Below are 57,671 nucleotides of genomic sequence, written 5' to 3'. Positions count from 1 at the left end.
ATGCGGCGCCGACCACCCGGTTCAACCGCTCCGCGAGCAGCCGGCCGGCGTCGGCCACCGCCGCGGCCACCGCGGCCGCTCGCAATCGCGCGGCGTGTGCCTGCTGGGCGCGCACCCGCGCCTCGCGTTCCGCGGCGGCCGCGCGGCGCAACGAATCGGCCCGGCCACGCACGGCGTTGGCCCGCTCCTCGGCGGTGCGCACCGCGAGCCGGGCCTCCACCTCGACGCCGCGGGCGGTGTCGGCCGCGGCGGCGATCCGCTGACGATCGACGGAGTCTTCGGCGGGGGCAAGCTGGCTGGCCTGGGCGTTGCGCAGCCGGGTTTCGAGCTCGGTGACCTCTTCGACGGTCTGGGTGCGCCCGGCCTCCAGCTCCTCGCGCTGGCGCACCAGCCGGTTCCACTCTTCCTCGGCGGTGCGGGCGTCCTGCCCGAGCCGGCCCAGCTGCTCGTACATCGCCGAGATCTCGGTGTCGGACTCGTTGAGCGCGGCCAGTGCCTGCTCGGCGGAGTCGTGCCGCGCGCGCTGCTCGGTCAAGGCGCCGGACAGGGCGGCGGACAGTTGCGCCACCTGCGACTCCGCGACGACCAGCTCACTGCCGGCCTTGTCGATCTCCGAGGTCAGCTCCAGCGTCGACGGCTTGCGGTCCGAACCGCCGCTCACCCAGCCCCGGCCGACCAGGTCGCCGTCGAGCGTGACCGCGCGCAGCTGCGGACGGCCCGCGACCAGATCCAGCGCCACGCCCAGGTCGTTGACCACCGCGACGCCGGACAGCATGGCGATCATCGCTGCGCGCAGCCGCTGCGGCGCCTCGACCAGGTCGAGCGCCCACAGGGCACCGCCGGGCAGCGGCGGGGGCTCGGGATCGGTTTCTGGGCTCGGCCAGTCGCCGAGGACCAGGGCCGCGCGGCCGCCGTCGGCCTGCTTCAGCGCGGCGACCGCCGAACGGGCGGCGCCGAAGTTTTCGGCGGCCAGCGCGTCCGCCGCGGACCCGAGCACCGCGGCCAGTGCCGTTTCATACCCGGAACGGACCTTGACCAGCTTCGCGATAGGTCCGAAAAGTCCTGCGCCACTGTGGTTTTGGGTGAGCCACGCCGCGCCGTCCTTGCGCTCGAGCCCAACTGAGAGCGCATCGATGCGGGCCCGCAGCGACGCCACCCGGCGCTCGGCTTCGCGCTCGCCGGCCTGCAGCTCGGCGACGCGCTCGTCGGCCAGCCGCAACGCGGCCACCGTCCGCTCGTGGTGTTCGTCCAGGCCGACCTCGCCCTGATCGAGTTCGCCGACGCGGCTCTGCACGGTTTCGAACTCCGCGCGGGCCTGCTGCGCGCGGGCGGCGCCGTGCTCGATGCGTTCGGACAGCCGCTCGACGCTGTCGTCGATCGATTCGACCCGGGCCCGCATGGTTTCGACCTGACCCGCCAGCCGGGCCAGGCCCTCGCGACGGTCGGCCTCGGCCCGCACGGCGGCCAAATGCGCCCGATCGGCCTCGGCGGCCTCGCGTTCCCGCTCGGACAGCTCGGCCCGGGCGGTCTCCAGCCGGGTCCGGGCGGCGTCCAGCTCGGCCAGCAGCTCGCGCTCGGCGGCCGCGACCTGCTCGGCCTCGGCGTCCAGCGCGTCCGGGTCGGTGTCGCTGGTCGCCACCGGCTCGAGATCCAGGTGCTGGGCGCGCTCGCTGGCGATACGCACCGTCGCACCCACCCGCTCGGCCAGCGCGGACAGCCCGAACCAGGTGTGCTGGACCGACTCGGCGCGCACCGACAGCTCGGCCAGCGCGGTCTCGTGCGCGGTCAGCTCCTCGGACGCCACGGCCAGGCGACCGGCGGCCTCGTCATGCTCGCGGCGCATGGTGGCCTCGGCCTCCAGGATCGCGTCCCGCTGCACCTGCCGATTGACCAGGTCGTCGGCGGCCAGCCGCAGCTTGGCGTCACGCAGGTCGGCCTGGATGGTCGCCGCACGTCGCGCCACCTCGGCCTGGCGGCCCAGCGGTTTGAGTTGGCGCCGCAATTCGGTGGTCAGGTCGGTGAGGCGCGCCAGGTTGGCCTGCATCGCGTCGAGCTTGCGCAGGGCCTTTTCCTTGCGCTTGCGGTGCTTGAGCACACCCGCGGCTTCTTCGATGAACGCGCGGCGGTCCTCGGGCCGCGACTGCAGGATCTCGTCGAGCTTGCCCTGCCCGACGATCACGTGCATCTCTCGGCCGATGCCGGAGTCGCTCAGCAGTTCCTGGACGTCCATCAAACGGCAACTGGTGCCGTTGATTTCGTATTCACTGGCGCCGTCGCGGAACATCCGCCGGGTGATCGACACCTCGGAGTACTCGATCGGCAGCGCGTTGTCGGCGTTGTCGATCGTGACGGTGACTTCGGCGCGGCCCAGCGGGGCGCGCGACGAGGTGCCGGCGAAGATGACGTCTTCCATCTTTCCGCCGCGCAGCGTCTTGGCGCCCTGCTCCCCCATCACCCACGCCAGCGCGTCCACCACGTTGGATTTGCCGGAACCGTTGGGCCCGACGACGGCGGTGATGCCCGGCTCGAAGCGCAGAGTCGTCGGCGAAGCGAAGGACTTGAAGCCCTTCAGCGTCAGACTCTTGAGGTACACGGCGAGCCAGACTACCGCTCAGATCGCCCGACTCGCCGTCACCGAGGGGTGTCGGCTCGCTCGAAATACACCCGTTGTTCACACTCTGACGCACTGGCCACAGTGGCCACTTCAGTCACCGAAAACGAGGCACGTTGCCTCCGGAAACGCGATAGCGGCGGCGGTATCACGGTTGCGATCCGAGGCCCAACGGTGCCGTTGTGGCTGGTGTGACTCACCGAGCGGCTTACCGCTCGACGAATCCCTCGAATTGCTGCTCCGGCTGCGACCAATCGGCGACGACCTTGTCGACGCGACCGGGCCGGAGCGGCCAGCAATGACCGCCTTCAAGCAGCTCCAGCAATTTCTCGGCCGCCTCCCGCGGCCCCTGGGCAACGACCAGGACGCGGCCGTCGGGCTGGTTGGCGGCGTAGCCGGTGAGGCCCAGCTCGAGCGCCCGGCAGCGAGTCCACCAGCGAAAACCCACCCCCTGGACCATGCCGTGCACCCAGGCGGTGAGCCGGACGTCAGGACCCGGCATTGTTGGCGATCTCGAACTTGACCGTGGTGCCCGCCTTCAGGGTGCGCCCGACGGTGCAGACCAGGTCGATCGCGCGGTTCACGACCACCAGCAGGCGCTCCCTGTCGTCCGCGGACAGTCCCGACAGGTCCAGCTCGAGAGTCTCGGAGAGCAGCGGATAGACCTCTTCGTCGCGGTCGGCGTCGCCGGACACCCGGATCACCGCGTGATAGTCCTCGCCGAGCCGACGGGCCAGCGGCTGGTCGCTGGACATCCCGCTGCATGCGGCGAGCGCGATCTTGAGCAGCTCGCCGGGGGTGAACACGCCGTCGACGTCCTCGGAGCCGACGAGAACCTGCGCGCCCCGCGAGCTATGGCCCGTGTAGCGGCGTGTCCCGGTGCGTTCGACCCACAGTTGTGTCATGGCTCATTTCTACCGGGGACGGGCGAACACCACTCAGCGGACTAGCAACGACAGCAGCTTCTTACCGAAAGATATTGAGGCCGAATCGTTTTCGGACGAAACAACCACCCGATCGTCGACGCGTCGGCGCAGTTCACGCTCGAGCGCGTCGCGCAGCGTGGCGGACGCGCCCGGGCATCCGTCGCAGGCGCCGGCCATCCGCACCGTCACGTGGTGGCCGACCACCGAGACCAGCTCGATCGACCCGCCGTGCGAAGCGGCCAGCGCACCCACCGCCCCGGCCAGCAGCTCCGTTACAGCGGCTTCCAAAGTGCCTGCGGCAGAAGATATTTCATCAACCGTCCAGCCCGCCGGATCCTGCAGCGCGCTGCTGAGCGCCTCGCGAATGTCGTCGCCCAGTTCGCGCCAGTTGCCGGCGGCACCGATCGTGATCAGGATGCCGCCGGCGCTCACCACGATTTCGTCGATCACGCCGGCGTGCAGCAGGGCGCCGAGCCGGCCCGGGGCGACGCGGACCGTGCCGCGCGCGGGCAGTTGCTCGGCCGCGACCACCCAGCGCAGCCGGCGCGGATCCTCGGTCGCCGTGGCGTGCAGCGGAATCATGCGCCCAGCGCTATCGCGACCGACCGAGCGGCGAACGCCATCAGCCAGGCCAGCACGAACATGTAGGACCACGCGACCGCGGGCCACTTCCACGAGTTGGTCTCGCGGCGCATCACCGCAACGGTCGACATACATTGCAGCGCATAGATGAAGTACGCCATCAACGCGATGACCGTCGGCGGGGTGAACACCTGGTGGCCTTCGTCGTCGGTCAAGGAGACCAGCGCTTCGTGCGGATCGTCGGGGCTTTCGGCCGCCGCGACCTGGCCCAGGGTGGACACGAACACTTCGCGCGCCGACATCGAACCGAGCAGGGCGATGTTGACGTGCCAATCGAATCCCAGCGGCTTGAACACCGGCCCGACCGCCTTGCCGAGGTCGGCGGCCAAGCTGTGATCCATCACGTAGGCGGTCGCGTCGGTCGGCGACATCTTGGCGGTCTCGGCCTCACGCGCCGGCAGATTGAGCAGCACCCACAGCACGACCGACGTGCTCAGGATGATGGTTCCGGCCTTGCGCAAGAACATCTTCGCCGAATCCCACATCGTGATCATCACGTTCTTGGGTGACGGGAAGCGGTACGGCGGCAGCTCCATCGTGAACGGGAGCAGATCGCTGCGCAGGATCGTCGATTTGAACACCGCGGCGGCGATCAGCGCGGAGGTGCCGCCACACACATAGAGCGCGAACATCGCGACGCCCTGCGCGCTCAGCCCACCCCAGTGCGTCTTCGGGGAAACGAGTATGCCGACCAACAGGGTGAACACCGGAAGCCGGGCCGAGCAGGTCATCAACGGCGCCGTGATGATGGTGGCGATCCGGTCCCGCGACGACGGCAGCGTCCGGGTGGCCATGATCCCCGGAATGGCGCAGGCGAACGACGAGAGCATCGCGACGAAGGCGCGGCCTTCCAACCCCGTCGAGGCCATCACCCGGTCCATCAGGAATGCGGCGCGCGCCATGTAGCCGACATTCTCCAGCAGCGCGATCAGCAGGAACAACAACACGATCTGCGGGATGAACTGCAGCACCGTTCCGACGCCGCCGATCAGCCCCTGGCCGAGCAGCCCGCGCACCACGTAGTTGCCGACGTGGTCGCCGACCAGTGCGCCCAACGAGTTGAGCCAGTTGCCCACCTGATCCTGCAGGGGCGCGGCGACGGTGAAGACGACCTGGAAGAAGCAGAACATCACCGCGAAGAAGATCACGGTCCCCCACAGCGGGTGCAGCACTACGGCGTCGATTCGTCGTGTCCGCCGATCCGGTTGTGGCGCATGGTAATAGGCCGCATCCAGCACCGACTCGCCCCAGCCGTCGATGGCGTCGTCATCGCCCGGTGGCAGGACCGGGGGCCGTTGCCACCGGTCGAAGGACGCCAGTTGGGCGCGCAGGGTATCGATGCCCACCCCACGGTTGGCCACCACCGCGACCACCGGGACACCCAGCGCCGTCGCCAGCGCGTCGACGGAGATGCCGCCGCCGCGCGCGGTCAGCTCGTCGGTCATGGTCAGCGCCACCAGGCACGGCAGGTCAAGCCGCAGCACCTGAGCCAGCAGAATCACCGAGCGGTGCAGTGTGGTGGCGTCGGCGACGATGACGATCGCGTTGGGCGGGCCGTCGCCGTACCCCTCGCCGCCCAACAAGTCGCAGACCACCTGCTCGTCCGGGCTGATCGGGTCCAGGCTGTAGGTACCGGGCAGGTCCTCGATGGCGACCTCGACGCCGTCGACCTTGGTGATGCCGACGCTGCGCCCGACGGTGACGCCCGGGTAGTTACCGGTCTTGGCACGCAGTCCGGTCAGGTGATTGAACACCGAAGTCTTGCCCGCGTTGGGACTTCCCACCAGGGCGATCCGGGCCTTCCCCGCTACGGCGACCCCGGAACCGCCTTCTTCGTGGCACGACGTCATGCCTCGGTCCCGGGGGTGACCTCGATCAGCTGCGCCTCGCGCCGGCGCAGGCATAGTTCGGTGTCCTGAACCCGGTAGATGGTCGGGTCACCCAGCGGTGCCCGGCGGATCACCTGGACGTCGGAGGATGGCCGAAATCCCAGCTGGCGCAGGCGGCCCGCCACCACGCCGGAGGCTTCCGGCGTCACGCCCAGGATCGTTGCCCGCTCGCCCGGCGACAGCTGCGCCAGCACGGTCGGAGAACCCGCAATACGGTCTGCATCTAGCGCCGAATCACGCATCATCCGCCCCAACGCCGGAGGGTCATCATCTCGGTAAGGATAACCTCACGATGCTGAGGATAGCCTCAGCTTTCCGCGAGAAAGTCCTAACCGCGTGGCCGGGGCTGACACCGCGGACAGTAGAACGACGAGCGGTTCATGAACTTCTCGCGGCGCATCACCGCGCCGCAGCGCCGGCAGCCTTCGCCTTCGCGCCCATAGGCATCCAGCGATCGGTCGAAGTAGCCCGATTCGCCGTTGACGTTGACATATAGCGAATCGAACGAGGTTCCGCCCTTGGCGAGTGCCTCGCCCATCACTTCCGCGGCGGCCTGCAGCACGGCGGTCAGCTGGCGGCGGGTCAGCGTGTCCGCCACCCGCGCACCATGAACTTTGGCCCGCCACAACGCTTCATCGGCATAGATATTGCCGATGCCCGACACCACCTGCTGATCCAGCAGCTGGCGTTTGATTTCGGAATGCTTGCCCCGCAACACTTTTACGACGGCATCGATGTCGAACCGGGGGTCCAGCGGGTCACGCGCCAGATGCGCGACGGGCTGCGGTACCACGCTGCCGTCGACTTCTACGAGCTCGGCCAGCATCCAGCCACCGAAGGTCCGCTGGTCGGCGAAGCTCAGCACGGTGCCGTCGTCGAGCAGCGCGGAGATCCGGACGTGGTCGGCCCGCGGCACCTTGCCGAGCAGCATCTGCCCGCTCATGCCGAGGTGAACGACCAGCGCGAAATCACCGTCGAGCAGCAGCCATAGGTACTTGCCGCGCCGGTCGGTTCCCTCGATCCGTGCGTCGAGCAGCCGGGCCGTCAAGTCGGCGGGCCCGGCCTCGTGGCGGCGCACCGCGCGGGGGTGGTGCACCCGAACCGCGGTGATCGTCTTGCCCACAACATGGGCCTGCAAGCCGCGGCGCACCACCTCGACTTCGGGCAGCTCGGGCATCTAGTACAGCTCGGGCATCTAGACGGGCGTTTTCCCCGCGGTGTCCAACGCTTCCAGCGTTTTCCAGGTCGCGGCGGCCGCCTTCTGCTCGGCTTCCTTCTTCGACCGGCCGACACCCGACCCGTATTCGGTCTCCAGCACGACGACCACGGCGGTGAATTCCTTGTCGTGGTCCGGGCCGGTGGACGTGACCAGGTAGGACGGCGCGCCCATGCCGCGCGCCGCGGTGAGCTCTTGCAGGCTGGTCTTCCAGTCCAATCCGGCGCCCAGCGTCGGCGCGGCATCCAGCAGCGCACCGAACAACCGCAGGATCACCTCACGCGCGGTTTCGATGCCGTGTGCCAGGTAGATCGCGCCGAGCAGCGACTCCATGCCGTCGGCCAGGATGCTCGACTTGTCCGCTCCACCGGTGTTCGCTTCGCCGCGCCCCAGCAGCAGGTGGACGCCCAGTCCGCCTTCGCACAGGTGCCGCCCGACGTCGGCCAGCGCCTGGGTGTTGACGACACTGGCACGCAGTTTGGCCAGGTCGCCTTCGGAACGGTCGGGATGACGGTGATAGAGCTCGTCGGTGACCGTCAGGCCCAGCACCGCGTCGCCGAGAAACTCGAGCCGCTCGTTGGTCGGCAGTCCGCCATGCTCGTAGGCGTAGCTGCGGTGGGTCAGCGCCAACGACAGCAGTTCCTCGGGCAGGCCGACCCCGAGCGCGTCGAGCAGAGTTTGCCGCGAGGTCACCGGTCACCTCGCGAGGCGTCCGAGTCCGCGGCATCGTCGGAGAGCATGTCAACCAGCTTGGCCCATCGGGGATCGATGGTGTCGTGGTGGTGGCTGGGGTCGTTGGCCAGCAGCACGCCGCATTCCGGGCACAACCCGGGGCAATCCGGTCGGCATACCGGTGCAAACGGAAGGTCGAGTGCGACGGCATCGATGATCGCCTGCTCGAGGTCGACGCGGTCGTCGACGACCCGGCCGACCTCGTCTTCCTCGGTGGTCGCCTCGGTGGCGCTGTCCGGGTAGGCGAACAGTTCGGTCAAGCCAACCTGCACGTTACCGTGCACCTCGGTCAGGCACCGCGAGCACTCGCCGACCGTCGGCCCCGACACGGTCCCGGTGACAAGCACGCCTTCCGACACCGATTCGACCCGTAGATCCATGTCCAGCGGAGCGCCCTGCGGGATCGCGATCATGTCCAATCCGATGCGCAACGGGCTGGCCACGGTGTGACGTAGCGTCACCATCGATCCCGGTCGTCGCCCGAGCCGGGCGACGTCCACCGTCATCGGCGAAGCCGGATGATGCTGCGCAGTAATGCTGTGTTCGCGCGCCATGGAAAAAATCTTACGGCGCCGTCCAAGTGCTCCGGGCGGCACTTCGACCATTCGCCCAGGTGGCCACGCTTGGGCAGCGCCGACGGTGGTGTTGCCTCTAGCGGGTCGCGTAGTCGTGGGTGCCGGCGGCGGTACGGAGTTGGTGGCGACCACGCCCCACCGAACGAAGCGTGCCGTTGAGGAACTCCTCGAACTCGGCGAGTTTGTTGTCGACATAGATGTCGCACTCACCGCGCAGCCGGTCGGCCTCGGCATGCGCGGTGTCGATCAGGCGGGTCGACTCCGCATTGGCCGCCTGCACCACCTCGTTCTGCGAGACCAGGCGCTGCTGCTCCTTGATGCCCTCTTGCACGGCCTTCTCGTAGGAGATGTTGCCGTTCTCGATCAGCCGGTCGGCTTCGGCCTGGGCGCGGCCGACGGTGGCCTCGTACTCCCGCTTGGCCGCCGTGGCGATGCGCATCGCTTCCTCGCGGGCTTCGCCGACCATCCGATCGCTGTGCTGGCGCGCCTCGCTGACCATCCGGTCGGCCTGCGCCTTGGCGTCGGAAAGCAGCCGGTCTGCCTCCGCGCGGGAGTGGTTCAGCATCGACTCCGACTCGGTGGTTGCCGAGGAGACCATGGATTCGGCGTGCGACTTGGCGTCGGACAGCATCGAATCGCGGGCATCGAGCACGTCCTGGGCGTCGTCCAGCTCGCCGGGGATCGCGTCTTTGATGTCGTCGATCAGCTCCAGCACGTCACCGCGAGGCACCACACAGCCCGCCGTCATCGGCACGCCGCGGGCTTCTTCGACAATGGCGCCCAATTCATCAAGCGCTTCAAAGACTCGGTACACGGCCATGCCCTCCTGGCTTCCGGAAAACCATCGTTGTTACCAGTGTGCCTGGTGTTACCTCTGTGACGGCGGTGGCGACACCGGTGTGTCGGGCATTGGCCGTCCGGCTGGCCGCGACCGTGCGCGGTACCGCTGCCCGGCAGCAGCCGCCGGAATTGCGACCCGGGTGGCAATTACCCCACGAAAATGGATTCTTCCAGGAATTCGGCGGCAGCGCCCGCGCAGGTCGGCATGCTCGTCGTCACCAGCCGAGGCGATCGCACGGCACCGGCCGGGCAAACAGCCGCCCCGCGATACGCTGAGCCGGTGAACGCGCCGCCGCCGACGTTATTCATATTTCCGCATGCCGGCGGATCCGCGACCTATTACGTGCCCTTCGCCAAGGCGTTCTCGGCGGATATCAAACGGGTCGCCGTGCAATACCCGAGCCGGCGCGACCGCGGGCTGACCGAACTCGCCAGCATTCCCGAGTTTGCCGACGAAATCTTCGACATGATGGCGCCGACCGCAAAAGCCGGAGGTCAGGTGGCATTTTTCGGGCACAGCATGGGTGGACTGGCTGCGTTCGAGGTGGCCCTGAGGTTCCAATCGGCCGGACACCCCATCAGTGCGCTGTTCATATCGTCGTGCGCGGCGCCGGGTCACATCCGGTACAAGGAATTGCAGGGATCCGACCACGAGATATTGAGCCTGGTCGCCCAGGTCACCGAGACGAATCCCGAGCATCTGGCTAATGACGAATTCGCCTCGAGCATCCTGCCGACATTGCAAAGCGTCCGGACCATTGCGGCCTATAACCGGCCCCCGGAGATAAAACTGTCATGCCCGATCCATGCATTCGTCGCCGATGCCGACCTCATCGTGGCAGAGGAGAACATGACGGCCTGGGCCGATCGCACCACCAAGGAGTTCTCCATCCGGGTGTTCCCTGGGGATCATTTCTACCTCAATGCCCATTTGCCAGAGCTGGTGAAGGACATCGAGGAAGTCGTCCGGCGGTCCCCCAGCGAAAGTTAGCTGGGCGCGCAGTCACCGGTTGGCCGCACCCACCCCGGATTGGTCGCCGGCTCGCTTCGCCGCGCTACCGGTCGACGCCGGGCCGACCGCGGCACCGGCCCCCGACGTGCGGCCGCGCTGCGCGATCGACTGCCCTTACTCGCCCATCCCGTGGCGAGCGAGATAGTTGCTGGTGAAAATGGTGCGCAGGTCCCAGAACGCGCTATCCCGGCGATCTGGGTGAGCAGGTGAGATTCATCTCACCCTGACCCCAAATCACAATCTCTGCCCCACCAGCACCACCTGTCACAAAGTTGGATACCCACGCTGAGCTGCAGTAACGTGGGGGGCTGGCACTATAGTAGACGCGCGCAAAATAGGGCGTGACGGGCCGCCAGAAAATGTGTGGATTTCTCAATTCCCCACACTTCCCCATGAAAGATTGCTTACCTTGCTTAAAGAGACGGATGGTCGGGGTGGACGATCGTCGCGCCGTGGCCGTCCGGCTCTTACGCGCCGGCGTTTCCGCCAGCAGCTGCCGTGTCACCGGGGGCGCCCCGTGAGGGGGCCGCGAAAGCTGCTGAACGGGCCGTCATGCAGGGCGCGTGCAGATAGCGCTCGCAGCGACACGGAAGGTGAAGCGATACCGGTGACCGACACTTCCATCGACGCTTTGCTGCGCGAGCCGGCCGAGCGACAGATCAGCATGGCATCGTCCGATGCGGCGTCCGATCCGATGTCCGATTCGGTGTCCGATTCGACGCGCCTGGGTGTGGCGGCGTGACGTCCAGCATCCGGGGCGAAGCCGACCTGCGCCACTGGCTGGTCGACTATCTGGTGACGAACATCGGTCGCACACCCGACGAGGTCGATCCCGAACTGTCGCTGGCCGACCACGGCGTGAGCTCTCGCGAGGTGGTCGTGCTTTCCGGTGAGTTGTCGGAGTTGCTGGGCCGCAAAGTTTCGCCTGTCGACTTCTGGGAGCACCCCACGATCAACGCGCTGGCCGCGCACTTGACCACGTCCGCGCCCGACGCCGACGCGGATGCCGCGCAGAAGCGCCCGGCGCCCAACTCGCTCGACGAACCGATCGCCGTCATCGGGATGGGCTGCCGCTTCCCCGGCGACATCTCCGGGCCGGACGCCCTGTGGGAATTCCTCTGCAACCGCGGCTGCACCATCTCCGAGGTCCCGCCGCAGCGCTGGCAGCCGTTCGACAACGGGTCACCCGAGGTGACAGCGGCGCTGGCCCGCACCACGCGGTGGGGCTCCTTCCTGCCCGACATCGACGCCTTCGATGCGGAGTTCTTCGAGATCACTGCTCACGAAGCGAACAAGATGGATCCTCAGCAGCGGCTGCTGCTGGAGGTCGCCTGGGAGGCCCTCGAGCACGCCGGCATCTCGCCGAGCTCGCTGAGCCGCACGCAGACCGGAGTATTCGCCGGGGCGTGCTCGAGCGAATACGGTGCCATCACGTTGGGCGATCTGCCCCAAGTGGACGCGTGGAACAACACCGGCGCCGCGCTGAGCATCATCGCCAACCGGCTCTCGTATTTCCTCGATCTGCGCGGCCCGTCGGTGTCCGTCGACACCGCGTGCTCGTCGTCGCTGGTGGCCATCCACCTGGCCTGCCAGAGCCTGCGCACTCAGGATTCCCACCTGGCCATCGCGGCCGGGGTAAACGTGTTGTTGACCCCGTCGGTATTTCGCGGCTTCGACCAGGCCGGCGCGCTGTCGCCGACGGGTAAGTGCCGCGCGTTCGACGCCGCGGCCGACGGGTTCGTGCGCGGCGAAGGCGCCGGGGTGGTCGTGCTCAAGCGACTGACGGATGCCCAGCGTGACGGCGACAGGGTGCTCGCGGTGATCTGCGGCTCGGCCGTCAATCAGGACGGGCGCTCCAACGGGCTGATGGCCCCCAACCGCGCGGCCCAGATGGCGGTGCTGCGCGCCGCCTACACGAATGCCGGCATGCAGCCGAACGAGGTCGACTATGTCGAAACTCACGGCACCGGAACACTATTGGGAGATCCGATCGAGGCCCGAGCGCTGGGCACGGTGCTCGGTCGCGGACGTCCGGAAGACTCACCGCTGCTGATCGGCGCGGTGAAGACGAACATCGGCCACACCGAGGCGGCGGCCGGGATTGCGGGCTTCATCAAGGCGGTCATGGCGTTGCAGCGCGGCCAGATTCCGCCGAATCAGCGCTTCGAAAGCCCCAACCCGCACATCCCGTTCACCGACCTGCGCATGAAAGTCGTTGACACACAGATGGATTGGCCGCAGACACAGCATCCGCGCCGGGCTGGGGTGTCGTCCTTCGGATTCGGCGGCACCAACGCGCACGTGGTGCTCGAGCAGGGCCAAGAGGTGGCGCTCCCGCCGGCGTCCAGCTCTGAGCCGACCATCTCGACCCTGGTGGTCGCGGGTAAGACGCCGCGACGGGTGGCCGCGACGGCGTCGGCGCTGGCCGACTGGATGGAAGGCGCCGGGGCCGACGTCGCCCTGGCCGACGTGGCTCACACGCTCAACCATCACCGGGCCCGGCAATCCAGGTTCGGCACCGTGGTGGCCCGCGACCGCGCCCATGCGGTGGCCGGGTTGCGCGCTCTGGCCGCGGGCCGGCATGCGCCCGGAGTGGTGGGCCCGCAGGACAGCGACGAGCCGCGACCGGGCACGGTGTTCGTGTACTCGGGCCGCGGATCGCAGTGGGCCGGCATGGGCCGCCAATTGCTGGCCGACGAACCCGCTTTCGCCGCGGCAGTCGCCGACCTCGAGCCGGTGTTCGTCGGCCAGGCGGGGTTCTCGCTGCACGATGTGCTGGCGGGCGGCAAGGAACTGGTCGGTATCGAGCAGATTCAGCTCGGCCTGATCGGCATGCAGCTGACGTTGACCGCGCTGTGGCGCTCCTACGGCGTGGAACCCGACGTGGTGATCGGTCACTCGATGGGTGAGGTCGCCGCCGCGGTGGTGGCCGGGGTGCTCACGCCCGCCGAAGGACTGCGGGTGACCGCGACGCGCTCGCGGCTGATGGCACCGTTGTCGGGGCAGGGCACGATGGCGCTGCTGGGACTCGATGCCGCCGCCACCGAGGCATTGATCCTCGAGTACCCGCAGGTGACGCTGGGGATCTACAACTCGCCGAGCCAGACCGTGATCTCCGGGCCCACCGAGCAGATCGACGAGCTGGTCACCCGGCTGCGCGGTCAGAACCGCTTCGCCAGCCGGGTCAATATCGAAGTGGCACCGCACAATCCGGCGATGGATGCGCTGCAGCCGGCGATGCGCGCGGAGTTGGCCGACCTGGCTCCGCAGACGCCGACGATTCCGATCATCTCCACCACCTACGCAGACCTCGACATCCGGCCGGCCTTCGACGCCGAGCACTGGGCCACCAACATGCGCAACCCGGTGCACTTCCAGCAAGCCATCGCTCATGCCGGAAGCCCGGCCGGTGGGCCCTATCACACCTTCATCGAAATCAGCGGGCACCCGTTGCTGCCCCAGGCGATCAGCGAAACCCTGCATAGCGCCCAGCACGGAAGCAAATACGTCAGCATCGGCACCTTGCAACGCGACACCGACGACACCATCAGCTTCCGCACCAGCCTCAACACTGTGCGCACCACGCATCCCCCCCAGACACCACATCCGCCCGAGCCGCACATCCAGATCCCCACCACTCCGTGGCACCACACCCGACACTGGATCGACGCCACACCCATTGCTTGGCAACCGCCGCAAACGTTGGGCTGCAACGGTTCTGCGCCCGCGGCCGCAGGCCCGCTCGGCGACTGCTCCTACCGGCTGGCGTGGCCGGCCGTGCCGTTGGCCGATGCCGAGCTCGCGGCCGCCGCCGGCTCCGGACGATGGCTGGTGATCGGCGATCCGGCCCTTGCGACCCAATTGGCCACCCGACTGACAACCGAAACGGTGGCCGCCGACGCCGACCCGGTGGAATTGGCCGAAGCCCTCGGCGAAGTCGACCACGTGCTGTATGCACCGGCGGTAGCCGACGATTCGTTCGATGTCGGGTTGGCCTATGAGCTGTTCGACCAGGTGCGCCGGCTCGTCGCGGTGCTGGCGGCCGGCGACTCGTCGGAGAAGTTGTTCCTGGTCACCCGCAACGCCCAACCCGTGTTCGAAGGCGATCGCGCCAACCCCACCCACGGACTGCTGTGGGGCCTTGGTCGCACCGTCGCCCTCGAGCACCCCGAAATCTGGGGTGGCATAGTCGATTTCGACGCTTCCGTGCCGGCTGCGGTGGTGGCCAGGCAGCTACTCGAGGAAGTCGGCAGCGCCGACGGCGAAGACCAGGTCGTCTACCGGCGCGGCGCACGCCACGTGGCCCGGCTGCATCGGCGGACGCTGCCGACCGAATCGCCGGTCACGTTGGACGCCGACGGCAGTCAGCTGGTCATCGGGGCAACCGGAAACATCGGTCCGCACCTGATCCGCCAACTCGCGGTGATGGGCGCCAAAACCGTTGTCGCGGTGTCCCGCAACCCCGGGTTGCGCCTGCAAGCGCTGACGGAAACCCTTGCCGCGGAAGGCACCAACCTCGTCACGGTGGCCGCCGACGCCACCGACGAAGCCGCGATGAGCGCGCTGTTCGCTCGGTTCGGGGCCGACCTGCCGCCGCTGCAGGGAATCTACTTGGCGGCCTTCGCCGGCCAGCCCGTCCTGCTCAGCGACATGACCGACGACGACGTGCGGGCGATGTTCGCCCCCAAGCTCGACGCCGCCGCGCTGCTGCATCGGCTGTCGCTGGCGACGACGTCGCTGCGCCACTTCGTGTTGTTCTCCTCGATCTCCGGGCTGACCGGTTCGCGCTGGCTCGGCCATTACGCCGCCACCAGCGGGTACCTGGACGCGCTGGCATACGGCCGTCGCGTGATGGGATTGCCGGCAACCACCGTCAACTGGGGACTGTGGAAGTCGTTGGCCGACACCGACGAGGCCAGTCAGGTCAGTGTGGGATCCGGGTTGCTGCCCATGAACGACGAGGTTGCGATCGGCGCGCTGCCCTACCTGATGAGCCCCGCCGCCGGCGTGCATTCCGTTGTGGTGGAAGCCGATTGGCCGCTGCTGGCCGACGCATACCGGGCGCGCGGAGCGCTGCACATCGTCGACGACCTGCTGCCGGCGCCCGGTGAGAAGGCGATGGGCGAAAGTGAGTTCCGTATTTCGCTGCGCGCATGCGAGCCGGAACGCCGTCACACGATGCTGTTCGATCGGGTCGGCATGCTGGCCGCCAAGGCGATGGGACTGCCGCCTACCGAGACGCTCGATCCGTCGACCGGGTTCTTCCAGCTCGGCATGGACTCCCTGATGAGCGCGATGCTGCGCCGGGCACTGTCCGACGATCTCGGCGAGCCGCTGCCGGTCTCGGTGGTCTTCGATTACCCGACCGTCTACAGCCTGACCGACTATCTGGCCACCGCGCTCCCCGAGCTCGACACCGAAACCGAAGCCGTCGCCGACGCCTACGACGAGCTCGACGAGGACGAGTTGCTCGCCGAACTTTCGGAAAGGCTACGAGGCTCTCGATGACCGCCGCCACACCGGACCGCCGGGCGATCATCACCGAGGCGCTGCACAAAATCGATGATCTGACCGCGCGGCTGGAAATCGCCGAACAGGCGAGCACCGAACCGATTGCCGTCGTCGGCATGGGCTGCCGGTTGCCCGGCGGCATCGGCAGCCCCGAACAGTTCTGGGACCTGTTGTCCGAGGGGCGAAGCGGCATCGTCAAAGTTCCGCCCGAGCGGTGGGATGCCGACGCCCTCTACACCGAGGATCACACGGTCCCCGGCACGATCTGCAACCGCGAGGGCGGCTTCCTGTCCGGCTGGCAGCCCGACGAATTCGACGCGGAGTTCTTCGCCATCCCGCCACGCGAGGCCGCGGCGATGGACCCGCAACAGCGGTTGTTCCTCGAAGTCGCCTGGGAAGCGTTGGAAGACGCCGGGATTCCGCCGCACGCGCTGCACGGCACCCAGACCGGGGTGTTCGTCGGCGTCACCGCCTACGACTACATGCTGAAGATGTCGGGCGCGGTGCGACCCGACGAGCTGGACGCCTACCTGTTGACCGGAAACTCGGCGAACTTCGCCGCGGGGCGCACCGCCTACCTGCTCGGCGCCCGCGGTCCGGCGGTAGTGCTGGACACCGCCTGCTCCTCGTCGTTGGTCACCATCCACTTGGCCTGCCAAAGCCTGCGCTGGCGGGAAACCGACACCGCACTGGTCGGCGGGACCAACCTGCTGCTGAGCCCGGTGGCCAGCATCGCGTGCTCACGCTGGGGAATGCTGTCGCCCGACGGTCAGTGCAAGACCTTCGACGCCGGCGCGAACGGCTATGTGCGCAGCGAGGGCGCCGGCGTGGTGGTGCTCAAACGACTGTCCGACGCGCAAGAAGACGGCAACCGAATCCTCGCCGTGATACGGGGTTCGGCGGTCAACCAAGACGGCGCCAGCAGCGGGGTCACGGTGCCCAACGGCCCGGCTCAGCAGGCACTGCTTCGCCAGGCGCTGAAGGTGGCCAAGCTCACGCCGGCCGACATCGACTACATCGAGGCACACGGCACGGGCACCCCGCTCGGCGACCCGATCGAACTCGACTCGCTGAGCACGGTTTTCGGCGATCGCGGGGGCCGTGCGCCGCTGGTACTCGGCGCCGTGAAGACCAACCTTGGGCACCTGGAAGCGGCAGCCGGGATCGCCGGGTTCATGAAGACGGTGCTGGCCGTCGGACACGGCCGAATCCCGCAGAACCTGAACTTCACCGAGCTCACTGCCCATGCCAGCCAAGGTGTTTCGCGGCTGAAGATCGCCACCGAGGACATGGCATGGCCGTCGACCGAGCAGCCGCGCCGGGCCGGGGTGTCGTCGTTCGGCGTGAGCGGGACGAACGCGCACGTGGTGATCGAGCAGGCGCCGGAGCCGGCACTTGCACCGCAACAGGACCCGCAGCCGGCGGTGTCGACGCTGGTGCTGTCCGGCAAGTCGGCGCAACGGGTGGCGGCGACGGCATCGGTGCTCGCCGACTGGATGGACGGCCCGGGTGCGGCCGTGCCGCTGGCCGAGGTGGCGCACACCCTCAACCACCACCGGGCCCGGCACCCCAAGTTCGCCACGGTGGCCGCCGTCGACCGCGACCAGGCGATCGCGGGATTGCGCGCACTGGCCGCCGGTGAGCCCGGCCCGGGTGTGGTCGGGTGCCCCGAGACATCCGCCGGACCCGGCACGGTGTTCGTCTATTCCGGCCGTGGATCGCAATGGGCCGGAATGGGGCGCCGGCTGCTGGCCGACGAGCCCGCATTCGCCACGGCGCTCGCCGAACTCGAGCCGGTTTTCGTTGCGGAGGCCGGGTTTTCGCTGCACGACGTGATCGCCGGCGGCAAGGAACTGGTCGGCATCGAGCAGATCCAGCTCGGTCTGATCGGGACGCAGCTGGCGCTGACCGCGCTATGGCGCTCCTACGGGGTAACGCCGGATCTGGTGATCGGCCACTCGATGGGAGAGGTGGCGGCCGCGGTGGTGGCCGGCGCCCTGACCCCCGCCGAGGGTCTGCGGGTCACGGCGACCCGGTCGCGGCTGATGGCCCCGCTGTCGGGGCAGGGCACGATGGCCATGCTCGAACTCGACGCCACCGCCACCGAGCAGCTGATCGCCGATCATCCGCAGGTCACCCTCGGGATTTACGCCTCACCACGCCAGACCGTCATCTCGGGACCCACCGGGCAGATCGACGAGTTGATCGCCAAGGTGCGCGCCCAGGGCCAATTCGCCGGCAAGGTCAACATCGAAGTGGCCCCGCATAACCCGGCGATGGACGCCCTGCAACCGGCGATGCGTGCCGAGCTGGCCGGTCTCACCCCGCGGCCACCGTCCATTCCGATCATCTCCACGACCTACGAAAACCTGGATCGACCAGTAACATTCGATGCCGAGCACTGGGCCACCAATATGCGCAACCCGGTGCGCTTCCAGCAGGCAATCAGCGCCGCCGGCGCCGCTCACCACAGGTTCATCGAGATCAGCGGGCATCCCTTGCTGACCCACGCAATCACCGAAACCCTTACCGCGCACGACAGCGCCCACGACAAAGCCGGCTATCTCAGCATCGGCACCCTGCAGCGCGATACGCACGACACCCTGACCTTCCACACCAACCTCAACGCCGCCCGCACGACCCGTCCACCGCAGACCCCGCACAGGTGCGCAGGACAGGCCGTCCTGCCGACCACCCCTTGGCAGCACGGCCATCACTGGATCTCCCCCAGCACCACCGCGCACCACACGCCAAACACGCACCCGCTGCTGGGGTTTGGCGTCACCGATCCCACCAACGGCACACGGGTATGGGAATGCGAGCTCAACCCCGACCTGTTGTGGCTCGGCGATCACGTGATCGACGATCTGTGCGTTTTGCCGGGCGCCGCCTACGCCGATGTCGCGCTGGCCGCGGCGGCGGACGCGTTCGCGTCAGATCCGGAAGACCTGCCGTGGATGATCCGCGAGCTGAGCCTGCATCAGATGCTGCAGGTGACCGACGACACGGTGCTCGTCACGACGCTGTCCGGCAACGAGCAGACGTGCCAGATCGAAATGCGCACCCGCAGCGCATCGTCGGGATGGGTCAAGCACGCCAGCGCCATCCTGGCGCGCGAGACCGGCAGCCAGTCGGCCGGTCCGACCGTCGATGCGAATGATGTTGCGGCCGAGATCAACCCCGACGAACTGTACGACCGGCTGCGCGCCGCCGGGCAGCAACACGGACCGGCGTTTCGCGGGATCAGCGGGCTGGCCGTGGCAGCCTCGGGTGCGGCTCGCGCGGACGTGCGGCTGCCCCCGTCGGCCAAGGCCGGTTCCCGCAACTTCGTGCTGCACCCGGTCATGATGGACATCGCGGTGCAGGCCCTCGGTGCCACCCGGGCCGCGACCGATCTGGCCGGAGAGCAGAACGCGCGGCAAACCCTGGTGCTGCCAATCCGTTTCGCGGGCATCCACGTGTACGGCGACATCGCCGACGGCGTGTGTTCGACCGGCACCCTCGCGGCCACCGACAGTCCGGATCGGCTCCTCGGCCAGGTCGTGCTGACCGACGCCACCGGTCAACAACTACTGGTCATCGACGAAGTGGAAATGGCCGTCCTCGGGTCGGCAAGCGGCGCAGCACATCTCAACGACCACCTGCTCGCATTGGAGTGGGAGCCCGCGCCGCTGGACAAAACAGCCACCAGCCTCGGCGGATTGTTGTTGATCGGCGACGCGGACGCGCGCGATCCGCTGCTGCCCGCTTTGCGGTCGTCGCTGAGCGACAGCGTCGCCGAAGTCGACGTGGTGTCCGCGGCCGACACCGCCAAGCTGCGCGCGGCGATCACCCGAAACCCCTGGGACGGCATCGTCGTCCTGTGTCCGCCGCATGCCGCGGACGAATCGCTGCCCGAGGCCGCTCAACTGGACCTGGCGCTGGCGCGTACCCTGCTGATCGCCGAAATCGCCAAGACCGTCACCCGGATGGGTGCCCGTAACAGCCCGCGGCTGTGGATCGTCACCCGCGGCGCACAGCAAGTCGGCACGGGTGAACCAGTCACGCTGGCGCAGACGGAGCTTCGCGGCATCGCGCGGGTGCTGACCTTCGAACATCCCGAGCTGAAGACCACAATCGTCGACGTCGACGCGGACGGCGCCGGCTCGGTGGCCGCGCTGACCCAGGAGCTGCTGGCCGGCTCCGACGCCGACGAGATCGCGCTGCGCGACGGGCATCGCTACCTGAACCGGCTGCTGCCGGCCCCCACCACGGCCAAGGGTGAGCTGGTCGGCGAGATCCGGCACGCGAAAGTGAACCTGGACACCGGCGGCGCGGTGCGACTGCAGATCGACGAGCCCGGACGCCTCGATGCCCTCAGATTGCATGCGGTGCAACGCATGTCGCCGAAGCCCGACGAGGTGGAGGTCCGCATCGCCGCGGCGGGCCTGAACTTCAGTGACGTGCTCAAGGCGATGGGTATCTACCCCACCCTCGACGACGCCGCACCCGTCATCGGTGGCGAGTGCGCCGGCGTCGTCACGGCCGTCGGCAGCGATGTCGACTCCGTCGAAGTCGGGCAGCGCGTAATCGCCATCGGCCCGGGAAGTTTCGGCTCGCATATGACGACGCTGGCCGACCTGTGCACCCCGATTCCGGACACGCTGCCGGATGCCGAGGCGGCCGCGTTCGGCATCGCGTATCTGACCGCCTGGCACTCGCTGGTCGAGGTCGGGCGGCTGGCCCCGGGCGAACGGGTGCTGATCCATTCGGCCACCGGCGGTGTCGGCGTGGCCGCGATGGCCATCGCCAAGATGATCGGCGCCCGCATCTACACCACCGCCGGTTCGGATGCCAAGCGCGACATGCTCGCCGGGCTGGGCGTCGAATACGTCGGCAATTCGCGCACCTCTGACTTCGCCGATGAGATCCTCGAGATCACCCACGGCTATGGCGTGGACGTCATCCTCAACTCGCTTCCTGACGAAGCGATTCAGCGCGGCGTGCAGATACTGGCGCCCGGAGGACGGTTTATCGAACTGGGCAAGAAGGACGTCTACGCCAACGCCACTCTGGGATTGGCCGCGCTGACCAAGAGCGCGTCGTTCTCCGTCGTCGACCTGGACCTCAATCTCAAGCTACAGCCGGCGCGCTACCGCGCGATGCTCACCGAAATCCTGCGGCACGTCGCGGACGGCGCCCTGCAGGTCCTGCCCGTCACCGCGTTCTCCCTCGAAAACGCGCCCGACGCCTTCGCGCTGATGGCATCCGGACGGCACACCGGCAAGATCGCCGTCACGGTACCGGCTTCCGGCAGCATCGACGCGATCGCCGCGACTCCGCAGCAACTGGTCAGCCCCGGCGGCGGCTACATCATCGTGGGCGGCATGGGTGGTCTCGGTTTCGTCGTGGCCCAATGGCTGGCGCGCCAAGGCGCGGAATTGATTGTCCTGAACGGCCGTTCGGCACCCGGACCGGACGTGACGGCGGCGATCGCGGAACTCGGCGGCACGGGAACCCGAATCGAAGTGGTCACCGGCGACATCGCCGAACCCGGCACGGCCGACCGGTTGGTACAAGCGGTCCACGACGCGGGCTTGCGGGTGGCCGGAGTCCTGCACAGCGCCATGGTTCTCGACGACGAGATCGTGCTGAACATCTCGGATTCGGCCGCGCGGCGCGTGTTCACCCCGAAGGTCACCGGCAGTTGGCGGCTGCATCAGGCCACCGCCGGGCTGGACGTGGATTGGTGGCTCACCTTCTCGTCGGCATCCTCGCTGCTGGGTACACCCGGCCAGGGAACCTACGCCGCGGCCAACTCGTGGGTCGACGGACTGGTCGCCTACCGGCGCTCGCGCGGGCTGCCCGCCGTCGGAATCAACTGGGGCCCATGGGCCGACGTCGGCCGCGCCCAGTTCTTCGCCGATCTCGGCGTCTCGCTGATCACGGTCGAAGAAGGGCTGACGGCCATGCAGCGACTGCTGACGGCCGACCGCGCCCGCACCGGCGTCATCCACCTCGACACCAGGCAGTGGTTCCAATCCTTCCCCGCCGCGGGTGGTTCGTCGTTGTTCGCGAAGTTGCACGACGCGACGAAGCTGGAGCGGCGCGGCGGTGGCGCGGTCCGCGCCGAATTGGATGCGGCCGACCCCGCCGAGCGTCCGGATCGGCTGGCGGCCGCGATCGCCGACCAGATCCGGGCGGTGCTGCGCTCCACCGAGCCGATCGCTCACGATCGGCCGATGGAGTCGCTCGGTCTCGACTCGCTGATGGCCCTCGAACTGCGCAACAGGCTGGAGGCGAGCTTGGGCACCACGTTGCCGGCCGCCCTGGTCTATGCGTACCCGACGATCCACGATCTCGCCGGTGCGATGTGCGAACGCCTGGGTTATGACACGGTGGCCGCTGCCGGACCGGAGGCCGACGCCGAGAGCGAGCTGTCCGATGAGGAAATGGAATTGTTGTCCGACCTCGTTGCGGCGAGCGAGCTCGAAACAGCCACGGGGGGCAGTGAGTAATGACGAGTCTCGCCGAACGCGCGGCACAGATGTCCCCCAAGGCGCGCGAGGTGCTAGCGCGTGAGCTTGTTCGCGCGGGCACGGCATTTCCAACCGACATCGCCGAGCCGATAGCCGTCGTCGGAATCGGCTGCCGGTTGCCCGGGAATGTGACTGGGCCCGAAAGCTTTTGGCAGCTGCTGATCGACGGCCGCGACGCCGTCGGCGAGGTGCCGCCCGATCGGTGGAACGGGGACGCGTTCTACGATCCCGATCCGCAGGCACCGGGACGCATGACGACCAAGTGGGGCGGCTTCCTCGACGACGTCGCCGGATTCGACGCCGACTTCTTCGGCATCACCCCCCGCGAAGCCGTCGCGATGGACCCGCAGCAGCGGATCCTGCTCGAGGTCGCCTGGGAAGCCCTCGAACACGCCGGGCTGGCGCCGGATTCGTTGAGCGGCAGCCGGACCGCCGCGATCATGGGCGTGTCGGCATGGGATTACACGATCCTCAACCTCGAGCGCAACACCGAGATCGATGCCTACATGAGCACCGGCAATCCGCACAGTGCGGCGGTGGGGCGCATCTCGTACCTGTTGGGGCTGCGCGGTCCGGCGGTGGCCGTCGACACCGCGTGCTCGTCGTCGTTGGTGGCCATCCACCTGGCCTGCCAGAACCTGCGACTGCGGGAAAGCGACGTCGCACTCGCCGGTGGGGTGCATCTGTCCCTGTCGCCGTTCACCAGCATCGCGTTGTCCAAGTGGTCGGCCCTGTCGCCGACCGGCCGATGCAAAACCTTCGATGCTCTTGCCGACGGGTTCGTGCGCGGCGAGGGCTGCGGCGTGGTGGTGCTGAAGCGGTTGGCCGACGCGGTTCGCGACGGTGATCGGGTGTTGGGCGTCGTGCGGGGTTCGGCGATCAACTCCGATGGCCGGTCCAACGGAATGACCGCACCGAACGCCGCCGCGCAACGCGACGTGATCGGCGCCGCGCTGAAGATGGCCGACGCCACCGCCGACAGCATCAACTACGTCGAAACACACGGCACCGGAACGATTTTGGGCGATCCGATCGAATTCGAGGCGCTGGCGGCCACCTATGGCGCCGGCGACGGCCGCTGCGCGCTGGGCTCGGTCAAGACCAACATCGGCCACCTGGAAGCCTCCGCCGGCGTCACCGGATTCATCAAGGCGATCCTGTCGGTGAACCGCGGATACATTCCGCGCAACCTGCACTTCAACCGGTGGAACCCGGCGATCGACCCGTCGGGGACGCGGCTGTTCGTGCCGACCGAGGACACCGCGTGGCCCACGGACGGCGTCCGCCGGGCCGCGGTGTCGTCGTTCGGACTGAGCGGAACCAACGCACACGTGGTCGTCGAGCAGCCGCCCGCTACGTCCGCACCACCTGTGGCCGAGCCGGTGGTGGCCACGTTGGTGGTGTCGGGCAAGACACCGCAGCGACTGGCGTCGTCGGCCGCGACCCTGGCCGACTGGATCGCCGGTCCCGGCGCCGCGGTACCGCTCGCCGACGTCGCGCACACCGTGAATCATCGCCGGGCCCGGCACAGCTGGGTGGGCACCGTCGTCGCGCGCGATCACGCCGCGGCGGTGGCGGGGCTGCGGGCATTGGCCGCCGGAACGCCGGCACCTGGTGTGGTGGCCGGAACCGAGGCCGGCTCCGGATCCGGCACGGTGTTCCTCTACTCCGGTCAGGGCGCGCAGTGGGCCGGCATGGGCCGTCGGCTGCTGGCCGACGAACCGGCCTTCGCCGCCGCCGTCGCCGAGCTGGAGCCTGAATTCGTTGCACAGACCGGTTTTTCGCTGCAGCAGACCCTGGCCGACGGCAGCCCGGTCACCGGCATCGACAAGATCCAGCCGCTGCTGGTGGCTATCCAGCTGGCACTGACCGCGCTGTGGCGCCACTACGGCGTCGAACCCGACGCGGTGATCGGACACTCGATGGGTGAAGTGTCGGCAGCAGTGGTGTCCGGGGCGCTCACCGCCGCCGAGGGGTTGCGGGTGATCGCCACCCGCTCAAAACTGATGGCGCAGTTGTCCGGCCAGGGCGCGATGGCCCTGCTCGAGCTCGACGCGCTGGCCGTCGAGGCACTGATCACCGAGTACCCGGACGTCACGCTCGCCGTGTACGCATCACCGGGCCAGTCGGTGATCGCGGGCCCACCCGAGCAGGTCGATGCGGTCATCGCGGCGGTGACAGCCCGTAACCTGCTGGCCCGGCGCATCGAGGTCGACGTGGCCTCCCATCACCCGATCATTGACCCGATATTGCCGCAATTGCGTTCGGCGTTAAGCGATTTGGACCCCAAGCCGCCGGCCATCCCGATGATCACCACGGTGATGGAGGGTCCCGCACCGCTGCTGGACGCCGACTACTGGGCGGCAAACCTGCGCAACCCGGTGCGCTTCCACCAAGCCGTCAGCACCGCGGGTGCCGACCACCACACCTTCATTGAGATCAGCCCGCACCCGTTGCTGACTCACTCGATCAACGACACCCTGGGTGACGCCAACGTGCACACCCTCGGCACCCTGCAGCGCGACACCGACGACACCGTCACCTTCCACGCGCAGCTCGCCGCGCAGTTCGCCGGCAAGGCGAACGTGGCGACGAATACCACCGACGGTCGGCTGGCCGACATCCCGGTAACACCGTGGGAGCACACGCCATACTGGATCGCCGACCGGTCGGCGGTGTCGAACTCCGTTGCCACCCACCCACTGCTGGGTGTGCACATCGAGGTTCCGTCCAGCAAGGACCACGTCTGGCAGGCCGATGTCGGCACCGAGGTGTCGCCCTGGCTTGCCGATCACAAGGTGTTCGGACAGTCGACCATGCCCGGCGCCGGGTTCACCGAAATCGCCTTGGCCGCAGCCAGTGAGGCGTTGGGCGTGCCGGTCCAGGCCGTGTCGCTCAACCAGCTCGAAGTCGAGCAGATGCTCACCCTGAACGACCACACCCAGTTGACCACCCAGTTGATGCGTGGCGCCGACGACAAGATCCGAATCGAAATCTATTCCCGCTCAGCGGGTAACGACTGGACCCGGCACGCGACGGCCAGGGCCGAGGTACGCACGCCGGAGACCCCGGTCGCACAGCCGGCACCCGCCGGCGGCAGCGGCGAGACGGCGATCAACCCGGGCGAGGTGTACGCCGCGCTACGGCAGGCCGGTCAATTCCACGGTCCCGCTTTCGCCGCCTTGACGGCGATCCGCCGGCTGCCCGGCGGTGCTGTCGAAACCGACATCGTTCTTCCCGACGAGTCGCCGTGGCACCCAGACTTTCGGCTCCATCCGGTCATGCTGGACGCGGCTCTGCAGAGTCTGGCGGCCGCGATCCCCGACGACGAACTCGCCGGATCCGCCGAAGCGAGCTATCTCCCGGTGTCCTTCGAGTCGGTGCGGGTGTACGGCAACCCCGGCCGGCGGGCCCGCTGCCGGGCGCAGCTGTCCGGCCTGGACGAGGGCGGTGCGGGAAAGCTCGGCAGGATCGTGCTGACCGATGACGCCGGGGCCGTCACCGCGGAGATCAACGATATCTACGTGCGACGGGTGGAACGGCGTAGCGTGCCACTTCCCTTGTCGCAGAAGGTCTTCGATACGTCCTGGGTGCCCCGTCCGGTCGGCGCCGGGTCGTCGGAAGTTCCCGGCAGTTGGCTTGTGCTCACCGATGGGCAAAGCGCGCCGTCTAGGGAACAAGCCGACCAGTTCATCGCGGGATGGCGTTCACCGGCACACCGCGTTGTCACCGCCGACCTGCACGACGAGTCCGCAGTGCTCGCCGCGTTCGCCGAAACCGCGGGTGATCCCGAGCGTCCGCCCGTCGGTGTGGTCGTATTCGTCGCGGACAACCCGAGGGTGACCAAGGACGGCATCGCCCAGTCCCGCGAAGCGGTCTGGGCGGTCTCGACCGTCGTGCGCGCGATCATCGGCGGCTGGCATGGCCAGCCCCCGCGGCTATGGCTGGTATCCGGTGGCGGCCTGCCCATCGGTGACGAAGCAGGCCAGCCGGGGATCGGCGCGCTCAAGGGCCTGGTGCGCGTGCTGGCCTACGAACATCCGGAATTGCGAACGACATTGGTCGATCTCGACCTCACCGGCGATCCGGTCACCGCGTTGAACGCCGAGCTGGAGTCCGCGGTTTCCGGCTCGATCGACGACGTGATCGCCTGGCGCGGCGACCAGCGTTACGTCGAGCGGCTGTCCCGGGCGACCCTCGACGAGCCCGCCGGCGGCGAGGTGGTCCGCGCCGGGGCGTCCTACATCATCACCGGCGGCCTGGGCGGTCTCGGGTTGGTGTTCGCGCGCTGGCTGGCCGAGCGCGGCGCCGGCCGCATCGTCCTCAACGGCCGCAGCGAACCCTCCGAGGAACAGCGCGCGGTGCTGGCCGAACTGGAACGCAGGACCGAGATCGCGGTGGTGTTAGGCGATCTCGCGGTCGACGGCGTGGCAGAGAGATTGGTGGCGGCCGCCGGGGAATCAGCCCTGCGCGGCGTCCTGCACGCTGCCGCCGTACTCGACGACAGCCTGGTGTTCTCCATGACCAAGGACAGCGTGGAGCGCGTGTGGGCACCCAAGGTGATCGGCGCCCTGCGGATGCACGAGGCCAGCCTCGGATGTGAATTGGACTGGTGGCTCGGCTTCTCCTCCACCTCGTCCCTGCTGGGCGGTCCGGGACAGGCCTCGTACGCCTGCGCGAGCGCCTGGCTGGACGCCCTGGTCGACTGGCGGCGGGCATCGGGTTTGCCTGCGGCGGTGATCAACTGGGGGCCGTGGGCCGAGGTCGGGCTGGCCCGCACACTGACCGGCGGGCCGCTGGATCCGATTACCCCGGCCGAGGGCGTCGCGGCCCTGGAGCCGTTGCTGGCCACCGGCCGCTGCCACACCGGCGTCGCACGGCTGCGCCCCGACCGGGCGCTGATCTCCTTCCCCGAGATTCGCAACCTCGGCTACTTCACCAGCGTGGTCACCGAACTCGAGGCCGCGGGTGACGGTGGCAACTGGGCCGGACCCGAGGCGCTTTCCGGTTTAGATCCCGCCGAAGCGAAAGCGGCGATCGCCGACCGGCTGCACGCACGCATCGCGGCGGTGATGGGTTACGCGGAACGATCGGCCGTCGACGCGGACCTGCCGCTGGTCGAATTGGGCATGGATTCGCTGATGGCCGTGCGTATCCGCAATTCCGCAAGGGCGGATTTCGGGGCCGAGCCGCCGGTGGCGCTGCTGCTGCAGGGCGCGACGCTCAACGATCTCACGGCCGAGCTGCTCCGCCAGCTGGGGCTCACCGGTGACGCGCAAGCACACCAGCAAGAAGGTGTTGTTCGCGACCGGGCACAGCAGCGCGCGGCGGCGCGCCAACAAGCCGCACAGCGGCGGAAGCGAGGACGCTAGTAATGAGCACGCCAGAGGCTTACTCAACCGCACCGCCGGACAACGCAATCGCGGTGATCGGCATGGCCGGAAGATTCCCGGGTGCCAACAATGTTTCGGATTTCTGGGACAACCTTCGGCGCGGCGAGGAGTCGATCACCACGCTGTCCGAGGACGACCTGCGCGCTGCCGGCATCAGCGACGACGTGCTGGCCAATCCCGGGTACGTGCGGCGCGCGCCGCTGATCGACGGTTTCGACGAGTTCGATGCCGAGTTCTTCGGATTCCCACCGCAGCTCGCCCGCAAGCTGGATCCGCAACACCGGTTGTTCCTGCAGTGCGCGTGGCATGCGTTCGAGGACGCCGGCTGTGACCCCGCCGAGTTCGACGGCGCGATCGGCGTTTACGGAACCAGCTCTCCCAGCGGTTATCTGATGCACAACCTGGCGTCGCATCACGGCGGCGCCGCGTTCATGGCGACCGGACTCGACTTCGAGCAGTTCAATCTGTTCCTGCAGAACGACAAGGACTTTCTGGCAACGCGGGTATCGCATCAATTCGATCTGCGCGGGCCGAGCATCTCGGTTCAGACCGCGTGCTCGTCGTCGCTGGTCGCGCTCCACTTGGCCTGCCAGAGCCTGCTGTCCGGTGAATGTGACATGGCGCTGGCCGGCGGGTCGTCGCTGGCCATCCCGCATCGTGTCGGTTACTGGAACTCGCCGGGAGCGATGGTGTCGGCGGTCGGCCACTGCAGGCCGTTCGACGTGCGAGCCGACGGAACGGTGTTCGGCAGCGGTGCCGCGATCGTGGTTCTCAAACCCCTGCAAGCCGCCCTCGATGCCGGGGACCGGATTCACGCGGTCATCCGCGGGTCGGCGATCAACAACGACGGATCCATGAAGATGGGGTACGCAGCCCCCAACCCGGCCGCACAGGCCGATGTGATCGCGGAAGCCCATGCGGTGTCGGGCATCGACGCCTCGACGGTGAGTTACGTCGAGACACACGGAACCGGTACGGCGCTGGGCGATCCGATCGAAGTCCAGGGCCTCAAAGCCGCGTTCGCCGTATCCGAGACGCCGCGTCCCGGACCGTGTGTGCTCGGGTCGGTCAAGTCGAACATCGGCCACCTCGAGGTGGCGGCCGGCGTGGTGAGTCTGGTCAAGGCGATTCTGTGCCTGAAGCACAAGGCGATTCCCGCGACGCTGCACTTCACCAGTCCCAACCCGGAACTGCATCTCGACGAGACTCCGTTCACCGTGCAAAGCCAGTACGGCCCATGGGAATGGGACGGCGTGCGCCGGGCCGGTGTCAGTTCGTTCGGAGTGGGCGGCACCAACGTGCACGTCGTACTGGAGGAAGCGCCGCCGGTCCCGGACGCCGCCAAGCCCGACCGTCCCCAAGTGCTGCTGCTGTCCGCACGAACCCCAGCCGCACTGGAGCAATCGCGTGCCGCCCTGGCCCAGACGTTGGCCGACCCGGACGGACCCGACCTGGCGGATGCTGCTTTCACCTTGTCCGCTCGGCGCAAGCACGGCATCGCCATGGCTGCCGTGGTTCACGACCGCGAGCGCGCGGCGAAGGTATTGCAGGCGGCCGAGCACGACAACGTTTTCGTCGGCGAGTCCATCAGTCACGGTGACGCCCACGAATCCACCGCAGAACGGGTCGTTTTCATGTTTCCCGGGCAAGGTGCCCAGCACGTCGGGATGGCCCGGGGACTGTACGACACCGAGCCGGTTTTCGCCGAACACTTCGACGCCTGCGTCGCGGGATTCAACGACGCGATGGGCCCCGAAACAAACCTAGACCTGCGTGCCGAGATATTCGGGGACGCCAGCACGGATTTGGAACGCATCGACCGTTCTCAGCCGGCGCTGTTCACGGTGGAATACGCGTTGGCGAAATTGGTCGACACCTTTGGTGTGCGCGCCGGCGCGTACATCGGATACAGCACCGGCGAGTACATCGCGGCCACGCTGGCCGGGATATTCGACCTCGAGACGGCGATCAAGACGGTGTCCTTGCGTGCCCGCCTGATGCACGAATCCCCCCCGGGCTCCATGGTCGCGGTGGCGCTGGGTCCCGACGACATCGCCGAATTTCTCACCCCCGGGGTCGATCTGTCCGCGGTCAACGATCCCGGCAACTGCGTCGTCGCCGGGCCGAACGACCAGATTCGCGCGTTCACCGGGCGCCTGCGCGAGCGCGGCATCAACGCTCGACGGGTCCGCGCAACCCACGCATTCCATTCCAGCGCAATGGATCCCATGGCGGCGCAGTTCCAGGAGTTCCTCTCCGGTGTCGAGCTGCGCCCGCCGAACACGCCGCTGCTGTCCAACCTGACCGGTACCTGGATGACCGACGAACAGGCCACCGACCCGGCCAGCTGGGCGCGCCAGATCAGCGCGACAATCAGGTTCGCCGACGAACTCGACGTGTTGCTGACCGATCCGGACCGGGTCCTGGTCGAAATGGGCCCGGGCGGCAGCCTGACCGGATCGGCGATCCGGCACCCCAAGTGGTCGAGCAAGCACCGCGCCGTGCGGCTGATGCGCCACCCCGTGCAGAACACCGACGACCGGGACGCCTTCTTGCTCGGCCTCGGCCAGCTGTGGACGGCCGACGTGGCCGTGGACTGGTCGCCGGTCACCGGATCAACGAACAGCATCGTCAGCTTGCCCGGTTATCCCTTTGCGCGCGAGCGGCATTGGATCGACCCGAAGCCCACCGTGTGGACCGGGGCACCCGCGGAGACCACCGGTTTGTCCACCAACGGCGTCGCCGTCGCCGATGCGCCGGTCAACGGTCAATCGGCCACCGAGGCGACGTTGCATCGCATCTGGATGCAGTGCCTGGGCGTCAGCTCTCTGGACCGCAACGCCAATTTCTTTGATCTGGGCGGAGATTCGCTGATCGCGATCGGCATCTCGACAAGTGCCAACAATTCCGGCTTGGTCGTCACCCCGCAGCATCTCTACGAACACCCGACCCTGGCCAGCCTGGCCGCCGCCGTCGACGCCGAGTTCACCGGAGCCGGGCTGACGCGACCACCGGACGCCGACGCGTATTCACCGGTGCCCGCCAATATCGCCGGCTTCCTCGAACACGGCGTGCAAGAAGCCGGTCGCTGGCGCGTTCCGCTGATCTTCTCCCTCGCCCCCAGCGTCACGCTCGACGACGTCCGTGCCGTGCTGACCGCGTTGGCCAACCACCATGACGCGTTGCGCCTCGAGCTCATCGACCGAGCGGGCACCTGGGAGCAGCACATCGGCGCGCCACAGGAATTCGGCCACCTGTCGTCGCGAACCCTGCCCGGCGACGTGCCCGACGAGCGCGCCGCGGTGCTGGACATGGTGGCCGAACTGGTGGCCCAGGACGACCTGACCGCGCCGTTCACCGCGACCCATATCGCCGGGGGAACCGGCGGTTCCTACCTGGTGTTGTCCGCCCACGAGATGATCGCGGACATCGCCTCTCGCGAAATCCTGCTGACCGATCTGTTCACCGCCTTGTCCCAACACCTTGCGGGCGAGGAGATCCTGCTGCCCCCGACCGCCGCCGGATGGCGCGATTGGTCGCTGCGCACCGGGGCCCTGGCGACGCATCCGGCCGTCGTGGACACCCGCGACTTCTGGCTGCAGAGCCTGACCACGGCGACGGTGCAGCTGGGCGATCCCGCGATCACCGACCGGCCCCGCGCCGGCGACCTGCTGAGGCTGCCGTCGACGCTGGACGTCGCGCAGACAGCCGAAGTCGACGACGCCCGCCGCAGGCTCGGCGTGTCGATCGAGGAAGTTCTGCTGGCGGCGTTGAGCGCAACGATCGCCCACACCGTCGACGAGGGTGTCGTTTCGGTCGACCTGGAGGGCACCGGTCGTTCGGTGCTGCGGCCGGACGTCGATCTGCGGCGCACCATCGGCCGGTTCACCACGATCTATCCGGCGGCGCTGCGGTGCACGAAGGCCGCCGATGCGACGGAGCTGCTGGCAGGCGTGAGCGACACCCTGAAATCCGTGCCGCACTTCGGGGTCGGCTACGGACTGCTTCGCTATGTATATGCGCCCACGGCGCGGACGCTGGCCGCCGCCGGCGCCTCCGACATTCACCTGCGCTACGTCGGCACGGTCCCGGAGCCGCCGCCGCTGGACGCGCCGGTGCAATTCGATTCCGACGCGGCGCTGCCGGTGCGGGATCCGATCCCTGGGCTGGGCCACGCGATCGAACTTCGTGTGTACCGGTATTCCGGTGCGCTGCATCTGGATTGGTGGTACGACGCGCGCCGCGTTCCACTGCAGCGGGCGCAAGCGCTGGTCGAACGTTTCCCGATCGCATTGCGGGCCTTGATCTCCGAGGCTGTCGACGCAATCCCCGACGACGGCGACACGGGCTCGCCACCCGTGGAACTGGCGCTGGTGGACTTGTCGTCGTTCGACTGAGGGGGCCCGATGAACAACGTGGATCGCGACTTCGACAAGGCTGTCGTCGTCGACAAGGTGCGCAAGACCTTCGGCGATTTCGTGGCCCTGCACGAGGTCAGCCTCGAAGTCGGCCGTGGTGAGGTGCTCGGCCTGCTCGGGCCCAACGGGGCGGGCAAGACCACGCTGGTGGACATCTTGTCGACCCTGAGCCGCCCCGACCAGGGCCGCGCGCTGGTCGCCGGCTATGACGTGGTGTCCGAGCCGGCCGGTGTGCGCCGGTCGATCATGCTTACCGGACAACAGGTGGCGATCGACGAAACGCTGACCGGCCTGGAAAACCTGTTCATGTTCGGTCGTCTCTACGGGTTGAAAAAGGCGGCCGCGCGCAGCCGCGCCACGGAACTGATCGAGGAATTCGATCTGGTGTACGCCGGCGATCGGCGCGTGAAGACGTACTCGGGCGGGATGCGGCGACGGATCGACATTGCCTGCGGTCTGGTGGTCCAGCCGCAGGTGGTCTTCTTGGACGAGCCGACCACCGGCCTGGATCCCCGTAGCAGGCAAGGTATTTGGGATCTGGTCAGCATTTTCAAGGGGCGCGGCATCGCCACGCTGTTGACCACGCAATATCTCGAGGAAGCCGACGCGCTGGCCGATCGGATCATCGTCATCGACCACGGACGGATCATCGCCGAGGGAACGGCCGACGAGCTCAAGGCGCGCACGGGCGGCAGTTACCTCGAGGTCGTCCCGCGGGACCTGCACGATCTGCCGGTGATCGCTGAGATCCTCGGCTCGCTGTTGCCGCAGGATAACCGGGCCGCCCTGAAAACCGAGTCCGACCGGATCGCCATGCCGGCCCCCGACGGCGCCAACACCCTCCTCGAGGCCGTGGGACGGCTCGCCGCTGCCAACATCGCCGTTGCCGATGTTGCGCTGCGCCGCCCGTCGTTGGACGACGTATTCCTGGCGTTGACGAAGGACCCCGCCAAATCCGTTGCCGAGGCGGTCGGGTGACCGCCGCCGGCGTCGTGGGATCCCAGGCGCGACCCCACCCCTCGATGGGGGCCCAGTGGTGGGTGCTCACCACCCGCTTCATCGCGCCCACCGTGCGCAACGGTGAGCTCGCAATCACCATCGCGGTCTCGGTGGTGTTCACCGCCGGCTTCTACATCCCGCTACACCAGATCATGGGCAACGTCACCAGGGGTGTGGCCAGCAGCTACGCGCAGTACTTGATGCCGCTGATCGCCTTGGAGGCCATCACGTTTGCGGCCATGTCGACTGCGTTTCGGGCGGCGACGGACTCGGTGCAGGGCGTCAACCGCCGGTTCCGATCCATGCCGATCCCACCGTTCACCCCGGTGGCCGCCCGCATCTCCGCCGCGCTGTACCGGTGCACGGTGTCTCTGACGGTGGCCCTGGTCTGCGGTTACACCATAGGATTTCGCTTTCGCGGATCGGTCGTCGACACCGTTGCCTTTTGCCTGTTGGTGCTCGTGTTCGGGGCGGTGCTGTCGTTCGCGGCGGACCTGTTGGGCACCGGATCCCGTAACCCCGAGGCGATGGCACCCATGCTGACGTTGCCGCCGTTGATCTTTGGCCTGCTGTCGGTCGGTGTTCAACCGGTGGAGCAGTTCCCCCGCTGGGTCCAGCCCTTCGTTCGCAACCAACCGATCTCCGCGTTGGTCGACAGCCTGCATGCCGCCGCCGGCGACGTCGCACCGTTCCACACATCGCTTACCTGGTCCGTGCTGGCGCCGACGCTGGCGTGGTTGTGCGGATTGGCCGCGCTGCTGGTCCCGGTATCGGTCATCGTTTTATCGAAGCGGGCATGATGACTCTGGTATGCGAGGAAACCGCGCGTCCCGCCGCTGCGCCGCGCGTGCACGAGAATTCGGCGCGCGTGCTGATCCCGCAAACCCTGGTGCAGACACGGCGGATACTCACCAAGTGGTCACGCGACATCACCGCGATCATCATGGTCACCGTGTTGCCCGTGCTGTTCCTGATCACCATGAATATCGTTCTGGGCCATGCGGTTACCCAGGTTGCCGGGTACGACGCGCTGTTCAACACGGTTCCGATGAACGTGCTCGCCGCCGCGGTCAACGGATCGGCGGTCGGTGCGATCGGCCTTATCGTCGAGCGCGACGCGGGCCTGTTGCGCCGGTTGTGGGTGGTGCCCGTGCACCGGGCGTCGGGCGTCTGTTCGCGGATCCTCGCGGAGATGGTCCGGATCGTCGTCACGACGGGGATCGTGTTGGTCGCGGGGATGGTGCTGGGTTTCCGCTTCAAACAGGGCATCCTGCCCACCTTGGTGTGGCTGAGCATCCCGGTGCTGTTCGGACTCGCCTTCGCGACCCTGATCATATCGATTGCCTGGTACGCGTCGAAGAACTTTCTCCTCGAGGCGATTACGCTGGTGCACCTACTCGCGATCCTCTTCTCGACCGGGTTCCTGCCGGTAGACCAATTTCCCAAATGGATCCAGCCAGTGGTTGCCCACCAACCGATCAGCTGCGCGATCGACACGATGCGCGCGCTGGCGCTGGGCGGGCCGGTGCGGTCGTCGATGATCCAGACATTGCTGTGGGTCGCCGGCATCACCGCGGTCTGCGTCGCACCAACGCTGCTGGGCTATCGACGGGCCAGCACACGCAGATAGGGGAAGTCAGCAGTGTTTTCCGGATCCGTGATCCGCAAGCTCGCGCACAGCGAAGAAGTATTCGCCGCCAATGAGACCTTTTTCGGGCTGAAGATACACATCGCTGGTGACGTCGATATCGACGCAATGGCAGATGCTTTCGATGCGCTCCTGCAGATGCATCCCATCTGGGCCGGCCACCTCGAGCAGGCCGACGACGGCCGGCATCAGATTGTCGCCGAAGACGTCATGCATCCGGGGCTGTGGATCGTCGATGAGCACACATCGGAGGCCGCGATCGCCGGCATGCGCCTGGACCAGAACCAGTCCCTGCTGAATCTCCGGTTGCAAATCGGCAGCGAACAAAGCGAACTGACGTTGTACGCACACCACGCGCTGGCCGACGGGCACCATGTCTTCGCTCTGTTCGAAGAGCTGCTGTCCCGCTATACCAACGTGGTGGAAAACGGCGATGCCGGTCCGGTGGCCCCGCAGCCCGCTCCCGAATCACTCGAGACGCTGCTCGAACAGCGCGGCGTTGCCAAGCAGGAGCGTTCGGGATTGGAACGCCTTTTCCCGGCGGCCTTCGCCTACGACCTGCCCGCCGTCGAGAAGCCGGCCATCGTGTCGAATTCCGATCTGATGCAACATATTCCGGTGACACGAGTCCGCTTCACCGAGCAGGAGACGTCGGAGTTGGTGGAGTTGGGTCGCGACAATCAGCTCAGCCTCAACTCCCTGGTGGCCGCGGCGCTGCTGCTGGCCGAATGGCAAATCCGCGATACCCCGCACATCCCGATTCCCTACTTCTATCCGGTCGACCTGCGCTATCACCTCACGCCCCCGGTCGGTGCAACCGAAGGCACGATGCCGCTGGGGTTGGCGAGTTATCTGGCCGAAATCGGGCCCGACACCGATCTCGTCGGCTTGGCCGGCGGCATCGTGGAGGCGTTTCGCGCGGACCTGTCCGAAGGCCTGATCCAGCAGTCGTCGCTGCACTTCAGCCTCCAGTACGAAGGTAGCCTGCCCGGGCTGCCCCCGTTCGTGATGTGCACGGACGTTGGCTCGATCCCCGGCTTGCGCACGCCCGAAGGCATCGAGATCATCGACGTCGGCGGCGAATTCCACTTCGCGGCCCACGCGCCGGTCGATCTCTACACTTGCTGGACCTTCGCGGGTCAGCTGTACATCGAGCGCCACTCCAACGTGCCGGGCCACCAGGAGTCCCTGAAGGAAGTCCATTCCCTGTTGTGCGCTGCTCCCGCGGAGCAAAGCTGGATGATGGAGTGACCACCGAGCGTGAGTTCGACATCGTCTTGTACGGGGCCACCGGCTTTTCCGGCAAGCTGACCGCCGAATACCTCGCCCGCTGTCAATCCCCGGCACGCATCGCCCTGGCCGGCCGGAGCAGTGAGCGCCTGCTTGCCGTGCGGCAGACACTCGGCCCCAGGGCAGCGGATTGGCCGGTGATCGTCGCCCACGCGTCGCAGCCCTCGACGCTGGCCGCGATGACCGCCCGAACGCGGGTGGTGTTGACGACCGTCGGTCCCTACGCGCACTACGGCCTGCCACTGGTGGGCGCCTGCGCCGCGGCCGGTACGGACTACGCCGACCTGACCGGCGAGCTGATGTTCGCTCGCAATGCCATCGACCAGTATCACAAGCAGGCCGTCGACACCGGCGCCCGGATCGTGCTGTCGTGCGGATTCGACTCGCTCCCTTCGGATCTCAACGTCTACCAGCTATACCGAAAGGCACGCGAAGACGGGGCCGGGGAGCTCTGCGACACAATGCTGGTGCTGCGCGCGTTTCGGCAAACCGGGGCCTCCGGTGGAACCCTCGCATCGTATTTCGATGCGATGCGTACGGCGTCTACAGACGCACATGTGCGCCGACTCATCGAGGATCCCTACACGCTGACCACCGACCGCGGCGCTGAACCCGAACTTGGTCCGCAGCCTGACTTTTCGTGGCATCGGGGCGGCGACATCGCACCCGAGCTGGACGGCTTTTCGGTTGGAGGGTTTTTTCAAGCTCCTTACAACGACCGAATTGTTCGACGCAGCAATGCATTACAAGAATGGACGTATGGCCGGCGGTTCCGCTATTCGGAAACGATGAGTCTGGGAAAGTCGTTTGTGGCTCCGGCCGCCGCCAGGGCCGTCACGGGTGCCCTGACCGGCGCGTTCCGGTTGGCGAACCGGCATTCGCACCGAGTCCCGCGGCGATGGGTTGAGCGGGTGCTACCCAAGCCGGGCGCCGGTCCGAGTGACGCTTCGCAGCAACGTGGTCACTTCAGGATGGAGACGTACACCACCACCACGACGGGGGCCCGCTACCTGGCGACGTACGCACAGTACTGCGACGCGTACCACGCGACCTCGGTCATGCTCGGCGAGAGCGGCCTGGCGCTCGCGCTCGATCGCGGTCGGCTGTCCGGGTTGCGGGGGGTTCTCACCCCCGCCGCGGCAATGGGCGACGCACTGCTGGCACGACTGCCGGCCGCCGGGGCATCAATGGCCATAACCCGGTTGACCTGAAACGGCTACGGCCGCTTTGCCGCTACGTTTTCTCTGCCACCAGCGTCTCGGCCAGATGGACGCTCAATGCCTGAGCCGTGTTGTGGGTGGCAATGGCCTTCGGCGTAACCCGGATACCGATCTCGGCTTCGATGCGGGTCCGCAGCTCCAGATTGCCCAGCGAGTCCAGTCCGTGTTCGACGAACGGGCGCTCTGGATCGACAGTGCGACGCAGGATCAGACCGGTCTGCTCGGTGATCAGACGCCGAAGCCGGGTGGGCCATTCGTCCTGTGGTAGTGACCGTAGTTCGGTGCGCAACGTGGTCTCGCCGGCCTGGTGCTGCCCCGCGTGCTGGAAGGCTTGCGCGAACGGGCTGCGTGCCACCAACTCGGCCAGCCAGGACGAACCGGTCATCGGGACGTACCCCGTGTAGCCGCGGTCATAGCGCAGGAGTTCCTCGAACGCCCGCGCACCTTCGTCGGGGGCGATCATGGTGGTGCGCCCGCCGTCGGCCAGGTGCGTGGCGCGCCCGACCTCGCCCCATGCCCCCCATGCGATAGCGAGCGACGGCAGGCCCTGGCGTCGCCGCCACCACGTGAAGGCATCCACCCAACTGTTGGCTGCCGCATATGCACCCTGTCCTGGGGAGCCCAGTAGCGCTGCCGCGGAGGAGAAACAGCAGAACCAGTCCAGTGGCTGGCCCAGCGTGGCGCGGTGCAGGTTCCATGCGCCGTAAACCTTTGGCGCCCAATCACGGTCGATCAGCTCGTCGGTGATGTTGGCCAACGTGGCGTCCACAACCACCGCCGCGGCATGCAGCACCCCGCGCAGCGGAAGCCCGGTGGCCGTGGCCGCAGCCACCACCCGGGCCGCGGTGTCGGGCTCGGCCATGTTGCCGGACTCCACGACGACGTCGGCCCCGCCGGCGCGGATCCGGTCAATGGCCTGCCGCGCCTTGGGAGTTGGGTTGGCCCTCGCGGTCAGCACGATCCGGCCGCAGCCTGCCTTGCCCATCTCGGTGGCCAGGAACAGCCCGAGCCCGCCCAGGCCGCCGGTGATGATGTAGGCACCGTCGCCGCGGAACACGGTGGCCCGCTCCGGGGGTACCAACACGGTGCTGTGCCCCTCGCGCGGGACGGACAGGACGAGTTTGCCGTTGTGCTCGGCCGCACCCATTACGCGAATTGCCGTGGCCGCCTGGACAAGTGGATAGGTGGTGTGCTCGAGCGGCGGCAGTTCACCGTCTCCGACGAGCCGGTACACCGTCCGCAACAGCTCCCCCACCTGCTGGGGGTGGCTGGCCGCCATCAGCGCGAGGTCGAGGTAGTGGAAAGTGAGGTTGCGGCGGAACGGATATTGACCCAGCCGGGTGTCGCCGTAGACGTCGCGTTTGCCGATCTCGACGAACCGTCCACCGATGGCCAGCAGTTCGAAGCCGGCGCGCTGGGCCGCACCGGTGACCGAGTTGAGCACGACATCGACGCCGTAACCGTCGGTGTCGCGGCGGATCAGGTCGGCGAATTCGGTGCTGCGCGAGTCGTAGACGTGCTCGATGCCCATGTCGTGCAACAACGCACGGCGCTGCGGGCTGCCCGCCGTGGCAAAGATCTCCGCCCCGACCAACCGCGCTATCGCGATTGCGGCCCGGCCCACTCCGCCGGTTGCCGAGTGGATCAGCACCCGCTCCCCCGGCTTGATCCTGGCCATCTCCTTCAGGCCGTACCAGGCGGTGGCGTAGGCGGTCGTGGCCGCGACGGCCTGCTCAGCGTCCAGGCTGGGCGGAAGTGTCACGGCAAGTTTGGCGTCGCAGGTGACGAACGTTGCCCAACAGCCGTTTTCGGATACGCCGCCGACCCGGTCACCGACCTGATGGTCGATGACGTCAGGCCCGACCGCGGTCACCACGCCCGCGAAGTCCATACCGAGGCGCGGTTGACGCCCGTCGACGCTGGGGAATCGGCCCATGGCGATCAGCACATCGGCGAAGTTGAGGCTGGACGCAGTGACCGCGACCTCGATCTGCCCCGGCCCCGGTGCGGTGCGTTCGAACGCAACGAGTTCCAGGCCTTCCAGATCACCGGGCGTGCGGATCTCCAGGCGCATGCCGTCGAGTTGATGGTTCGCGATGGCGGTTCGCCGCTCGTCGGGCCGTAACGGCGCTGAGCGCAACCGGGCGGTGTACCACTGCCCGCTACGCCAGGCGGTTTCGTCCTCGTCCGATCCGGCCAGCAGCTGGCGTGCCACCTGCGCGGCGTCGGTTCCCTGATCGATATCGATCTGGGTCGCCCGCAGTTCGGCGTCTTCGGCGGAAATCACCCGCATCAACCCGCGCAGGCCCGCCTGGTCCAGGTTGGGCCGGTCGTCGGGCAGCACGGTCTGGGCGTCGCGGGTCACGACATACAGCCGGGCCGGCTCTTCGGACGCTTCGACCAGCGTGCGGGCGATCCCCACCAGCCGTCGCACCTGTTCGCAGCCGCGGGCCGGGGACTGCTCCTCGAAGGCGGCGGCTGGCGGCCCGGCCAGCACCACCACACCCGTGACGTCGCCCAGCGGCACGCCGAGTTGTCCGGCGATGTCGCACTGGGCGCCTTCGCTTTTCAGTGCATCGGCGAGCTGGGCGGCCAACGGGTCATCGTCGTCGGCCAGCAACAGCCAGCTCCCGGCGTCAGCGCTCTCGGCGGCGGGTAGGTCGCGCGGCTCCCACTCGATCGCCAGCAGGCGCTCGCCCAGCAGTCGCTGGCGCGCGCCGCTCTCGGAGACGTCGCTGCCCACGCGCAGCCCACGCACGATCAGCAGGACGGTCCCGTTCTCGTCGAACACGTCGAGATCGGCTTCCATCCCGAACTGGTTCGCCTCGGTCACCCGACTGAGGCAGTAGCGGGCGCCGCGCAGCGACCCGTAACTGCGCAGCCGGCGGACACCCAGTGGCAACAGCAGACTGCCCTCGGCGATATCGCCGCTGTGTGCATGGGCCGCGATCGACTGGAAGCAGGCATCGAGTACCGCGGGGTGCACCCGAAAAGCGCTGTGCTGCAGGTTAACCTGATCGGGTCCTGCGACTTCGGCCAGCACGGTGCCGGTCGCTGCGTTGCCGGTGTGCGCGGCCGCCAGGCCGGCGAACGCGGGGCCGAACCGGACTCCGCGGTTGTCGAACCATTCCCGCAGCGACGTCCCGTCGATCCGGTCCGGATGGGCGGCGAGCAGCGCGGCGACATCGTGTACGGGTGGTTGGCCCAGCTCGTCGATGGCCTGCAAGGTTGCCGCGGCCCGCCGCGTGTACTCACCGTCCTCATCGGTTTGCACCTCGAAGGACACCAGGCCGGGTGCCTGGACCGACGCGTCGGCACTGAGCGCCGTCTCACCATCGAGCAGCAGCATCCGTTCGAATCGGATGTCGCGGACCTCCGACGCGTCACCGAGCGTCGCGCGCGCCGCCGCGAGCGCCATCTCGCAGTAGGCGGCCCCGGGCAGGGCCGGCACGCCGTGCACCTGGTGGTCTGCGAGCCACGGCTGTGCCGCGGTGCCGACTTCGCCCTGCCAGACGTGACGTTCGGGCTCTTCCGGCAACCGCACGTGCGCACCCAACAGGGGATGCACCGAAACGGTTCGGCTACCGGCTGTCTCGGAGTCGCGGGCCGGCAGCTGCGCACGATGCTCCGCGGCGCCGATCCAGTAGCGGGTGTGGTGCCAGGGCGCCGACGGCAGGGCCGGGTGCGGTTCGGGCGGGTGCGGGGTCTGGGGCGGATGGCCGGTGTGGCTCGCGTTGAGGTTGGTGTGGAAAGTGAGGGTGTCGTCGGCGTCGCGCTGCAGCGTGCTGACGATCCGATAGTCCCCGGCGCCGAGGGTGTCGTTGATGGCGTGGGCGAGCAACGGGTGTGGGCTGATTTCGATGAAGGTGGCATGGGACCCACCGGCTTGGCTACCAGCATGAGCGATGGCTTGGCTGAACCGAACCGGGTTGCGCAGGTTGGCCGCCCAGTGGTCGGCGTCGAACGCCGGCGTGTCGTCGCCGGGGTCGGTGGTGGTGCTGATCACCGGGATGGCCGGCGTCTCCGGGACCAAATCGGCTAGCTCAGAACGTAATTCGGGCAGGATCGGCTCGATGATCTGGTGATGGGAGGCCACGTCGACCTCGATGCGCCGGGCCAGCCGGTCGCCGTCGGCCACGACGGCCATCACCGCATCGACCTGATCGGGCGGCCCGGCGATCACCGTCTGGCCGGGCGAGGCGTACACCGCGAGGCTCACCTGCGGGTAATCGGCCAGCAGCGCCTCGGTGGCCGCGGCATCGGACTCCACCAGCGCCATCGCCCCCTGACCGGACAGCCGCGACATCAATCGCGACCGGACGGAGATCACTCGCAAGCCATCGGCAACGCTCAGCGCGCCCGCCACCACCGCCGCGGTGACCTCGCCCATCGAATGCCCGATCACCGCGTCCGGCTCGACGCCATACGAGCGCCATAATGCCGTCAGCGCCAGCTGCACACCCACCAACAGCGGCTGAATCCGCTCGATGCCGGTGACCGGCTGGCCGTCGGTCAGCACCTGCTGCAGCGAAAACCCGGCGTGTGCAACGAATATCGGCTCCAGCTCGGCGACCGCCGCGGCGAACACCGGCTCGTCGGCCAGCAGCTGGCGGCCCATCCCCGGCCACTGCGAGCCCTGGCCGGAATACACGAACACCGTGCCGGGCCGCGACGTTCCCTGCTGCGGGGCCACCACACCGTCCGCCGGCGTGCCGTCGGCCAGCGCGCGCAAGCCGACAATCGCATGCTTGCGATCGCGCGCGCACACGGTGCCGAACACGGGGTGCCGGGACCGGTGGTGATTGAGCGTGTGCGCTACATCGGGCAACGCCACATCCGCGCCGTCACCGTCCATCCAGTCGGCCAACGCCGAGGCCAGCGAACTCACCCGCTCGGTCGTCTTGCCCGACAGCACCAGGGTGCTCACCGCCGGGCCTGGTTGAGATGCAACGGGATCCGTCTCGGCGGCCTGTTCGATCACCACGTGCGCATTGGTGCCGCCGAAGCCGAACGACGACACCCCCGCCCGTCGCGGCAGCCCGGTGTCCGGCCAATCCGTAGGTTCGGCAACGACTTTCAGCCGCATCTCGTCGAACGGAATATGCGGGTTAGGGGTCTGGTAGTTCAGGTTGGGCGGGATATGCCCGCGGTGTACGGCGAGCACTGCCTTGATGAGGCCGGCGATTCCGGCCGCGCCCTCCAGGTGACCCATGTTCGACTTGACGGCGCCGATCAGTAGCGGACCGTCTTCGCTGCGCCCGCGGCCCAGCACCGTACCCAGCGCGCGCGCCTCGATGGGATCGCCCAAAAGCGTTCCGGTTCCATGGGTCTCGACGTAATCGACCTGGTGCGGCGCGACGCCGGCGTTGGCACACGCCGCGCGCAGCACCGCCATCTGCGCAGCCGGGTTCGGCGCCATCAGCCCATTCGATCGGCCATCCTGATTGACCGCCGATCCGCGCAGCACCGCCAGCACCCGATCCCCGTCGCGCACAGCGTCGCTGACTCGCTTGAGTATCACCGCGCCGCAACCTTCGCCGCGGACGAATCCATCCGCATCCGCGTCGAAGGATTTGCACTGCCCCGTCGGCGACAACGCTTCGGCCCCGTCGAAGCTGCGGAAGATGGCCGGCGACAACAGCAGGTTCACTCCAGCGGCGATGGCCAGATCGCAATCCCCGGTGCGCAGGCTCTGACATCCCAGGTGCACGGCCACCAGCGACGACGAACAGGCCGTGTCCACCGACACCGACGGGCCGCGAAGATCCAGAAAATACGACAGCCGGTTGGCGATGATGCTCAACGCGCCGCCGATGTTGCTCCACGCGTCGACTCGAGAGAGATCGGTTCCGGCCAGATACCCGTAGTCGGTCGCACACGCGCCGGCGAAAACACCGGTCTGCGAACGACGCAGTGATTCCGCGGGAATCCCGGCATGCTCCAACGCTTCCCAGGCGACCTCCAGCAACAACCGCTGCTGCGGGTCCATCGCGGTCGCCTCGTGCGGGGAGATCTCGAAGAACTCGGCGTCGAATCCGTCGACGTCGCTCAACACCGAAGCCCACCGAGTGGTGCCGGCCAGCGCCCTCGTGATCTCCGGCGAGCCGTCGTCGAACGGCAGCCATCGGTCCGCGGGCACCTCGGTTACCGAGGAACGACCCTCACAAAGGAACCGCCAGTACGCATCCGGTCCTGAAATGTCACCGGGAAAACGACATCCCAACCCGATCACGGCAATCGGCTCGTCGGCCCAACCACGATCCGCCGACTCGGCTTGCGCCTCGAACTCCGACTCGGGTGTGGTCAGAAACTGCACCAATTGGTTGATCGTGGGGTGCTGCCAAAAATCCAACGGCGAGACCGCCCGGCCGACCAATGTCGCCAACTCGCCCGAGAGTACGACCGCATCGCGCGAGCCCACCCCCAAGTCGTTGAACGCCGCATCGAGACCGACATCTTCACGATCACAACCGATCTCGTTAACGAGATAGTCGATCAACCAGCGCTCTAGCCCCCCGGCCTCATCAGGACCGGCCGACGTCACGCCGGAACATCCAAACGCTCAAACTCCTCGAGCCGGTAGGTCTCGACACACGTCGACCGGCGCACCTTGCCACTCGTCGTGAGCGGAAGCGATCCGGGCGCCACCAGCACGAGATCGGCGATACGCACGCCGTGTGCGCTGGAAATCGCGGCGGCGACATCGCGCCTGATCGAGCGGAGTTTCTGCTGAGCGTCCTCGTCGGAGCCGGCCTTGTTCTTGACCTCCGCGATGGCGACAAGCTGCTCGGTGGTGTCGTTGGCAACCGAAATCGCCGCCACCCGGCCCTTGGTGATCTGCCCGATCGTCGATTCGATGTCGTCCGGGTAGTGATTACGGCCGTCCACGATGAGCAGATCCTTGAGCCGGCCCATGATGAACAGTTCGCCGTCGGAGATGAACCCCAAGTCGCCGGTCCTCAGCCAGGGACCCTCGGGTGTGCCCGCGGAGGGGTTGGTGATCCGGGCACCGAACGTGCGCTTGGTCCGCTCCGGATTGCGCCAGTACCCGCTGCCGATGTTGCGGCCGTGCGCCCAGATTTCTCCGATCACACCGGGCGCCGTCTCGGCCTTGGTGTCGGGGTTGACGATTCGCACCAGCGGTGACTTCATGGCGCCGTAGCTGATCAGATCGCTGCCGCCCTGCTCCTCGGTGCACGGTGTGGCCTGACCGCCCGACAGCTGCTCGTACTGAAAGCGCACGGATTTGGGCGCCTGCCCCGTCTTCGCACTGGCGACGTACAGCGTCGCCTCGGCCAGACCATAGGAAGGCCGGACGACCGTCTCGGGGAGGCCATATCGGGAGAAACGCTCCATGAAGCGTGTGATCGATGCCGGCTGCACCCGTTCACTGCCATTGGCCAGACCCACCACGCCGCTCAGGTCGAGCCCGGCCATGTCGTCGTCCGAAATTCGGCGCACCGCCAGATCGAAAGCGAAGTTCGGTCCTCCGGAGAACGGCCGGGGATTGCTCGCCAGCAACCGCATCCAGCGGGCCGGCTCGATCAGGAATGAGATCGGACTCGTCAACACCGCGGGACGTCCCCATACCGTAGGGAAACAGATCCCCTGGATGAGCCCCATGTCGTGATAGAAGGGCAGCCACGACACCAGCGTTTCCGGCAGCCCGGAAACGTCGAACAAGCCCGACTCGAGCTGGTGGCAATTCGTCACCACGTTCTCGTGAGTGATCACGACACCGGCGGGCTGGCCCGTCGACCCCGACGTGTACTGCAGATACGCTTCCTTGGGATGCGAGTATTCAGCCGGGCTGATTTCGCCGGCCGAATAATAGTCGAGTGAGTCAATTTCAAGGACCGTCGGCGCGGCCGATCCGCCGTGAGACTCCGCATATTTGACGACCCCATCAACGGCGGCGGACGTCGTGATAATTGCGGCGGGGGTGCAATCCTGTAGCGCCGATGAAATGCGGCTGTCGTGGGCGCCGAATTGCGGGACCGACAGCGGAACCGCGATGAAGCCTGCCTGTAACGCCCCGAGAAAACCGACGACGTAGTCGAGGCTCTGCGGAGCCAGTATCGCCGCCCGATCGCCGGTCGTCCCGCAGCGCCGCAGCTCCGCGGCAACGGTCAAGGCGCGTCGGTGCAGCTGCGACCAGGTCAAGCTTTCGGCGAAGCCTTTCGGATCCACGTCGTAGTCGATGAATGTGAATGCCGTGTCATTAGGCTGCCGGCGAGCATTTTCGCTCAGCACTGCCGGGATGGAGGACTCGATAACGGACATAACGCTACCCTTCTGATTCTTCAAATATTGGTGCGCATCACGTCCCCCACGGGATGCCGCAGCCTGGTTTGTCGCGGCACCACCCCATGCCCACTAACCGATACGAACTTCTATCTGTGCAGCACCACCCTGGATGAGAAGACTTGGAAGGTGCGGCGGGTGCCTGCGGCGGCAACGCCAACCCGCGACCGCATGGCTTGCGCGACCGGGCCGAGTTGCACTCCGACGATCCGTTCCACCCTCTGTTCGACCCTTTGTTCGACGAAGTGTACCGCCGCGCGGTTCAGCGACGATCCAGTCTGCTCGCGCTTTTCCGGCGCCGGGTGTATCGGCGCCGGCGCGCTGAGCTGACATGAGCGAGCACCCGCGGTCATGACCACCTCCACTGCGAGGAACCTACCCGTTCTCTGTCGGCCACGTTGGCGAATCGGCGATATCGTTGACCAGCCAATATCGCCCGGTGATCGGCACGTTGGTCCCACAACTAGTCGCTGCACGGCGCTGGCGCATACGCGATGATCGACGCCGAGGAGAGGAAGCGGGCCCATGACAGGCAAGGCGCTGGCCGCAATCGAGCATGCCCTGGCCCTGGCCGGGTCGATGACCTGGGAAATCTTATGGGCACTGATTCTCGGCTTCGTGCTGTCGGCGGTGGTGCAGGCGGTGGTTCGGCGCTCGACGATCGTGGCGCTGTTGGGCGACGATCGTCCGCGCACCCTGGCGATAGCGGCCGGCTTGGGGGCGGCGTCGTCGTCGTGCTCGTACGCGGCGGTCGCCTTGGCCCGCTCGTTGTTCCGCAAGGGTGCGCATTTCACCGCGGCCATGGCATTCGAGATCGGCTCCACCAACCTGGTGGTCGAGTTGGGAATCATCCTGGCGCTGCTGATGGGCTGGCAGTTCACCGCGGCCGAGTTCGTCGGCGGCCCGCTGATGATCATCATCCTGGCTGTTTTGTTCCGGCTGTTCGTCCGGTCCCGCCTCGTCGACGCCGCGCGCGAGCAGGCCGAGCGGGGCATCGCCGGATCGATGGAAGGACATGCCGCCATGGACATGTCCATCACCAGGGAAGGTTCGTTTACCCAGCGCCTGTTTTCCGCAGAGGGCTTCACGTCGGTTTCGCACGTGTTTGTGATGGAATGGCTGGCGATCCTGCGGGACCTGGTGCTGGGCCTGTTGATCGCCGGCGCCATCGCGGCGTGGGTGCCCGAAAGCTTCTGGCGAGGTTTCTTTTTGGCGGATGACCCCGGCTGGGCTGCGGTGTGGGGGCCGATCGTCGGGCCGGTCGTGGCGATGGTGTCCTTCGTGTGCTCGATCGGCAACGTGCCGCTGGCCGCGGTGCTGTGGAACGGCGGCATCAGCTTCGGCGGCGTGATCGCCTTCATCTACGCCGACCTGCTGATCCTGCCGATCTTGAACATCTACCGGAAGTACTACGGCACCAGAATGATGCTGACACTGCTCGGCACCTTCTACGCCTCGATGGCTGCGGCCGGGTATCTCGTCGAATTGCTCTTCGGCACAACGAACCTCATCCCGGCCGAGCGCAACGCCACGGTGATGGAAGCGTCGATTTCGTGGAATTACACCACCTGGCTCAATATCGTCTTCCTCGTCGTCGCGGCGGTACTGGTCGTCCGATTCGTCACGTCCGGGGGAATGCCGATGGTACGGATGATGGGCGGTTCCCCGGAGGCGATGGACGGTCACCATCACTGACGCGCCAGCGCCGCCGTCCATTGCTCGGCGCTGATCATCTCGCGCCAGTTCACGCCCACGGAATCCAGGGCGTCCTCGATGCAGGCCCATATCGACTCCAGGGGCGACGCACCCGGGGCGGCGGCGGCAATTCGGTTCTCCACAACCGGGTTTGGCGGGTTCGGCGCATCGCTGAACGGAGCGAGTTCGTTGATGGCGTCGATGACCAGACGTCGCCGGTGCGCGTACGGCGACGCGCTCAGCTCCTCGGGCATGATCGGGCGGCCGAAGATATAGTCCTGCGCGGCTTGGCGATACGGCACCTCAAGCTTGTGGCTCACCGGATCCTCGGGCAAACCCCCGGCGAAGTACACCGGCACGATCGGCAGTGACATCTCGATCGCCATATCCAGCAAGGTGGAAGTCAGCCTCTCGACGCGCTGACCGGAGTGCACATGCCGAGTCCCGTCGGCGTGCACCATCGTCGACACCCCGTAGGCGGCGACATCGCTCTTGATTTTCTCGACCAGGCCGAGGAACTGCTGCGGGTTTTGCTGATCGAAGTATCGGATGGTGCTCAGCTCCCGGCCCGCCACCGCGTCGAGCAGCCGCAATAGCTGACCGATCCAACGGTTTTCGTGTTTGGCATGAGCGATCGGCACCACCTGCGTGCCGGTCAGCCACGACGCGATGGTGGTGCCCAACAACGATTCGATCTGCACCTGGTGGTTGCCCAGCAGTAGCACCGGACGGCCCTGAATCGCCGCCATTGCCGGTGGGTCCGCGACGACGACATGCCGGACATAGCGCGACAACAGGGCCCCGTGCAGCACATCTGCGAAGCCGTCCCGCTGCATCCCGAGCGTGTCGGCCCACCGGTCGCGCACCGGGCGCCAGTCCGTCTGCAACGACGCGCTGACGCGGCACGCCCGCTGGCGTGGTTGCTCGATCTCTACCCGGATGCGCTCCAGCGGCAGCGCCGGGCAGCTCACCTGACCCCCGACGAGGAGAACCTGCGAGGGGTGTATCGCGTTGTGGGCGGCGTCGGCGACCGCTTCTTTGGCCGCGATGTCGACGAGCAGCGAATCCCCTTGGCTGTCGGTGCAATACACCGCGTGCAGGGTGCCCTTGAACCAGTCCAGTGTTGCCGCGCGGACCGAGTCGAGCATGACCACGCCAACGTCCAGCCGCTCGCTCAGCGACATTGCGGGCACGGCCCGCCGTTCGGCCAGGAACGCCCGGCGCTTCAAGCCCCCGGCTTGGGCGAGCGGCCCCTTGGACAGCAGGATTTCGACGAGCCGAAGGTACGCCCACGGCTTGCCCGCGACGCTCAGCCACAGATCGATGACCGGCATGCGGCCGTCGTCGTCGTCGAAACCGACGAAACGGGATTCCACGTCCACCGTGCCTGCGGTGGGGGCGTCACTGTAGAACCGGGCCCACACGACCCGACTTGGAAATGCGACGGTCGGGTCCGCCGCGTCCACATACGACTCGACGGCACAACTGTCGGTGGTCCATACGCTCATTGCGGCGTGCGGAACGATGTGCAACGCACCGTCGAGGAGTCCCGGCTGCTGTAGCCCCGCCGGAACCTTGCACAGTTCGACCGCAAGCGTCCCGGACGACCCGTTGCGCCCTATCCGGGCGCCGTCGGTCAGCGTTGCGAATGCGGGCCCGTGGAACACCGCACTGGTGGCGTACGGGGTGGCGAAGGGCACCGCGCCGGTCAGCGCAGCCGGAGTCGCGGGTGCGCCGGCGTACTGCTGCGCGGTGACGATCGTGGCACGGGCGTGAGTTTCCCAGCGCGACAACGCCGCTTTCGCTGCGTCGCGCCACACCTCGAGCCGGCCCTCGAAACGTCCGGGCGAAGCGGGCTCGACGACCACCCGCAGCCGCTTGGGCGAATCCACGATGATCCAGCGATCCACCCGCAAGTCGGTGACCTCGACCACTTTGGCCGTGCCCGCGGCGCGGCTGGCCGCCTGCGCCAACAGGTCCAGCACCGACATCATCGGCAGGGACGCAATGACATACGTCGGGCAGTGGTCGGTGATCCAGCTGTCGGTGGCGGGATCGATGGTCGTCTCCACCGTCGTGGCCTGGGCCGTCGAGGGCGGTGACGCCGTGGCCGTTGTGGGTAAGGGGGGTGCCGTCGCCGACGAGCCGATCCCGGCTTCCGATTGTCCTTGCGGCACATGGCGTGTGATGCGCATGCCAAGGTTGGTCGCGCTGTAGATCCGTTTGCCGTCCACCCAGAGCGAGGCATCGGCGACGGCCAGGATGCCTTCGTCGCCGCGCGCGATGCGGGTGATCTCGAGTTCGGACATGATCTGCTTGTTCGTCGGCACGATCTGTCCGCGATAGCGCCAGGTGATCGCATCGTTGAGCGCCACCGGTTCGAAACGTGCCGAGGGTCCCGCCTCTTTGCCCAGCCCGTGGTCGAGCATCGCGAATTGCAGGAGTTGCAGCATCATTTCGATACCCAACGACCCGGGCTGCACCGGATCTTGGTAGAAGTGGGCCTTGAAATACCACTCCGCCGGGTCGACGTCCTTGACGGCGCGCCACCGCCCGAGGCCGGCCTCGCCGTCGGTTCGCCATCGTCCCGTCACGCGGTCGATCATCAACAGCATTGGATCGGCCAATCGCGCTCCGGGGCCGAAGAACTCGTGCGGACGCGCGGAAAGGTCGACGACCGGTGCGTCGCATAGGCGCTGCGCGATGGCGCGCTGCTCGTCGGTGACCGGGAGCCCCACCTGCTGTTGCAACGCCTCGCGGCCGAAGTATCCGAATACCGTGTCGAAGGTGTAGATGAGCCCCTCGTCGGCGTGCATCTCACCGTCGAAGGTCACGATGATGGTTCCGCCCGCCTGGGCGATGCTCTTCAGCGAGACTTTGGTCCGCAGGGTTCCGGTCGACGGTGTGACCTCGCGGTGCTGTCTGCCCGTGCCATCGAGGTTGCGGAAGTAAAGATCCTTCTCGCTGTTCAGCGGGCACCCGACGTAGCTGGCCAGCCAGCCGCAGGGCTGCAGGGCGACCTCCATCAGCACCGCGTTGGGCATCGTCGGTGTCCCGTTCACCGCGAAATACCAAGCATCGCTTGGCACTTCGTACTCCACGACGACTTCCGCACCGGCCTTCACCACGCCGATCTCACCGACTAGCTCGGTGACCCCGGACATGAAGTGGTAAGGCGGCCCGGGCAACCTGGCAACCTTGCGATGAGAGTCGAACTTCTCGAACAGCGGGCCGAACGCCAACGAAGGCTTGGCGATAGCGCTTGCCAGCATCGCTTGGTAGTCGAACCGGAAGCCGTCGACTTCAGCGACGGGTTCGGGCTCGACGTATCCGACCAGCTCCTTGGCGCCCAGGTCCATCGGCCAGCCGGGCGACAGCTTCAGACCCATCCGGCGGCAGTGGAACGCCGGCAGCCCGTCGACCGTGCACAGCAGGTCGGCGAACAGCGTCGGCTCGGGCCCGGCGAGAACCTCACGTACGAACACCTCGTAGACCAGTTCGCGCGATTGCGGTGTGACCTGACCTCGGCACGACAACTTGTATGTCTCGAAAGGCACGGGTTCGAAGCGCCAACCGTCGCATTCCAGCGTCATCCCGAGCGCAGTCATGTAGATCGCCATGGTCTGCATGGTCGCTTCGAACATGAGCGTGCCCGGCATACACGGGTCGTTCTTGAAGTGTCCTGCGAAGTACCACTTTTCGGGATCGATGTGTGCGACCGCCCGCAAGTAGCCCCGCTCCCACGGGCCGCCGGATAGATCCAGCTGGATTACCTCGTCGACGAACAACATTTCGCCGCCGCCGATGCTGGGCGTGCGAGTGTGGCTGGCCGCGCGTTCGAAGCCCTGACCAAACGTGCGCCAAATCTCGCCGCCCGCCATTGCCTCCAGGTCGGCACGAGACAGCGAGGTGCGCGAGGTTTGCGACGGCGTCGGTTCCATCGGACCGTCAACCGTCTCGTCCTCGGGACGCCAGAGGATTCCGCCGGATGCGGCCAGCTCCTCGTCGGAGAAGAATCCGGCCTGGCCGTTGCGCATCGACATGCGCTCGACACCGTCGATCGTACAGTCGTAGTGAAAGAAGAAGATGCGAATGTCGCCCTGACGGGCGTGGCCATCGACGTGGATGTCGAACCGCAGGGTGTCGCCGATTTCGGGTAGGCCGCCCAGGTAGGTCACCTCACAGCCCAGCAGGCGATACACCCGCTCACCCTTGTTGGCGAAGTCGGCGCCCATCCATGAGATGAGCATCAGGTCGGCCTGCCCGGCCTCGATCATGACGCCCGCGGGCATCCGGCCCTGATGCAGATACCACGCATCGGAGGTGACATCGGTTTCGGTCCAGAGGGTTCCGGTACCGTTGCGGCCCGGCACGGCGTCGATGCCCAGGAGGCGATTCGCCAGCAGCAGCGGCGGTTCCGGCATCCGCACTTGACGAAGGTAGTTGTCTTGCACCGTGAACGCCTGGCCGTAAATATCGGAGATCTTCCCCGACGCGTGCACCCGCAGGCCGTCATTGTCCAGCGCAAGACCAATCGGCGCGCGCTTGGCTGTCGGCGCCGGAACCTGCTTGTCCGCGGGCCGAACCGGCTGAACCGCCCTGCAAGCGCCGGCAAGGGGCAGCGTGTCGATCTCTTTGGGCGCCAATGCCTTCGCGGCGGTACCACCATTTCGCGGGGCGGATGTGGAGTCGTTGTGGTCAGAACCGTTGTGGGAAGGACGGTTGCGGACGCTGCCCCGAGTGGCGACCGGGTGCGTGTCGCTGTGGTAGGCGACCGCCAGCGGCTCTGGCGGCGTCTGCGCGGCGAGAGCCGCGCCCAGCGGCACCCGCACCAATGCCTCCTCGGCCTTGGGCAGAGCCGGGGGAACCGGGAGATGTGTTGCCATGCGCTGCTCCCCTTTACTGGTGATCAAGCGTGAATCCTGGTCAACCTCAACAACATTCTCCGGTAGCAGAACGTCGGGAAGATGACCGGGAAAACGCAGCCACGTCGACTTTCCCGACCCGGATCCCGTCACGGTCCGGTGTGCGTCGAGCGCGCTGGCGTCATGCTGGTTGACCGGCGGTGGCACCAGCACGATCTGCTGTTCCTGGCCGGCCAGCGCGTCGAGCGCGATGACGACTTCTCGCCGCTGCGACGACCATTGCGTGCCATCGGGACGTACGCCGAGAAAGCCGTAGAGCACACCGGCGGCGACGTGCAACAGCCCGGACGCGGCGTGGGCGTGGCCGAGTAGGGGCGAGAGGTCCGTTGCGCCGGGTGCGGTGCCCAACCGAAGGCAATCGCCGTTCGGTTGTCGGCCCGCGGATAGGGTGGCAAGAACCGTGTCGTCATCACGGCGTGCATCGTCGGCGCGTTTGAGGACCAGCACGACGGCGGCGTCACCGGATATCTGCTCACCGGCTCCCAGCAGCTCCCGGGCCGCCGCTTCGTGGACGGGTTCGCAGCTGAGGTCCACCGCCCCCACCACGGCCGCGTCGATCTCACCGCGCCGCAATGCGCGGGCGGCCATCTCCAGTGCCGTGGTGCCGGAAAGCTGTTCGCGCGATACCGTGAAACTCGGTCCGCGAAGGTCGAACTGGCTGTTCAACCGGTTTGCCACAATGTTGGGCATCGCGCCGACGACCCCGGCGGCTGTCCACCCTTGCACCACCGCGTCGCGCGCCGTCGCCAGCAGATCCGGGTCATCGATCTCGCCGGCCAACCGCCAACGCACCCCGAGTCGTGTCACCTCGGCGTCGCAGCCCATCCCGACGATAACGCTCGTGGTGTCCGGCGGAAGATCTTTGATCAGATCACCGACATTCATGGCCGCACCGAGCAGGGCGATTTGCTGCGGCAGCGTCTGCTTGAGATCGGTTGGAGGGAAACGTGTCTGAGTAAGATCGAGGCAAACCTCGGACATCCGCGCCCGTACCGCACCGCTGTCGTCGCGATGCGGAATCGGCTGGTTCTTCGCCAGATGCTCGGCTACCGAAAGGGTTTCGTGCCCGTCGCCCACGAGCAGTCCCAAGCCGACGATCGCGATGTCAGCGTCGGCTCCGGTCGGCGTCACCGGCCATCGCGGATGGGCGACGTGCTTGTTGGCAGGTTCGAGCCATTCTTCGAGCAACAGATGGGCGTTGTTGCCGCCGAAGCCGAAGTTGTTGATCGCGGCGCGGCGTGGTCCGACACAGTGCCAGGGTTCGGCTTCGGTGAGCAGACGGAACGGAGAGTCAGCGATATACGGCAGCGGATCGTCGGCGTGCAGGGTCGGCGGCCGTACTCGCGCCCGCATCGCCGCGAGCACCTTGATGGCTCCAGCAGCACCCGATGCCGTGATGGAGTGCCCGAGGTTGGATTTCAGCGATCCGATCGGCACGTTCGTCATACCGTCGAAAATGCGTGCCATGCTCATCAGTTCGGTCAGATCGCCCCGCGCGGTTCCGGTGGCATGGCACTCGATCAGGGAGATGTCTTGCGGCTCAAGCTCGGCCATTTCGTAGGCGAGCCGCATCGCGCGTTCTTGCCCCTCCTGCGAGGGCACCAGCAGACCACGTCCGCGGCCGTCGTTGCTGAGGCCGACCGCCCTGATGACGCCCAATATGGTGTTGCCGTCGGCGATTGCGTCTTCCAGCCTGCGCAGCACCAGAATCGCCGCGCCTTCGGCCGGCACCAGACCGTCGGCGTCGGAATGGAATGGACGCGACCTGCCCGAGCGGCTCAGCGCCTGCAGTGCGCTGAAGCCAACGTGTAACAGCAAGTCGCTGGCCCCGTTGACACCTCCGGCCAGCATCACATCCGCGGTGCGGTCGTGCAGCCGGTCGCAGGCGAGCTTGATGGCGTACAGCGATGAGGCGCACGCGGCGTCGAGAGCGGCGGCGCCCCCGGTGAGGCCGAGCGCGTTCGCGATGAGATGAGCGGGCAGACCGGACATGAACCGATTACGCCAGTCGATCCGGTGTGTTGTTGCGCGCCAGACCTTTTCGGCGAGATCCGTCATCGTCTTCGTCGGATAGCTCAAGTTTCCGAGGACGACCCCGGCCGAGCCCGGGACTTCGCCGGCATGCCAGCCCGCGCCCTCAATGGCCTGCCGGGCCGCCTCGATGGCCCATAGGTACAGCGGATCGAGACCGTCGAGCGCCTCGACGTCGAGGAGAAGGTCGCGAGGCGCGAAATCCGGATCGAAGCCACGCACATATCCACCGCGGTCCGACCAGGTGTGGTCCAGGAAGGCGGAGTTCTTCGGGTCGCGCAGGATATGCTCCGCCGATACGCCCCAATAGCCGGGCTGCGCCGAGCCGAGCGCATCGCGGCCCGCACGCACCGTGTCCCACAGCTCGTCGGGACTCAGGCCGCCGGGCAGAACGCAGCCCTGACCGACGATCGCGATGGGTTCAAATTTCAAGACGACTCCGCGGCATTCGGTTGAGATCAGCTGCCGTAGGGGTACATCTCAAGCCGTTTGATGCTGGCCACCAAATGGTTGTCCGCATCAACGAGGTCTAGGTCGCAGACGGCGCGGCTGTTCTTTGCCACGCCATTGGAGAGCACGCAGCGCAACCCATCGCCGAGCGCACCGGCTCGGTAGCGCACGATCTCGCCCACCCGCAACGGCAGCACCTTTGACCCGAGCTGTTCAAAGCTCCATACCAGTGCCGCTTGCAGGCAGCCGTCGAGCGCAGCCGGATCGGTCGCCCAGCCTTCGCCTGCCCAACCGACCACCGTCAGCCCGTACAACGGGGCCGTGGCGGACGACTCCTGGCAGTCGACGCTCTCGAGGACTTGGAAGGCGGGTCCGTGGAAGAGTGCGCCGTTGGTGTAGCAGGTATCGCGGTTCAGCTGCTTGCCGCCGGCCGGCGCGGCTGCGAGAGTCGGCACTGCCGTTGCGCCCCAGCCCATTTCGACCGTCGCGGAATAATAGGCGGTCGATCCGGAAGCATCGGACAACGTGCACGCCAGCCGATGTGGGTGACCGTCCATCGACGCGCAACGCACCAACAGTGCGTCCCCGCGTTGGTCGAAGTCGGGCAGCGTCACGGCGCGCAGCACCCGGAGGTCGAAAATACGATCCACGCGCTGGCCGGGCCGGCATGCCTGCGCCATCCGCACAAACCATTCCAGCGCTTGCACGATGGGCAGGACCACGTTGCCCTGGATGCGGTGGTCGACCAGATACGGTTGGCGGGCCGCATGGGCCACCACACGTGCGACCCGGCCCTCGGCGGGCACCGGATGGGTTGGCACGCCTGCCAATACGCCGTCTCCGAGGATCACCTCCGGACTGGCCGTCTGTGCGTCCAGCAGGTCGGAGACGAATGCGTCTGCGCCGTCGGCAAGCGGGATCAAAGAGATTCCCCGGGACTCGAACATCGCCTTGAGACCGGGCGTCACCATCCCGGAATCCCAAGGGCCCCAGCCCAATGCGCGGACAAGGCAGTCGGGACCACGGCGGGCCTGTTCGGCCAGGGCAACCTTGTTCAGGATCTCGTTGGCCATGGCGTAGTCGCTTTGGCCGACGTTGCCGCTGCGCGCTGCCACCGACGAGAACAGGCAGACCAGCTTCAGCGCGTCGCCGGCTGTCGCATCGAGCAGGGCGCACAGACCGCCGACCTTTGTCTCGAAGACACGGTCGTATCCGTCCAGGGTCTTCTTGTGCAATGGCGCATCGGCCAATACACCGGCCCCATGGACCAACCCGGTGACGGGCCCGAAGTCGGCGCGCACGCTGTCGAGCAGCGCACCGAGTTGAGCCGCATCTCGAACGTCGGCCGTGGCGTAGCGTACCCGCGAGCCGGCGGCGGTCAGGGCAGCAAGCGTGGCGCGCACTTCACGGTCCGCCAGGATGCGCTGCACTTGTTGTTCGAGCTGTTTGGGCGTGAGCTTAAGTCCTTGTGCCGCAGCGCTAGTCAGCAATGCTCGCTTGAGGTCGGCGTCGGTTGTCAACCCCTGCGCGGCGGCTGGTTCGTCGCCGAGTTCGGTGCGCCCGATCAGCACGAAGCCGGCCCGTGTCTGTTCCGCCAGGGCGATCACCGATGCGGCCGTCACACCGCGGCCGCCGCCCGACACGACAATCACGTCGCGGTGGTCGATGCGACGGGTGTGGGCAGCCACCGGCGCCGCGTCGGCGACGACGGTGACTCGTCCGTGCGTGCTGCCCAGACCGACTTCCAGCTCGGCCCCGCCCGCCAATAGTTCGTGGGCGATGTGCTCGGCGATGGCGATCGGGGCCAGCCGTCCGGCCGCGATATCGATGGCCTTGACTTGTGCTGTTGGCCATTCCTGCGCGGCAGTCTTGGCCAGGGCGCCGATGCCGCCGGCCCATGCACGCACGCCCGGCTCGGTGAGCAGACCGAAGGTGCCGCCGGTGTCCTGAACGGTGACAAAGACGCCGCCGTGCTCTTCAAATCGCGCGGCGACGCGTTGTGCATCGGCGAAGACCGCGCGGTTGAGGGCCAGCATTTCTTCCCGGCTGGTTGTCTGCTGCAGCCCGCCGAGGTGGATCACGGCCTCGGCATTGGCACTCGGCTCGGTCACCGTGGTGGCGCTGATCCCGTGGGTGCCAAGGATGGCGGTCAAGGCCTCACCGACGCCCGGAGCAGTGGCGACAATCTCCACGTTGGCAGCGCTGTAGAGGCCCGGCATCGCCATTCCGCTTGCCGGAGCAGCGATTGCGCGCACCGCGTGGCGCGCGATCGCTACTCCGGCTAACTCAAAAGGGAGGCGGTCACCCGCCACAACGCCGTTGGGGATGGCGGGGACCGGCGGTGGGGCATGCATCGGTGGTGCGCCATTATGGGCAACCGGGGCCATCAACGACTGCAAATAATCAACAATCTCCTGCAACGTCCCCAACCCCGCCATCGCCGCAGTCTCCACCTCCGGCAACACCGGAACCCGCTCCTGCACCCCCGACAAAATCTCCACCCGCTTAATCGAATCGATCCCCAAATCCGCCTCTAACGCCATCGACAAATCAAGCATCTCAACGGGATAACCCGTCTTATCCGCCACCACCGCCAACATCTCACCCACCAAATCCACACCCGACACCACCGAAGCAGGCACCGCCACCGGCACAGACGCAGCCACCGGAACAGGCGCAGCCACCGGAGCAACCGGGACCATCAACGACTGCAAATAATCAACAATCTCCCGCAACGTCCCCAACCCCGCCATCGCCGCAGTCTCCACCTCCGGCAACACCGGAACCCGCTCCTGCACCCCCGACAAAATCTCCACCCGCTTAATC

26 protein-coding genes (1 of these 26 running past the window's edge) are annotated in these 57,671 nt (G+C 67.4%); 12 read left to right on the top strand and 14 right to left on the bottom strand.

Annotation, left to right across the window (positions count from 1 at the left end; translation table 11 throughout):
* From smc to sepIVA, 10 genes are all read right to left on the bottom strand, one after another.
* Positions 1-2,593 carry the 5' portion of a chromosome segregation protein SMC gene (smc, locus tag SKC41_RS23630; RefSeq protein WP_330980134.1) on the bottom strand. The gene continues 1,010 nt to the left of window position 1, outside the view, so only the first 2,593 of its 3,603 coding nucleotides appear in the window; it begins with the start codon at positions 2,591-2,593; the stop codon falls past the left edge of the window.
* Positions 2,594-2,819: 226 nt separating this feature from the next.
* Positions 2,820-3,113: an acylphosphatase gene (locus SKC41_RS23625; RefSeq protein WP_330980133.1), complete on the bottom strand. Its 294-nt coding sequence runs from the start codon at positions 3,111-3,113 to the stop codon at positions 2,820-2,822.
* Positions 3,100-3,516 (bottom strand): OsmC family protein, encoded by a 417-nt coding sequence (locus SKC41_RS23620; protein ID WP_330980132.1) that lies wholly within the window; start codon positions 3,514-3,516, stop codon positions 3,100-3,102. The genes SKC41_RS23625 and SKC41_RS23620 overlap by 14 nt, the downstream gene beginning before the upstream one ends.
* A 33-nt stretch (positions 3,517-3,549) precedes the next feature.
* Positions 3,550-4,119 (bottom strand): NifU family protein, encoded by a 570-nt coding sequence (locus tag SKC41_RS23615; RefSeq protein WP_330980131.1) that lies wholly within the window; start codon positions 4,117-4,119, stop codon positions 3,550-3,552.
* The gene (gene feoB, locus SKC41_RS23610; RefSeq protein ID WP_330980130.1) at positions 4,116-6,029 is read right to left on the bottom strand and encodes a ferrous iron transporter B; all 1,914 of its coding nucleotides are present in this window, start codon (positions 6,027-6,029) and stop codon (positions 4,116-4,118) included. Before feoB ends, SKC41_RS23615 begins: the two co-directional genes overlap by 4 nt.
* Positions 6,026-6,262, bottom strand: coding sequence for a FeoA family protein (locus tag SKC41_RS23605; RefSeq protein ID WP_330980129.1), 237 nt, complete (start codon positions 6,260-6,262; stop codon positions 6,026-6,028). The genes feoB and SKC41_RS23605 overlap by 4 nt, the downstream gene beginning before the upstream one ends.
* A 134-nt stretch (positions 6,263-6,396) precedes the next feature.
* The gene (gene mutM / locus SKC41_RS23600) at positions 6,397-7,245 is read right to left on the bottom strand and encodes a DNA-formamidopyrimidine glycosylase (RefSeq protein ID WP_330980128.1); all 849 of its coding nucleotides are present in this window, start codon (positions 7,243-7,245) and stop codon (positions 6,397-6,399) included.
* An 18-nt stretch (positions 7,246-7,263) separates the two neighbouring features.
* Entirely contained in the window at positions 7,264-7,977 is a 714-nt protein-coding gene (rnc, locus tag SKC41_RS23595; RefSeq protein WP_330980127.1) for a ribonuclease III, read from the bottom strand.
* Complete coding sequence (locus tag SKC41_RS23590; protein WP_330980126.1) at positions 7,974-8,570, bottom strand: YceD family protein; 597 nt, start codon at positions 8,568-8,570, stop codon at positions 7,974-7,976. The genes rnc and SKC41_RS23590 overlap by 4 nt, the downstream gene beginning before the upstream one ends.
* Positions 8,571-8,667: 97 nt before the next feature.
* Positions 8,668-9,405, bottom strand: a complete 738-nt coding sequence (gene sepIVA, locus SKC41_RS23585) for a cell division protein SepIVA (protein ID WP_330980586.1) — start codon at positions 9,403-9,405, stop codon at positions 8,668-8,670.
* A gap of 231 nt (positions 9,406-9,636) precedes the next feature.
* Here sepIVA and SKC41_RS23580 point away from each other — a divergent pair, with 231 nt between their 5' ends.
* The 11 genes from SKC41_RS23580 to SKC41_RS23530 all read left to right on the top strand — a co-directional run bounded on the left by SKC41_RS23580 (position 9,637) and on the right by SKC41_RS23530 (position 37,431).
* Positions 9,637-10,422: a thioesterase II family protein gene (locus SKC41_RS23580; protein WP_442931799.1), complete on the top strand. Its 786-nt coding sequence runs from the start codon at positions 9,637-9,639 to the stop codon at positions 10,420-10,422.
* A 628-nt stretch (positions 10,423-11,050) separates the two neighbouring features.
* Positions 11,051-11,185 (top strand): hypothetical protein, encoded by a 135-nt coding sequence (locus SKC41_RS23575; protein WP_330980124.1) that lies wholly within the window; start codon positions 11,051-11,053, stop codon positions 11,183-11,185.
* Positions 11,182-15,951, top strand: coding sequence for an SDR family NAD(P)-dependent oxidoreductase (locus tag SKC41_RS23570; protein ID WP_330980123.1), 4,770 nt, complete (start codon positions 11,182-11,184; stop codon positions 15,949-15,951). The genes SKC41_RS23575 and SKC41_RS23570 overlap by 4 nt, the downstream gene beginning before the upstream one ends.
* The gene (locus tag SKC41_RS23565) at positions 15,948-22,451 is read left to right on the top strand and encodes a type I polyketide synthase (protein WP_330980122.1); all 6,504 of its coding nucleotides are present in this window, start codon (positions 15,948-15,950) and stop codon (positions 22,449-22,451) included. Before SKC41_RS23570 ends, SKC41_RS23565 begins: the two co-directional genes overlap by 4 nt.
* Positions 22,451-27,844 carry a type I polyketide synthase gene (locus SKC41_RS23560; RefSeq protein ID WP_330980121.1) on the top strand — a complete coding sequence of 1,798 codons (5,394 nt, stop codon included), beginning with the start codon at positions 22,451-22,453 and terminating at the stop codon, positions 27,842-27,844. Before SKC41_RS23565 ends, SKC41_RS23560 begins: the two co-directional genes overlap by 1 nt.
* Positions 27,845-27,846: 2 nt before the next feature.
* Positions 27,847-32,262: a type I polyketide synthase gene (locus tag SKC41_RS23555; protein ID WP_330980120.1), complete on the top strand. Its 4,416-nt coding sequence runs from the start codon at positions 27,847-27,849 to the stop codon at positions 32,260-32,262.
* Positions 32,263-32,271: 9 nt separating this feature from the next.
* Entirely contained in the window at positions 32,272-33,261 is a 990-nt protein-coding gene (locus SKC41_RS23550) for an ATP-binding cassette domain-containing protein (protein ID WP_330980119.1), read from the top strand.
* Positions 33,262-33,305: 44 nt separating this feature from the next.
* The gene (locus SKC41_RS23545; RefSeq protein ID WP_442931798.1) at positions 33,306-34,082 is read left to right on the top strand and encodes an ABC transporter permease; all 777 of its coding nucleotides are present in this window, start codon (positions 33,306-33,308) and stop codon (positions 34,080-34,082) included.
* Positions 34,079-34,912 (top strand): ABC transporter permease, encoded by an 834-nt coding sequence (locus tag SKC41_RS23540; RefSeq protein WP_330980117.1) that lies wholly within the window; start codon positions 34,079-34,081, stop codon positions 34,910-34,912. Before SKC41_RS23545 ends, SKC41_RS23540 begins: the two co-directional genes overlap by 4 nt.
* Positions 34,913-34,924: 12 nt before the next feature.
* On the top strand, positions 34,925-36,181 hold the full coding sequence (locus tag SKC41_RS23535; protein ID WP_330980116.1) for a phthiocerol/phthiodiolone dimycocerosyl transferase family protein: 1,257 nt from the start codon (positions 34,925-34,927) through the stop codon (positions 36,179-36,181).
* The gene (locus SKC41_RS23530; RefSeq protein WP_330980115.1) at positions 36,178-37,431 is read left to right on the top strand and encodes a saccharopine dehydrogenase family protein; all 1,254 of its coding nucleotides are present in this window, start codon (positions 36,178-36,180) and stop codon (positions 37,429-37,431) included. The genes SKC41_RS23535 and SKC41_RS23530 overlap by 4 nt, the downstream gene beginning before the upstream one ends.
* A 22-nt stretch (positions 37,432-37,453) precedes the next feature.
* Here the strand turns inward: SKC41_RS23530 and pks2 are convergent, their stop codons facing one another.
* Entirely contained in the window at positions 37,454-43,984 is a 6,531-nt protein-coding gene (gene pks2, locus SKC41_RS23525) for a sulfolipid-1 biosynthesis phthioceranic/hydroxyphthioceranic acid synthase (protein ID WP_330980114.1), read from the bottom strand.
* Positions 43,981-45,723 carry an AMP-binding protein gene (locus SKC41_RS23520; protein ID WP_330980113.1) on the bottom strand — a complete coding sequence of 581 codons (1,743 nt, stop codon included), beginning with the start codon at positions 45,721-45,723 and terminating at the stop codon, positions 43,981-43,983. Before SKC41_RS23520 ends, pks2 begins: the two co-directional genes overlap by 4 nt.
* A 546-nt stretch (positions 45,724-46,269) precedes the next feature.
* On the opposite strand from SKC41_RS23520, the gene SKC41_RS23515 reads away from it, so the two are divergent.
* Complete coding sequence (locus SKC41_RS23515; protein WP_330980112.1) at positions 46,270-47,439, top strand: permease; 1,170 nt, start codon at positions 46,270-46,272, stop codon at positions 47,437-47,439.
* Here the strand turns inward: SKC41_RS23515 and SKC41_RS23510 are convergent.
* Together SKC41_RS23510 and SKC41_RS23505 are read right to left on the bottom strand one after the other, a co-directional pair.
* Positions 47,433-54,827 carry a beta-ketoacyl synthase N-terminal-like domain-containing protein gene (locus tag SKC41_RS23510; protein WP_330980111.1) on the bottom strand — a complete coding sequence of 2,465 codons (7,395 nt, stop codon included), beginning with the start codon at positions 54,825-54,827 and terminating at the stop codon, positions 47,433-47,435. The genes SKC41_RS23515 and SKC41_RS23510 overlap by 7 nt on opposite strands.
* 26 nt (positions 54,828-54,853) lie before the next feature.
* Positions 54,854-57,671: SDR family NAD(P)-dependent oxidoreductase (locus SKC41_RS23505; RefSeq protein WP_330980110.1), on the bottom strand; the 2,818-nt coding region annotated here is incomplete at its 5' end.

Source organism: Mycobacterium sp. 050128 (assembly GCF_036409155.1).
In the GTDB taxonomy this organism is placed as follows: Bacteria; Actinomycetota; Actinomycetes; order Mycobacteriales; family Mycobacteriaceae; genus Mycobacterium.
Note: the sequence above shows the minus strand (reverse complement) of the source record. Positions and strands in the feature narration are given on the sequence as shown.

Coding starts and splice junctions, on each gene's coding strand:
- SKC41_RS23545 (WP_442931798.1), top strand. CDS start 33,306: ATGGGGGCCCAGTGGTGGGTGCTCACCACCCGCTTCATCGCGCCCACC.
- SKC41_RS23580 (WP_442931799.1), top strand. CDS start 9,637: ATGCTCGTCGTCACCAGCCGAGGCGATCGCACGGCACCGGCCGGGCAA.
- mutM (WP_330980128.1), bottom strand. CDS start 7,245: ATGCCCGAGCTGCCCGAAGTCGAGGTGGTGCGCCGCGGCTTGCAGGCC.
- SKC41_RS23560 (WP_330980121.1), top strand. CDS start 22,451: ATGACGAGTCTCGCCGAACGCGCGGCACAGATGTCCCCCAAGGCGCGC.
- SKC41_RS23550 (WP_330980119.1), top strand. CDS start 32,272: ATGAACAACGTGGATCGCGACTTCGACAAGGCTGTCGTCGTCGACAAG.
- SKC41_RS23520 (WP_330980113.1), bottom strand. CDS start 45,723: ATGTCCGTTATCGAGTCCTCCATCCCGGCAGTGCTGAGCGAAAATGCT.
- SKC41_RS23615 (WP_330980131.1), bottom strand. CDS start 4,119: ATGATTCCGCTGCACGCCACGGCGACCGAGGATCCGCGCCGGCTGCGC.
- SKC41_RS23515 (WP_330980112.1), top strand. CDS start 46,270: ATGACAGGCAAGGCGCTGGCCGCAATCGAGCATGCCCTGGCCCTGGCC.
- feoB (WP_330980130.1), bottom strand. CDS start 6,029: ATGACGTCGTGCCACGAAGAAGGCGGTTCCGGGGTCGCCGTAGCGGGG.
- SKC41_RS23620 (WP_330980132.1), bottom strand. CDS start 3,516: ATGACACAACTGTGGGTCGAACGCACCGGGACACGCCGCTACACGGGC.
- SKC41_RS23565 (WP_330980122.1), top strand. CDS start 15,948: ATGACCGCCGCCACACCGGACCGCCGGGCGATCATCACCGAGGCGCTG.
- SKC41_RS23540 (WP_330980117.1), top strand. CDS start 34,079: ATGATGACTCTGGTATGCGAGGAAACCGCGCGTCCCGCCGCTGCGCCG.
- SKC41_RS23555 (WP_330980120.1), top strand. CDS start 27,847: ATGAGCACGCCAGAGGCTTACTCAACCGCACCGCCGGACAACGCAATC.
- SKC41_RS23590 (WP_330980126.1), bottom strand. CDS start 8,570: ATGGCGCGCGAACACAGCATTACTGCGCAGCATCATCCGGCTTCGCCG.
- SKC41_RS23625 (WP_330980133.1), bottom strand. CDS start 3,113: ATGCCGGGTCCTGACGTCCGGCTCACCGCCTGGGTGCACGGCATGGTC.